General features: G+C 68.9%; 55 protein-coding genes (1 of these 55 only partly in view). 26 read left to right on the plus strand and 29 right to left on the minus strand.

The features are described 5' to 3' along the window. The first annotated feature begins 493 nt into the window (after positions 1-493). Positions 494-835: a transposase gene (locus EV648_RS45430; protein ID WP_370452766.1), complete on the plus strand. Its 342-nt coding sequence runs from the start codon at positions 494-496 to the stop codon at positions 833-835. Positions 836-1,089: 254 nt separating this feature from the next. Here EV648_RS45430 and EV648_RS44525 read toward each other — a convergent pair whose 3' ends face one another. After that, positions 1,090-1,872, minus strand: a complete 783-nt coding sequence (locus tag EV648_RS44525) for a winged helix-turn-helix domain-containing protein (RefSeq protein ID WP_241996028.1) — start codon at positions 1,870-1,872, stop codon at positions 1,090-1,092. A gap of 408 nt (positions 1,873-2,280) precedes the next feature. Here EV648_RS44525 and EV648_RS43535 point away from each other — a divergent pair, with 408 nt between their 5' ends. The 5 genes from EV648_RS43535 (at position 2,281) to EV648_RS38385 (ending at position 8,274) form a co-directional block, all read left to right on the plus strand. Further along, complete coding sequence (locus EV648_RS43535; RefSeq protein WP_255512892.1) at positions 2,281-2,613, plus strand: MMPL family transporter; 333 nt, start codon at positions 2,281-2,283, stop codon at positions 2,611-2,613. Between the two features lie 99 nt (positions 2,614-2,712). Next, entirely contained in the window at positions 2,713-3,885 is a 1,173-nt protein-coding gene (locus EV648_RS38370) for an OmpA family protein (RefSeq protein ID WP_132300710.1), read from the plus strand. 135 nt (positions 3,886-4,020) lie between these two features. Next, complete coding sequence (locus tag EV648_RS38375; protein WP_132300712.1) at positions 4,021-4,797, plus strand: hypothetical protein; 777 nt, start codon at positions 4,021-4,023, stop codon at positions 4,795-4,797. A gap of 340 nt (positions 4,798-5,137) precedes the next feature. Further along, complete coding sequence (gene treS / locus EV648_RS38380; protein ID WP_132300714.1) at positions 5,138-6,862, plus strand: maltose alpha-D-glucosyltransferase; 1,725 nt, start codon at positions 5,138-5,140, stop codon at positions 6,860-6,862. After that, positions 6,859-8,274 carry an aminoglycoside phosphotransferase gene (locus EV648_RS38385; RefSeq protein WP_132300716.1) on the plus strand — a complete coding sequence of 472 codons (1,416 nt, stop codon included), beginning with the start codon at positions 6,859-6,861 and terminating at the stop codon, positions 8,272-8,274. Before treS ends, EV648_RS38385 begins: the two co-directional genes overlap by 4 nt. Positions 8,275-8,290: 16 nt before the next feature. Here the strand turns inward: EV648_RS38385 and EV648_RS44530 are convergent, their stop codons facing one another. Next, positions 8,291-8,758, minus strand: a complete 468-nt coding sequence (locus tag EV648_RS44530; protein WP_132300718.1) for a type II toxin-antitoxin system VapC family toxin — start codon at positions 8,756-8,758, stop codon at positions 8,291-8,293. Between the two features lie 600 nt (positions 8,759-9,358). On the opposite strand from EV648_RS44530, the gene glgB reads away from it, so the two are divergent. Both glgB and EV648_RS38400 read left to right on the plus strand, forming a co-directional pair. After that, a complete protein-coding gene (gene glgB / locus EV648_RS38395) occupies positions 9,359-11,236 on the plus strand; it encodes a 1,4-alpha-glucan branching protein GlgB (protein ID WP_241996056.1) in 1,878 nt (625 codons plus the stop codon). A 141-nt stretch (positions 11,237-11,377) separates the two neighbouring features. Beyond that, entirely contained in the window at positions 11,378-12,430 is a 1,053-nt protein-coding gene (locus EV648_RS38400; protein ID WP_132300720.1) for a GNAT family N-acetyltransferase, read from the plus strand. Here EV648_RS38400 and EV648_RS38405 read toward each other — a convergent pair. From EV648_RS38405 to EV648_RS38415, 3 genes are all read right to left on the minus strand, one after another. Beyond that, positions 12,399-13,301: a phosphotransferase family protein gene (locus EV648_RS38405; protein ID WP_132300722.1), complete on the minus strand. Its 903-nt coding sequence runs from the start codon at positions 13,299-13,301 to the stop codon at positions 12,399-12,401. The two genes, EV648_RS38400 and EV648_RS38405, sit on opposite strands and share 32 nt — an antisense overlap. A gap of 12 nt (positions 13,302-13,313) precedes the next feature. Next, a complete protein-coding gene (locus tag EV648_RS38410; RefSeq protein WP_241996030.1) occupies positions 13,314-14,549 on the minus strand; it encodes an RNA polymerase sigma factor in 1,236 nt (411 codons plus the stop codon). A gap of 248 nt (positions 14,550-14,797) precedes the next feature. Further along, complete coding sequence (locus EV648_RS38415) at positions 14,798-15,166, minus strand: YciI family protein (RefSeq protein WP_132300726.1); 369 nt, start codon at positions 15,164-15,166, stop codon at positions 14,798-14,800. A 132-nt stretch (positions 15,167-15,298) separates the two neighbouring features. On the opposite strand from EV648_RS38415, the gene EV648_RS38420 reads away from it, so the two are divergent. Beyond that, positions 15,299-16,756: an NAD(P)/FAD-dependent oxidoreductase gene (locus EV648_RS38420; protein ID WP_132300728.1), complete on the plus strand. Its 1,458-nt coding sequence runs from the start codon at positions 15,299-15,301 to the stop codon at positions 16,754-16,756. A 23-nt stretch (positions 16,757-16,779) separates the two neighbouring features. Here EV648_RS38420 and EV648_RS38425 read toward each other — a convergent pair whose 3' ends face one another. Further along, positions 16,780-17,934, minus strand: a complete 1,155-nt coding sequence (locus tag EV648_RS38425; RefSeq protein ID WP_132300730.1) for a citrate/2-methylcitrate synthase — start codon at positions 17,932-17,934, stop codon at positions 16,780-16,782. Between the two features lie 74 nt (positions 17,935-18,008). Here EV648_RS38425 and EV648_RS38430 point away from each other — a divergent pair, with 74 nt between their 5' ends. Beyond that, on the plus strand, positions 18,009-19,166 hold the full coding sequence (locus EV648_RS38430; protein ID WP_132300732.1) for a citrate synthase: 1,158 nt from the start codon (positions 18,009-18,011) through the stop codon (positions 19,164-19,166). A 13-nt stretch (positions 19,167-19,179) separates the two neighbouring features. Here the strand turns inward: EV648_RS38430 and EV648_RS38435 are convergent, their stop codons facing one another. Together EV648_RS38435 and EV648_RS38440 are read right to left on the minus strand one after the other, a co-directional pair. Then, the gene (locus EV648_RS38435; protein WP_199235064.1) at positions 19,180-20,589 is read right to left on the minus strand and encodes a hypothetical protein; all 1,410 of its coding nucleotides are present in this window, start codon (positions 20,587-20,589) and stop codon (positions 19,180-19,182) included. 93 nt (positions 20,590-20,682) lie between these two features. Further along, positions 20,683-21,570 carry a MurR/RpiR family transcriptional regulator gene (locus EV648_RS38440; RefSeq protein ID WP_132300734.1) on the minus strand — a complete coding sequence of 296 codons (888 nt, stop codon included), beginning with the start codon at positions 21,568-21,570 and terminating at the stop codon, positions 20,683-20,685. 303 nt (positions 21,571-21,873) lie between these two features. On the opposite strand from EV648_RS38440, the gene EV648_RS38445 reads away from it, so the two are divergent. Further along, complete coding sequence (locus EV648_RS38445) at positions 21,874-23,715, plus strand: HNH endonuclease signature motif containing protein (RefSeq protein WP_132300736.1); 1,842 nt, start codon at positions 21,874-21,876, stop codon at positions 23,713-23,715. A gap of 264 nt (positions 23,716-23,979) precedes the next feature. After that, positions 23,980-24,195 (plus strand): hypothetical protein, encoded by a 216-nt coding sequence (locus EV648_RS38450; RefSeq protein ID WP_132300738.1) that lies wholly within the window; start codon positions 23,980-23,982, stop codon positions 24,193-24,195. A 35-nt stretch (positions 24,196-24,230) separates the two neighbouring features. Here EV648_RS38450 and EV648_RS38455 read toward each other — a convergent pair whose 3' ends face one another. The 5 genes from EV648_RS38455 to EV648_RS38475 all read right to left on the minus strand — a co-directional run bounded on the left by EV648_RS38455 (position 24,231) and on the right by EV648_RS38475 (position 30,676). Next, positions 24,231-25,208, minus strand: coding sequence for a tetratricopeptide repeat protein (locus EV648_RS38455; RefSeq protein WP_132300740.1), 978 nt, complete (start codon positions 25,206-25,208; stop codon positions 24,231-24,233). Positions 25,209-25,242: 34 nt separating this feature from the next. After that, the gene (locus tag EV648_RS38460; RefSeq protein ID WP_132300742.1) at positions 25,243-27,075 is read right to left on the minus strand and encodes an NAD-binding protein; all 1,833 of its coding nucleotides are present in this window, start codon (positions 27,073-27,075) and stop codon (positions 25,243-25,245) included. Beyond that, positions 26,996-28,669 (minus strand): methylmalonyl-CoA mutase, encoded by a 1,674-nt coding sequence (locus EV648_RS38465; RefSeq protein WP_132300744.1) that lies wholly within the window; start codon positions 28,667-28,669, stop codon positions 26,996-26,998. The genes EV648_RS38460 and EV648_RS38465 overlap by 80 nt, the downstream gene beginning before the upstream one ends. A 112-nt stretch (positions 28,670-28,781) precedes the next feature. Continuing rightward, positions 28,782-30,164, minus strand: coding sequence for a M14 family zinc carboxypeptidase (locus EV648_RS38470; RefSeq protein ID WP_158294186.1), 1,383 nt, complete (start codon positions 30,162-30,164; stop codon positions 28,782-28,784). 8 nt (positions 30,165-30,172) lie between these two features. After that, positions 30,173-30,676 (minus strand): MarR family winged helix-turn-helix transcriptional regulator, encoded by a 504-nt coding sequence (locus EV648_RS38475; RefSeq protein ID WP_132300748.1) that lies wholly within the window; start codon positions 30,674-30,676, stop codon positions 30,173-30,175. Between the two features lie 64 nt (positions 30,677-30,740). Between EV648_RS38475 and EV648_RS38480 the strand changes: the two genes are divergently transcribed. After that, entirely contained in the window at positions 30,741-31,184 is a 444-nt protein-coding gene (locus EV648_RS38480; protein ID WP_132300750.1) for a DUF4231 domain-containing protein, read from the plus strand. A 43-nt stretch (positions 31,185-31,227) separates the two neighbouring features. After that, complete coding sequence (locus tag EV648_RS38485; protein WP_132300752.1) at positions 31,228-31,974, plus strand: maleylpyruvate isomerase family mycothiol-dependent enzyme; 747 nt, start codon at positions 31,228-31,230, stop codon at positions 31,972-31,974. Here the strand turns inward: EV648_RS38485 and EV648_RS38490 are convergent. The 7 genes from EV648_RS38490 to EV648_RS38515 all read right to left on the minus strand — a co-directional run bounded on the left by EV648_RS38490 (position 31,869) and on the right by EV648_RS38515 (position 38,716). Next, a complete protein-coding gene (locus tag EV648_RS38490) occupies positions 31,869-32,486 on the minus strand; it encodes an NUDIX domain-containing protein (protein ID WP_132300754.1) in 618 nt (205 codons plus the stop codon). The two genes, EV648_RS38485 and EV648_RS38490, sit on opposite strands and share 106 nt — an antisense overlap. 242 nt (positions 32,487-32,728) lie before the next feature. Continuing rightward, positions 32,729-33,445 (minus strand): PH domain-containing protein, encoded by a 717-nt coding sequence (locus EV648_RS38495; protein WP_132300756.1) that lies wholly within the window; start codon positions 33,443-33,445, stop codon positions 32,729-32,731. Between the two features lie 116 nt (positions 33,446-33,561). After that, positions 33,562-33,720, minus strand: a complete 159-nt coding sequence (locus EV648_RS43540; protein ID WP_199235065.1) for a hypothetical protein — start codon at positions 33,718-33,720, stop codon at positions 33,562-33,564. Positions 33,721-34,019: 299 nt separating this feature from the next. Continuing rightward, a complete protein-coding gene (gene meaB / locus EV648_RS38500; RefSeq protein WP_132300758.1) occupies positions 34,020-34,976 on the minus strand; it encodes a methylmalonyl Co-A mutase-associated GTPase MeaB in 957 nt (318 codons plus the stop codon). Positions 34,977-35,156: 180 nt separating this feature from the next. Beyond that, entirely contained in the window at positions 35,157-36,374 is a 1,218-nt protein-coding gene (locus EV648_RS38505) for an acetyl-CoA C-acetyltransferase (protein ID WP_132300760.1), read from the minus strand. 42 nt (positions 36,375-36,416) lie between these two features. After that, the gene (locus tag EV648_RS38510; protein WP_132300762.1) at positions 36,417-37,865 is read right to left on the minus strand and encodes an AMP-binding protein; all 1,449 of its coding nucleotides are present in this window, start codon (positions 37,863-37,865) and stop codon (positions 36,417-36,419) included. Beyond that, a complete protein-coding gene (locus tag EV648_RS38515) occupies positions 37,865-38,716 on the minus strand; it encodes an SDR family NAD(P)-dependent oxidoreductase (RefSeq protein ID WP_158294187.1) in 852 nt (283 codons plus the stop codon). The genes EV648_RS38510 and EV648_RS38515 overlap by 1 nt, the downstream gene beginning before the upstream one ends. A gap of 69 nt (positions 38,717-38,785) precedes the next feature. On the opposite strand from EV648_RS38515, the gene mce reads away from it, so the two are divergent. The 5 genes from mce to EV648_RS38540 all read left to right on the plus strand — a co-directional run bounded on the left by mce (position 38,786) and on the right by EV648_RS38540 (position 45,164). After that, positions 38,786-39,235: a methylmalonyl-CoA epimerase gene (gene mce / locus EV648_RS38520; RefSeq protein ID WP_132300766.1), complete on the plus strand. Its 450-nt coding sequence runs from the start codon at positions 38,786-38,788 to the stop codon at positions 39,233-39,235. 125 nt (positions 39,236-39,360) lie between these two features. After that, the gene (locus tag EV648_RS38525; protein WP_132300768.1) at positions 39,361-40,311 is read left to right on the plus strand and encodes a sensor histidine kinase; all 951 of its coding nucleotides are present in this window, start codon (positions 39,361-39,363) and stop codon (positions 40,309-40,311) included. A 160-nt stretch (positions 40,312-40,471) separates the two neighbouring features. After that, a complete protein-coding gene (gene ccrA, locus EV648_RS38530) occupies positions 40,472-41,809 on the plus strand; it encodes a crotonyl-CoA carboxylase/reductase (RefSeq protein WP_132300770.1) in 1,338 nt (445 codons plus the stop codon). A 215-nt stretch (positions 41,810-42,024) separates the two neighbouring features. Further along, entirely contained in the window at positions 42,025-43,788 is a 1,764-nt protein-coding gene (locus EV648_RS38535) for a transposase (RefSeq protein ID WP_241996036.1), read from the plus strand. Beyond that, positions 43,785-45,164 (plus strand): AI-2E family transporter, encoded by a 1,380-nt coding sequence (locus tag EV648_RS38540; RefSeq protein ID WP_132300772.1) that lies wholly within the window; start codon positions 43,785-43,787, stop codon positions 45,162-45,164. Before EV648_RS38535 ends, EV648_RS38540 begins: the two co-directional genes overlap by 4 nt. Positions 45,165-45,473: 309 nt before the next feature. Here EV648_RS38540 and EV648_RS44865 read toward each other — a convergent pair whose 3' ends face one another. The 6 genes from EV648_RS44865 to EV648_RS38570 all read right to left on the minus strand — a co-directional run bounded on the left by EV648_RS44865 (position 45,474) and on the right by EV648_RS38570 (position 49,688). Further along, a complete protein-coding gene (locus tag EV648_RS44865; RefSeq protein ID WP_255512893.1) occupies positions 45,474-45,599 on the minus strand; it encodes a hypothetical protein in 126 nt (41 codons plus the stop codon). 15 nt (positions 45,600-45,614) lie between these two features. After that, positions 45,615-45,758, minus strand: a complete 144-nt coding sequence (locus EV648_RS38550; protein WP_241996038.1) for a hypothetical protein — start codon at positions 45,756-45,758, stop codon at positions 45,615-45,617. A 70-nt stretch (positions 45,759-45,828) separates the two neighbouring features. Further along, on the minus strand, positions 45,829-46,593 hold the full coding sequence (locus EV648_RS38555; RefSeq protein WP_132300774.1) for an alpha/beta fold hydrolase: 765 nt from the start codon (positions 46,591-46,593) through the stop codon (positions 45,829-45,831). An 85-nt stretch (positions 46,594-46,678) separates the two neighbouring features. Next, positions 46,679-46,978 carry a hypothetical protein gene (locus EV648_RS38560; RefSeq protein ID WP_132190880.1) on the minus strand — a complete coding sequence of 100 codons (300 nt, stop codon included), beginning with the start codon at positions 46,976-46,978 and terminating at the stop codon, positions 46,679-46,681. Between the two features lie 112 nt (positions 46,979-47,090). Continuing rightward, entirely contained in the window at positions 47,091-48,482 is a 1,392-nt protein-coding gene (locus EV648_RS38565) for a M28 family peptidase (RefSeq protein ID WP_132300776.1), read from the minus strand. 126 nt (positions 48,483-48,608) lie between these two features. Further along, positions 48,609-49,688: an acyl-CoA desaturase gene (locus EV648_RS38570; RefSeq protein WP_132300778.1), complete on the minus strand. Its 1,080-nt coding sequence runs from the start codon at positions 49,686-49,688 to the stop codon at positions 48,609-48,611. A gap of 250 nt (positions 49,689-49,938) precedes the next feature. Between EV648_RS38570 and EV648_RS38575 the strand changes: the two genes are divergently transcribed. From EV648_RS38575 to EV648_RS44870, 4 genes are all read left to right on the plus strand, one after another. Beyond that, the gene (locus EV648_RS38575) at positions 49,939-51,237 is read left to right on the plus strand and encodes a sensor histidine kinase (RefSeq protein ID WP_132300780.1); all 1,299 of its coding nucleotides are present in this window, start codon (positions 49,939-49,941) and stop codon (positions 51,235-51,237) included. Then, on the plus strand, positions 51,189-51,836 hold the full coding sequence (locus EV648_RS38580) for a response regulator transcription factor (protein ID WP_132300782.1): 648 nt from the start codon (positions 51,189-51,191) through the stop codon (positions 51,834-51,836). The genes EV648_RS38575 and EV648_RS38580 overlap by 49 nt, the downstream gene beginning before the upstream one ends. Positions 51,837-51,913: 77 nt before the next feature. Further along, positions 51,914-52,330 (plus strand): YciI family protein, encoded by a 417-nt coding sequence (locus EV648_RS38585; RefSeq protein ID WP_132300784.1) that lies wholly within the window; start codon positions 51,914-51,916, stop codon positions 52,328-52,330. A gap of 44 nt (positions 52,331-52,374) precedes the next feature. Beyond that, a complete protein-coding gene (locus EV648_RS44870; RefSeq protein WP_255512894.1) occupies positions 52,375-52,509 on the plus strand; it encodes a hypothetical protein in 135 nt (44 codons plus the stop codon). Between the two features lie 2 nt (positions 52,510-52,511). On the opposite strand, the gene EV648_RS38590 is transcribed toward EV648_RS44870, so the two are convergent. Continuing rightward, positions 52,512-53,360, minus strand: coding sequence for a helix-turn-helix domain-containing protein (locus EV648_RS38590; RefSeq protein WP_132300786.1), 849 nt, complete (start codon positions 53,358-53,360; stop codon positions 52,512-52,514). A 50-nt stretch (positions 53,361-53,410) separates the two neighbouring features. Between EV648_RS38590 and EV648_RS38595 the strand changes: the two genes are divergently transcribed. After that, positions 53,411-54,199: a phytanoyl-CoA dioxygenase family protein gene (locus EV648_RS38595; protein ID WP_132300788.1), complete on the plus strand. Its 789-nt coding sequence runs from the start codon at positions 53,411-53,413 to the stop codon at positions 54,197-54,199. Here the strand turns inward: EV648_RS38595 and EV648_RS38600 are convergent. Next, positions 54,178-55,263: a hypothetical protein gene (locus EV648_RS38600; RefSeq protein ID WP_132300790.1), complete on the minus strand. Its 1,086-nt coding sequence runs from the start codon at positions 55,261-55,263 to the stop codon at positions 54,178-54,180. The genes EV648_RS38595 and EV648_RS38600 overlap by 22 nt on opposite strands. Positions 55,264-55,379: 116 nt before the next feature. On the opposite strand from EV648_RS38600, the gene EV648_RS38605 reads away from it, so the two are divergent. Both EV648_RS38605 and EV648_RS38610 read left to right on the plus strand, forming a co-directional pair. Next, positions 55,380-55,805: an FAD-dependent oxidoreductase gene (locus EV648_RS38605; RefSeq protein ID WP_132300792.1), complete on the plus strand. Its 426-nt coding sequence runs from the start codon at positions 55,380-55,382 to the stop codon at positions 55,803-55,805. A gap of 41 nt (positions 55,806-55,846) precedes the next feature. Next, positions 55,847-56,062, plus strand: a complete 216-nt coding sequence (locus EV648_RS38610; RefSeq protein ID WP_132300794.1) for a hypothetical protein — start codon at positions 55,847-55,849, stop codon at positions 56,060-56,062. Positions 56,063-56,116: 54 nt separating this feature from the next. Here the strand turns inward: EV648_RS38610 and EV648_RS38615 are convergent, their stop codons facing one another. Beyond that, positions 56,117-57,240 carry the 3' portion of a 3-hydroxyacyl-CoA dehydrogenase family protein gene (locus EV648_RS38615; protein ID WP_132300796.1) on the minus strand. The gene runs 655 nt beyond the window's last position, so the window shows 1,124 of its 1,779 coding nt (coding positions 656-1,779); its start codon lies beyond the right edge, outside the window — the gene reads right to left on this strand; its stop codon occupies positions 56,117-56,119.

Here is a 57,240-nt window from a genome sequence, read left to right on the forward strand (position 1 = left end):
ACCCCGAACCGCAGCCAGGGGTGCGCCGGGGCCGGGTCCCGGGCCGTCGGCGTCGGCCGGTCGGGGTCGAGGACTCCCGCGCGGTCCAGGTCGCCCGGGCCGCGCTGGTCAAGGCCGAACAACGCCATGCCGAGCGAGACGCCAGGCTCCGCGAACAGGAACGGGCCGCCGCGAAGAAACCGTCCAAAGGACAGCCACGCCGCAACGTCACCGACCCCGACTCGCGGATCATGCCCACCCGCAAGGGCTGGATCCAGGGCTACAACGCCCAACTCGCCGTCACCGACGACCACCTCATCCTGGCCGCCACCCTCACCCAAGACACCACCGACACCGACCAAGCCATCCCGATGATGACCGCCGCGACCAACGCCGCCGCGATCCTGCAGGCCCACCGCCCACCCACCTGCCACACCGAACCAGCACCCCAAGCAGGCCAGGAAACCCACAGCCATCACGGCATCAACCTGATCCTGTTCGACGCCGGCTACCTATCCGAGAACAACCTCACCGCCGAAGGCCCCGACCGGCTCATCGCGCTGGGCAAACACCGCGACCAGACCCGGGCCGCGACCACCAACCCCACCAGCGGACCACCACCGGCCAACACCACCGCGACCGCACAAATGCGACACCGGCTCCAAACCCCCAAGCACACCAAGCCTACAAACGCCGCGGCGCCACCGTCGAAACCGTCATCGGCCACCTCAAAGACCTCATCGGACTCCGCACCTTCAGCCGCCGCGGCCTCCAAGCCGCCACCAGCGAACTCCACCTCGCAGCCGCCGCCACCAACATCCTCAAACTCCACCGCACCACCACCTGCACCACCTAACAGCCCCCCGGGCAACCGCCCACGGGCCCGACACCCACCGACCACCCAGCCCTGCCCTCCGCCAACCAACACCATTCCTCAACAGGCTCTATAAGGCGCCAGCGGCCGAAGAGCCCGTCATCGGGCGGCCGGGTCGTGGGCCGGAGCCGACTCCCAAGCAGGCCCTGCGGCCCAGTTGGCAGGGGCCGAACCAGGTACAACCTTCGCCGCTTCAGCCTGACGTGTTACCAGCATCCTGGCTGAGGAACTGTGTTCTAGGCGGCTGGTAGGAGGTGGAAGCCGACGCCTCGGACTGCGTGGATGGTTACGGAGGCGCCTAGTTCGGCGAGCTTCTGGCGGAGGCGTTTGACGACTGAGTGGATGTGGGAGCCGTGGCCCAGGTGTTCGTTGCCCCAGACGGCGTGGTGGAGGCGCTGGTAGGTCCAGACCTGGCCCGGTTCTTTCACCAGGCAGTGCAGGAAGTCGTGTTCCAGGCGGGTCAGCGGGATCTCGCGGTCCTTCCAGCGCGCCACCCGACGGTCCTCGTCGAGACGTAGCGCCTCGTCAGAGGCCGGTACTGCGGCCACCGCCGCGGGCGGACCGGCCACCGCCCCGGGCGGACCCGCCACCGCCCCGGGCGGGCCCGCCACCGCCGCGGGCGGTCCCACCAACACGGCGGGTGGTCCCGCAACCGCTGCGGGAGCCACGACGCCGGGGTGGGTGGGTGCCGCAACGCCGGGGTGGGTGGGTGCCGCGACCGCTGCGGGTGGGGCCGCCACTACCGCTGGCCGGGAGTCCGGGTGGCGACCAGATGTGGGCAGGGGTGACTCGATCTGGGCAGTGACCGCTCCCCTGGATGCCGTGGGCAACACTGTGGGAGTCAGTACTACGGGGGTCGACTCGCACGCGGTCGTGAGGTCCAGGAAGGCGCGGGCCTGTTCTGCACTGGAGACGAGCAGCAGCGCGTCGGCACCACCCAGCAACCGGGCGAGTTGCACCCGCTCGGCGGTGGACGTGGCCACCCCGATGATCAATGACGAGTCCGGCGGCCTCTCCATGGAGCCCCTCCGTTCACCGCATGCCGGGGTCAGTCGCAGGATAAGTACGGCCAACCGCGAAGGTTTAGTCAAGGGATTACCTGCAGGCACCGCTGGCACAAATGCGCCCTGGCCTAAGCCGGACACTCTTGGACAGGGGTTCTCTACGGAGCGCCACGGAATGGGCCTTCCACGGTCGCGCTGAGTCGCGGCGTACCACCAGGCAGCCGAACGGGCTCGCAGCGGCGTCGGAGACCGCCGGCCGCACTATCGGGTTCCGATCCCGATCGGGCGGCGGATGATCAGTGCGCTGACCGTCGCGCTCGCCGCTCTGCTGCTCTTCCCGCTCTTCTTCGCTGCCGGTGGTCGCCGGATTGTTGCTGTTGGCAACTCAACCTGATCAGTACCGGTCCGGTCGCCAACTACGAGGTGTTCGTGCTCAGCCGGATCGAGGTACAGCACAACGAAGGCGCCACCCTGACCGGCTCGGTCACCACGGGGTTGGCCCGCAGCGGGCGGATCGTGTCGATGGCGGCGGTGATCCTGTCGGTCAGCTTCTTCGCCTTCGGGACCAGCTCGGTCAGCTTCATCCAGTTGTTCGGCATCGGCAGCGGCCTGGCCGTCCTGATCGACGCCACGCTGATCCGGGGCATTCTCGTGCCCGCCGCCTTCCGTCTGATGGGTCGCTGGGCCTGGTGGTCCCCCGCTCCCCTGCGCACTTTCCACACCCGCATCGGCCTGACCGAGTCCACCCCGGGCTGATCCCCACGGGCACGTTCGCGGGTTGGCGTGCGCAGTGGCCGCCTGACGGAGTAATGTCCTCGCGCACGGTCACTTTTGACCGCATCCGACGGAGGAACAGTGCCCGGATCCCCGGACGAATCCCGGTCCGACAACACTCCGGCCGCCACGACGAGTACCGGACTCGGCCGGCGGCGGCCCGCACTTGTCTGGGTGCTGGCTGCCCTGATCGTTCCGGTCCTGCTCACGGCTGTGCTGATCGCGGTGCGCACCGGCCCGACCGAGGACGACCTCCGCGACCGTTCGCTGGCAGCACTCGACGCCCGCGGCATCACCGGAGTACAGGTCGATTTCTCCGGGCGGGACGCGACGGTCGTCGTACCGGCCGGGGGTGACGCGACCGAGGCCAGAGCTGTGGTGGCCGCGGTGGACGGGGTTCGGACCGCGAGCACCAGGGGCGGCAGCAATGTCGCCCAGTCGGAGGTCACGGCCGATCCGACCGCGACACCCACCGAGACGCCGACGACCACCGAGGAAGAGGTGGCGATCGCGCCCTTCGCGGTGACGAGGACGGAAGACTCGCTCACCGTCCAGGCGGTCGTGCGGGACCAGGCCACCAAGGACTCCGTGGCCAAGGAGATCGACGGTCTGCTCACCGAGGGCATGAAGTTCGACAACCAGCTCAGCGTCGACCCGGCCGCGGGCCTGCCGAACCCGGCAGCTCTGACCGCATTGCTGCAGGCGCTCTCGAGCGCGGCCGGCGAGGCCTCGGTGAAGTACGACGGCGCCACGGTCACTCTCAGCGGCAAGGTCGCGGACCAGGCCAGCAAGGCGACCGCGGCCCGCGCCGCGGCCACCGCCGTACCGGGTGCGGTGATCGCCAACCAGCTGCAGGTGCCGACCGCCGACAAGCCGAAGGTCAGCGAGGCGTGCCAGACCTTCGAGGCTCGGCTTGCCCGGCTGATGACGCAGAACAAGATCGTCTTCCTGTCCGGGACCGCCATCGTGAACGAGGCCTCCCGGCCCTCGGTGGTGCGCGCGGCCTCGCTGCTGAAGAGCTGCGACTCAGTCGAAGTCGAGGTCGGCGGCCACACCGACAACCTCGGCAGCCCAGCGACCAGCCTGCCGCTGTCACAGCAGCGTGCCGACGCCGTCAAGGCGACGCTGGTCCGGCTCGGCGTACCCGCCGAGCGCATCACCAGCCGCGGTTACGGGGAGACCCGTCCGGTGGCGCCCAACACCACCTCCGCCGGCCGGATAGCGAACCGCCGGGTCGAGATCCGAGTTCCATAGAGTTCCTTAGGGGAATTTGATGAGTTGGCTGATCGCGCAGGTCTGGATCCTGCTGCTGGCCGCGTTCGTGGTCGGCAGCGCCGCCGCCTGGCTGCTGCACCGTGCCCTGCCCGCGCGTTCGAAGGGCGTGCGCTGATGGGGTGGCTGGTACGGCACAACTGGCTGTGGACGTTGCTCGCGTTCGTGCTCGGCGCGGCGATCACCTGGTTCCTGCTGGCACGCCGGGAGCAGTCGCAGGCGAAGGTGGCCGCCAGGGAGCAGACCCGCGAGGCGGCCGAGGAATCCGAGGAGATGAGTGAGGTTCTCGTCGGGGCCGGCGTAGCAGCAGCCGGTACTGCGGCCGCCGCGCCGCCCCGCCGCTTCGAGGAACCAGCCGAGCGCCTCCCTGAGGAACCGGTCGAGGCCTTCGACCAGACCCAGCACGAGGATTCCCAGGCAGCCATCCCGGAACCACTCCCCGATCGCGAGGAAACTCGCGTCGCCGATCCGGAGCCACTCCCCGAACCGGAACCCGTCAAGCCTGAGGAGCAGGCCGAGCCCGCGCCCGTAGTACAGGCGAAGGCGGTGGCTGCTCCTGCGTTCTCGCGGCGGATGGATGTCGAGAACGGGCACGCGGAGCCGACTCTGTTCGACGACCCCAAGCCCGCGGCACACGAGGTACAGGCTGAAACTGATGCAATTCCGCCGGGGCGGTACGGCGAGGGCTCGGCCGAGGCGGTGCCGCATCAGGGGCCGCCGGACGGGTTCACGATCAAGGGCAACGTGCAGTCGATGCTGTTCCACACGCCCGACTCGCCGTACTACGGCCGGACCAAACCCGAGGTCTGGTTCCGCGCCGAGACCGACGCCGAACGCGCCGGCTTCACCAAGTACGCCCGCAAGCCCCGCAAGTCCGCGAGCCCCGGAAAATAACGACCCGCGGTCCGTAAAGCAACGCAGTCCGGGTCACGAATCGGACCGCGAATAGGGCGATCGAGCCCCATTTGCTTGTACTGGCAAACGCCCGTCACACTGAGCAGAACGCCGTCCGGGCCCGCCTATCCCGCAGCGTTTATTCAGTGCTCGGACTCACCTTCAGCCGTGCCTTCTGCAGGACTGTGCCGATCGGGGTTCCCTTTTGGGACCGCGCCGATCGGGTATGGGAGAACAGAGAATTCCCGTGCTGGGGCAGGAGTCCACCCGCGCGTCGCCGGATCGACCCGGTGGCGGCAGCCCGCAGTACCGCTAGGTTTGGACCGAGGGGATACACCCGATGGAGGTGAGCGTGACCGACATGCTGCCGGAGCAGCACCACGGACTGACGAAGAGTGACCCGCTGTGGTTCAAGCGGGCCGTTTTCTACGAGGTCCTCGTGCGGTCCTTCAAGGACTCGAACGCCGACGGCATCGGCGACCTGCAAGGCTTGACCGAGAAACTCGACTACCTCGAGTGGCTCGGCGTGGACTGTCTCTGGCTTCCGCCGTTCTACCCCTCACCCCTGCGTGACGGCGGCTACGACATCTCCGACTACACGAACGTGATGCCCGAGGTCGGCACGATCGCCGACTTCGCCGCGTTCATGGAGGCCGCGCACGCGCGCGGCATCCGGATCATCGTCGACTTCGTGATGAACCACACCTCGGACCAGCACCCCTGGTTCCAGGAGTCCCGCAACAACCCGGACGGCCCGTACGGCGACTTCTACGTCTGGTCCGACACGGACACGGCGTACTCCGACGCGCGGATCATCTTCGTCGACAGCGAGACGTCGAACTGGACCTGGGACCCGGTCCGCCAGCAGTACTTCTGGCACCGGTTCTACTCCAACCAGCCCGACCTGAACTTCGAGAACCCGGCCGTCGGCGACGCGATGATCGAGGCGCTGAAGTTCTGGCTCGACCTCGGCGTCGACGGGTTCCGGCTGGATGCGGTCCCCTACCTGTTCGAGGAGGAGGGCACCAACTGCGAGAACCTGCCCAGGACGCACGAGTTCCTGAAGCGGGTCCGCAAGGAGGTGGACGCGAACTACACCGACCGCGTCCTGCTCTGCGAGGCGAACCAGTGGCCCGGCGACGTGGTCGAGTACTTCGGCGACCGCGAGTCCGGTGGTGACGAGTGCCAGATGGCGTTCCACTTCCCGGTGATGCCGCGGATCTTCATGGGCGTGCGGCGCGAGTCGCGGTTCCCGATCTCGGAGATCCTGGCCCAGACCCCGCAGATCCCCGACACCTGCCAGTGGGGCATCTTCCTGCGCAACCACGACGAGCTCACGCTCGAGATGGTGACCGACGAAGAGCGCGACTACATGTGGGGCGAGTACGCCCAGGACCCGCGGATGAAGGCGAACATCGGCATCCGCCGCCGGCTCGCGCCGTTGCTCGACAACGACGTGAACCGGATGGAACTGTTCACCGCGATGCTGCTGTCGCTGCCCGGCTCGCCGATCCTGTACTACGGCGACGAGATCGGCATGGGCGACAACATCTGGCTCGGCGACCGCGACGGCGTCCGTACTCCGATGCAGTGGTCGCCGGACCGGAACGCGTCGTTCTCCACGGCTACCCCGGGCAAGCTGAGCCTGCCGGTGATCATGGACCCGGTCTACGGGTTCCAGGCGGTGAACGTCGAGGCGGAGATGGAGAACGCGTCGTCGCTGCTGCACTGGACCCGGCGGATGATCCAGACCCGCAAGCAGCACCCGTGTTTCGGCATGGGTACTTTCACTGATCTAGGCGGTTCCAACCCGAGCGTGCTGTCCTACGTTCGCGAGTTCGGTGACGACGTGGTGCTCTGCGTGAACAACCTGTCACGCTTCCCGCAGCCCATCGAACTGGACCTGCGGCAGTGGCAGGGCGTGGAGCCGGTCGAGCTGCTCGGTGGGGTGCACTTCCCGACCATCGGCGAGCTGCCCTACCTGCTCACGCTCGGTGCGCACGGCTTCTACTGGTTCCGCTTGCCGGTCAACAAGGCGGCTGATCGTGAGGAGAGCTCTTCGTGACTTCCCATCTGGACCAGGTCCAGTCCTTCTGCGCCAACCAGCGGTGGTTCGGCGAGAAGGGACATGACGTCCACGTCGACGCGATGGCTACCTCGGCGTGGCTGTCGGACGAGGGCGCCTGGCCCGCGGTCCGGATCGGGTTCGTCTACTGCGCCGGCCCGCCCGGCGCGGAAAACGCAATCCGGGTCTACCAGTTGCCGCTCAGCTACCACACCGCCCCGGTCGACAACCACAGCCACGCGTTCGTGGGCGAGTGGGACGAACCGGACCTGGGCGACACCCGGGTCTGGGTGTACGACGCGCTGCACGACAAGGAAGCGACGCCGTACTGGCTGGACGCGCTGACGCACGGGCGCCGGCTGGACGGACTCGAGTTCCATCCGGTCCACGCGCCCGAGCGCAGCCTCGTGGTACCGGACGACGCACAGTCGCTGGTGCTCACGGTCGAGCAGAGCAACACGTCGCTGGTCTTCGGCGACACCGCGCTGCTGAAGGTGTTCCGCCGGCTCGAGCCCGGGAGCAATCCCGGCGTCGAGATCGAGTCGGCGCTCACCGAGGCCGGCTCGGACCTGGTCCCGGAGGTGCTCGGGTCGGCGCGGGGCTCCTGGCCGCGCGCCGGCGGCGGGACCGACTCCGGCGACCTGGCGATGATGACGGCGTTCGAGAAGAACTCCACCGACGGCTGGTCGTATGCGACCACCTCGGTGCGTGACCTGTACGCCGAGGCGGACCTGCACGCCGAGGAGGTCGGCGGCGACTTCGCGGGAGAGTCGCACCGGCTCGGCGCGGCGACTGCCGAGGTACACGCCGAGCTGGCGAAGGCGCTGGGCACGGACGTCTGGGAGCCGTCGCAGATGGTCGAGCACTCGGCCGCGATGAAGCGCCGCCTGGACAAGGCGGTCGCGGCGATCCCCGAGCTCGGCCAGTACGCCGAGGGCCTGGGCCGTGCGTTCGACGCCCTCGCGGCGTACGACGTACCGGTCACGGTGCAGCGGATCCACGGTGATTTCCACCTGGGTCAGGTACTGCGGACCATCGAGGGCTGGAAGCTGATCGACTTCGAGGGCGAGCCGGCCAAGTCGCTGATCGAGCGGCGCGCGCTGGACACCCCGGTCAAGGACATCGCGGGCATGCTGCGCTCCTTCGACTACGCGGCCCGCTCCTTGCTCGCGGACCACCAAGGCGATCAGCAGATCGCCTACCGGGCCGCCGAATGGGCCAACCGGAACCGCCGCGCCTTCTGCGACGGATACGCCGAGGTGGCCGGCTCGGATCCCCGCGACGAGAGCGTCCTGCTGAGCGCGTTCCTCGCCGACAAGGTCATCTACGAGACCCTCTACGAGGCCCGCAACCGCCCCACCTGGCTCCCCATCCCCCTAGCCGCCGCAGCCCAACTCAGCACCACGGAGTAGGTGCCGCCGGCGCAAGTCAGGGCACCAGTTCGAAGGCGTCGACGTGTAGTGGACGAACGACGCTGAAGTGACGGCGGTCGAGGGTCGCCACCTGGGCGATGCCGAGACGTTCGGCCGCGGCCACCACTGACGCGTCCGCCGTACCAAGGGGCAGGTCGCGATAGACCGCCGCCAGCTCGGCGATCCGCAGCCAGTCCCGCGGCACTACGGGCTCGGCGACCAGGTTGCCTTCGGCCAGATCGCCAAGGAACCGTACTTCGGCGGTCGTCCCGATCCGGCTTGCCAGCAAGTAGGTGACCTCGGTGATCACGAGGGTCGGAACCAGCAGGGGACCCCGTCCGTCCCGGGAGCTGTGTAGGTCTTGGTTCGGCGGGTACGGGGTGCACTGGAAATGGCTTCGATCGGGCAGGATGGGCGTATGGATTCGAGCGAGCGCGACCAGGCGGGACAGCCGGCCTCCGAGGCGACGGGCGAAGAACGTCATCAGGCCATCGAGATGCCGGCCGGTCCCACCTCAGAGCCGGCTCCCGAAACCGCACCGACTACCGCTGAGCCCACGCCCACCGAGCCGTTGGGGCAGAGTCAGCAGCCCGCGTCGGCTGAACCGACGCCGACTGAACCGCTTGGGCAGCCGCTAGCTGGCGGGTCCTCCGCGTTTACCGAGTCGAGCGGGCCGGAGGCGTTTGAGGGGCCGCAGGTTCAGGCGTTTGAGCCTGCGCAGGCGTCGGCTTATGAGGCTGCGCATGTCGAGCCGATCGGGAAGTCCTCGGGGAGCAAGGCGGTCACGGTCGATCGTGGGGTGCTGGAGAGGCTGGTTGGCGGGACGTATCACGATCCGCACCAGGTGCTCGGGCCGCATCTCGGCGACGGAGTGGTGACGCTGCGGGTGCTGCGGCCGTTCGCGAGCACTGTGACGGCGGTGTACGACGACCAGCGGATCGAGCTGGAGCACGAGTTCGAGGGTGTCTGGGTCGGCGTGCTCGACGTCGACAAGGTGCCGGACTACCGGCTCGAGGTCACCTACACCGACGGACCGGCGCTCGAGGTCGACGACCCGTACCGGTACCTCCCGTCGCTCGGCGAGATGGACCTGCACCTGATCGGCGAAGGCCGGCACGAGCAGTTGTGGACCGTGCTCGGCGCACACGTCCGCCGGTACGACGGCCCGACCGGCACCGTCACCGGTACTTCGTTCGCCGTCTGGGCGCCCAACGCGCAGGGCATCCGGCTGACCGCCGACTTCAACTTCTGGGACGGCCGCGCGCACCCGATGCGCACGATGGGCTCGTCCGGCGTCTGGGAACTGTTCGTGCCGGGCGTCGGCCCGGGCACGCGGTACAAGTTCGACATCTGCGGGCGGGACGGCGTCTGGCGGCAGAAGGCCGACCCGATGGCGAACCTGGCCGAGACTCCCCCCGCGAACGCCTCGGTGGTGCACGACTCGTCCTACGAGTGGAAGGACGCGGCCTGGATCGACCACCGAGCCTCCTCGCAGGCCTTTGCCGAGCCGATGAGCGTCTACGAGGTGCACCTCGGCTCGTGGCGCAAGGGCAAGTCGTACCGCGAGCTCGCCGACGAACTCGTTGCCTACGTCACCGAGATGGGCTTCACCCACGTCGAGCTGATGCCGGTGATGGAGCACCCGTTCGGCGGTTCCTGGGGTTACCAGGTCACCTCGTACTTCGCGCCGACGTCGCGCTTCGGCGACCCGGACGACTTCCGCCTCCTGGTCGATTCGTTGCACCAGGCAAACATCGGCGTGATCGTCGACTGGGTGCCGGCGCACTTCCCGAAGGACGCCTGGGCGCTGGCGCGCTTCGACGGGACGCCGCTGTACGAGCACCCGGACCCGCGCCGCGGTGAGCAGCCCGACTGGGGCACGCTGGTGTTCGACTTCGGCCGTCCGCAGGTGCGCAACTTCCTGGTCGCGAACGCTGTCTACTGGGCCGAGGAGTTCCACATCGACGGGCTGCGCGTCGACGCCGTCGCCTCGATGCTCTACCTGGACTACTCCCGCGACGAGGGCCAGTGGGTGCCGAACCAGTACGGCGGCCGCGAGAACCTCGAGGCGGTGTCGTTCCTGCAGGAGATGAACGCGACCCTCTACAAGCGGGTGCCGGGCGTCATCACCGTGGCCGAGGAGTCGACCTCCTGGCCGGGCGTCACCCGGGCGACGCATCTGGGCGGACTCGGCTTCGGCTTCAAGTGGAACATGGGCTGGATGAACGACTCTCTCCGCTACCTGGAGCACGAGCCGGTCCACCGGCAGTACCACCACCACGAGATGACGTTCTCGATGATGTACGCGTACTCCGAGAACTTCGTGCTGCCGCTGTCCCACGACGAGGTCGTGCACGGCAAGGGCTCGCTGCTGCGCAAGATGCCGGGTGACCGCTGGCAGCAACTCGCGAACCTGCGCGCGTACCTGGCGATGATGTGGGCCCATCCGGGCAAGCAACTGCTCTTCATGGGCTGCGAGTTCGGCCAGGAGTCCGAGTGGTCCGAGAAGGGCGAGCTGGACTGGTGGCTGCTGGACCACAGCGACCACCGGGGCCTGCAGCAACTGGTCAAGGACCTGAACGGCAGCTACAAGGACACCAAGGCGCTCTGGGGCGCCGACCACTCCCCCGAGAAGTTCTCCTGGATCGACGCGAACGACGCCGGCAACAACGTCTTCTCGTTCGTCCGGTACGGCGAGCCGGGTGAGCCGACGCTGGCCTGCGTGGCCAACTTCTCCGCGATCCCGCACCACGGGTACCGGATCGGGCTGCCGTTCACCGGGCACTGGCACGAGCTCGTCAACTCCGACGCCGAGGTGTACGGCGGATCAGGGGTCGGCAACTTCGGCGGTTTCGAGGCGAACGGCCCGGGCTGGCACGGGATGGCGAGCAGCGCCGAGATCTCCGTACCGCCGCTCGGCACGGTGTGGTTCCGCTACGAGCCGGAGTCGACCGAGGGCTGACAGCGCGAGGAACCGGGCCTCGACAGCAGGCCGGCGTGTGAGGCTACATCCGTCCCCGATGGAGCCCACACGCCGGTACGGACTGTGATGCCCGAAGTCCGCGGAAAGTTGTTCCTGGCCCGATCGGGTAGCGTTCGCGGGGTGACCGCCGTGCCTCCTCAACCGACCTTGACCGATGGTGAGCTGACACTGCGTCCCTGGCGCGACGAGGACATCGACCTCGCCTATGGCCTGGCCGACGACGAGATGGCCCGCTGGTTCGACTTCCCCGGTACTCCGACCCGCGCGAACCTGGCCGAGGGGGTCGAGCGCTGGCGCGCGCTGTACGCCGATGACCGGGCGGTGGTGAACTTCGTCATCGAGCTCCCCGGGCAGCCCGGACCGGTCGGCAACGTCGAGGTCCGCCGCATCTCCCCCGGCGTCGGCTCGGTCTCCTGGACGACGTACAAGCCGTACCGCGGACAGCGGGTGGCGCGCCGCGCGGTACGGCTGCTGGTGGTCTACGCCTTCGGCGAGCTCGGCCTGGAACGGCTGCAAGCGGAGGTGGATCCCGAGAACCGCTCGTCCGCGCGAGTCGCGATCCGCTCGGGCTTCCGGCGCGAGGGGTTGTTGCGCGGTGGTGCCGTGCTGCAAGGTGAGCGCCGCGATGTCGTGGTGTACGGCCTTCGCCGCGAGGATCCAGCGGTCGACACCTTGTCCGGGTGGACCGCGCTGATGGACTCGGTGCTGCCGAAGAAGCGGGTGATCGCGCACGTGGTGATCCGCGACACCGCCAACCGCGTGCTGCTGTGCAAGGTCAGCTACAAGAAGGACCTCGAACTTCCCGGCGGCGTGGTCGAGCCGGACGAGGATCCCGCGTCGGGCGCGCTGCGCGAGATGCAGGAGGAACTCGGTACGACGTTGCCGCTCGCGGGCGTGCTCGCGATCGACTGGTTACCGCGTTGGGAGGGCTGGGGCGACGCCATCGAGATCCTGTACGACGGCGGCCAGTACGACGCGTCTTTCATCGAGTCGCTGAATCCGGACGGCTTCGAGATCCTCAACGTGGCCTGGTACTCCGTGGAGGAACTGCAAGGTCTGGTGTCGCCGCTCAACGCACGGCGGCTGCCGCTGCTCCTCGCCGAACCAGGTGTGCTGCACAACCTCAGCGACGGCAGTCCGATCAAACAGCGTCCCGGAGATCTGCCCGGTTGAGGTTGTCCACGCACCACAGGTAGTGGCCATCGCTCGCGTCCGCGCTGTAGATCGTGGCCGTGGTGATCGAGTAGGCGGCGCGGTAGAGGTACATGCGCTCCCGCGAGTGGCCGGCGGCCTCGAAGCGGTCGAGCAGCAGATCGTCGATCAGGCGGGCGTCGGGTCCGTACATGTCGAAGAAGCCGGCCGCGGTCGAAGCGTCGAAGGTGTTGTCGCCGGCCGATGTGAGGAATCCCCAGTCGAGCAGCGCTGTTCGCCCGTCCTCGTCGACGAGCAGATTCGGCGGGCAGATGTCGCCGTGAAGTATCTGCAGACCGTTCGGGTCGATCGCCTTCAGCTTGGCCTGGACACTCTCGAGCAACTGGTCGAACCCGTCGACGTCCTTCTCCAGGTGCCGGCGTGACGCTGCTGCCCGTCGGTCGACGACTCCGGCCAGCGTCTCTCCCCAGCTTCCGCGCCACGAGGCGGTTGTCTCGCCGATCAGTGGCAGCGCCTTGCTCGCCGAACCCGCTGTGGTCTTGCCGAGCGCCTCGACCACCTCCGCGAACAGGTCCAAGCCTTGGTGCCGGGTGATCGCGCCGGCGGCGAGGGATTCGCTCAGCGGAGTACCGCGGAGCTTGGCCTCGATGCTCACCGCGCGGCCGTCGACGGCGTCGACGCGGGAGATGTCCGGAGTACGGAACGGCAGGTCTTGGTGGTTGAGCTCGCTGAGGAAGGCCTGGAGTGGCAGAACGTCAGCCGGTTCGCGGTCGAACCAGACCTTGCCGACCTGGTCGTCGCCGAGGTCGTAGACGGCGCCTTCCATCCCCTGGCCGATCAGCTGGACCGGGCCGCCGGCGTACTGCTCGAAGTACTCGATCGCTGCGTCCACAGCTCCAGTCTTTCAGAGCAAGGCGGCGCGGCGGCGTTGGAGGAAGCGGTTCTCGGCTTCGTTGATGGTGAGGGCAATGGCCTCATCGTAGGCCTTGACGGCTTCGGCGGGGCGGTTGAGCCGGGCCAGTACGTCGGCGCGGGCGGCGGGCAGGTAGGAGTACGACTTGAGTGCGGGCTCGTTGCCTAGGGCATCCAGCTCGGCGAGTACCGCGTCCAGGTCGGCGCCGGGGACGAGGCTGTGGGCGGCGGCGCGGTTCAGGGCGACGATCGGAGAAGGCCAGCTGAGCAGCATCGCGTCGTACATGCGGACCACCTGGTGCCAGTCCGTCGTCTCCCAGGACGGGGCGGTCACGTGCAGGCCGGCGACCGCGGCTTGGAGGGCGAAGCGACCGCGGCCCTGCTGCAACGCGGCCGTCGCGCGGGAGACGCCTTCCGCCAGGAGGCGGGCGTCCCAGCGGGAACGGTCCTGGTCTGCGAGGAGCACCAGTTCACCGTCTTGGCTGACTCGGGCGTCGCCTCGGGCCTGCGTCATCAAGAGCAGGCCGAGCAGGGCCTGCGGTTCGGGCTCGGTCGGCATCAGCCGCACAAGGAGCCGGGCGAGCTCCAGAGCACGTCCGGTGAGGTCGGCTCGCGTCAGTTCAGGGCCCGCCGCGACGTGGCCGGCGGTGTAGACGAGCTGCACCACCGTCAGTACTGCGTCCAGGCGGTCGGCGAGCTCGTCGTCCGCGGGGATCCGGTACGGGATGTGCGCGGCGACGATCTTCTTCTTCGCCCGGGTGATTCGCGCTGCTGCGGTGGTCTCGCTGATGAGCAGGCCGGCGGCGACCTCGCGGGTGGTGAGGCCGCAGATCAGGCGGAGTGTCAGCGCGACCTGGGAGTCGCGAGCGAGCGCGGGGTGGCAGCAGGTGAACACGAGCCGGAGCGGATCGGTCGGCCGCTCGTCGTCGCCCGGTGCGGCAGGATCCTCGATCAGCAGCGGCAACTTCCGGCGCAGCGTCGTCTCCCGCCGGAGCCGATCCAGTGCGAGCCGCCGGGCGACCGTGGTGAGCCAGCCGGCGCGGTTCGTTGGAACCCCGTCGGGCCAGGTCCTCAACGCCTGTACGAAGGCATCCTGGGTGCAGTCCTCCGCAAGGTCGATGTCCCGCGTCAACCGCACCGTCGAGGCGAGCACCGTGGACCAGAACTCCCGGTGCGCCTCATCCACCAGCTGCACAACTTCCCGAGCCCCCACGCCGCCCCCACTCACCCGATCCACCTCCTCCCCCGCTTCTCCCAACACACCCACCACACAACATCCCATCGCTGCCACCACTCACCAGCTGACCCGCGCCCCTCACCCCAGCCGGCCCGCGCCGCAAGCTCCCCAGGCCCTCACGCGAGCCGACCGTCCTCACCCCACCTGCCCCCGCTGGGCACGCGAGCGAGCTCGCAGCAGTTGTTGACGTAGGCGGCCGGCTGCCACTCGTGGTGAGGCAGCCGGCCTGCCGCGGGTATTCAGGCTGGGGGTGTGGCGCCGGACCTGGTGTCCATGACGGGGCGGACCTCGATGTTGCCTGAGGGGCAGAGCTTGGCCAGGGCCAGGGCCTGATCGAGGTCCTTGCACTCGATCACGTAGAAGCCGCCTAGGGCTTCCTTGGTCTCGATGAACGGGCCGTCGGTGACAAGCGGCTGCCCGTTGTTCTGCTTGACCGTGCTCGCCGTGGAGGACCGCTCGAGCGCCTCACCACCGAGAATGCCGGCGCCGGCCGCCTCCACCGCTTCCGCGAACGCGGTGTGCAACTTCATCTGGGACTGGAACTCCTCCGCCGTCACCCGGTCGTACCAGTCCTCGCTGTCGAACAACAGGAACATGTACTGCGCCATCACTGGCTCCCTCGTCTCGGAGTATCTACTGACATCTTGCTGACGAACGAGCCGTGACGGAATCGACAAACACCCCGGGCAGGTTTTCGCCTACTGTTGACCAGGTACTCAACAGACCGAGCGGAGGAACGCGTGGAGCATGTGGACGTGCTGGTCGTCGGAGCGGGGCTCTCCGGGATCGGGGCTGCCTACCGGCTGCAGACCCAGAGCCCGCAGCACTCGTACGCCGTGCTCGAGGCGCGGGAGGACCTGGGCGGCACCTGGGACCTGTTCCGGTACCCCGGAGTGCGCTCGGACTCCGACATGTTCACGCTCGGGTTCCCGTTCCACCCGTGGACGGCGGCCAAGGCGATCGCGGACGGCCCGTCGATCCTGGAGTACTTGCACGAGACTGCGACGACGTACGGCATCGACAAGCACATCCGCTTCGGGCGCCGCGTGGTACGGGCTTCCTGGTCGTCCAGCGAAGCTCTGTGGACAGTGGAGACGAGCCAGGAGACGTACACCTGCTCGTTCCTCTACGTCTGCAGCGGCTACTACAACTACGACTCCGGGTACGTCGTGGACTTCCCCGGGCTCGCCGAGTTCCAGGGCCGGGTGGTGCATCCGCAGCAGTGGCCGGAGGACCTCGACTACAGCGGCCAGCGGGTCGTGGTGATCGGCAGCGGGGCGACAGCGGTGACGCTGGTACCGGCTATGGCTCCGCAAGCGGCGCACGTGACGATGCTGCAGCGGACGCCGAGTTACGTGGCGTCGCGGCCGGCGAAGGACGCATTCTCAGACCGGCTGCGGGCGATGCTGCCGGAGAACCTCGCGCACCGGCTGATCCGCGGGAAGAACGTGGCCTTCAGTTCCGCGGTGTACAGCGCGTTCCGGCGCTGGCCCACCCACGCCGCCTGGCTGCTGAACAGCACAGTCGCCAAGCAACTGCCCGACTCGATCCCAGCGGATCCGCACTTCACGCCGCGCTACAAGCCGTGGGACCAGCGGTTGTGCCTGGTACCGGACGCCGACCTGTTCGAGTCGCTCCGGGACGGCTCGGCCTCCGTGGTGACGGACGAGATCGAGACGTTCACTCCCACTGGCATCAAGCTGCGTTCCGGCGAGCACCTCCCGGCCGATCTGGTGGTGACCGCGACCGGCCTGCAGATGGTTGCCCTCGGCAAGATCGAGCTGACGGTCGACGGCGAGCGAGTCGACCCGCACGACACGTTCGTCTACAAGGGCATGATGCTCAGCGGAGTACCGAACCTCGCCTGGTGCATCGGCTACACCAACAACTCCTGGACCCTGCGCTCCGACCTGACCTCGCAGTACGTCTGCCGCCTGCTCAACCACCTGGACCGCACCGGCACCCGGATCTGCGTCCCGGAGATCGACCCCGCGGAGTACGACGCGCCGCCGCGGCCGGTGGTCGACCTCTCCTCCGGCTACATCCGGCGCGCCGCGTCCATCCTGCCCCGCCAGGGTTCGTACGGCCCCTGGCGGCTGCGCCAGAACTACCCCCGCGACCTGGTCACCTTGCGCTACGGCTCCCTCGACGACGGCACCATGCACTTCAGATCCGCCGCCCCACAGCCAGTCGGCTGACTCAGCCAGCCGGGGTTCACGATTCAGCTGGGCACGGGCACCGGCGGGACCGGGCCGACGTAGCGGGCGGCCGGGCGGATGATCTTGGGATCCTCGGACTGCTCGAGAATGTTGGCGGTCCAGCCGATCACCCGGCTGACCGCGAAGGTCGGGGTGAACATTGCCCGCGGCAACCCGCACAGCGACATCACCACGCCGGCGTAGAACTCGACGTTGGCGTACAGGTTGCGGCCGGGCTTAAGTTCGGCGAGCACCTCCACGATCCGCCGTTCCACCGTTGTGGCGAAATCGACCAGGTCGCCGCCCAGCTCGACGGCGATGTCCCGCAGCATGATCGATCGCGGGTCCTCGGTCCGGTAGACGGCGTGCCCGAAGCCCATGATGCGATCCCCCGCGGACACCTTCGCGCGGACCCACCCGTCGATCCGGTCCGGCGTACCGATCTCGTCCAGGCTGGCGAGCGCGCGGTCCGGCGCGCCGCCGTGCAGCGGTCCGGAGAACGCCCCGATCGCCCCGGCGACGGCCGACACCACGTCGGCGCCGGTCGACGCGATCACCCGGGCGGTGAAGGTCGACGCGTTGAAGCCGTGGTCGATCGTCGAGATCAGGTAGTGCTCGATCGCCCGCGCCTGCTCGGCTTCCGGCTCACGGCCCGTCACCAGATACAGCCAGTTCGCCGCCGCAGTGAGATCTGCCCGCGGCTCGAGCGGCTCCAGCCCTTCGCGCAGCCGGTACAACGCGGCCAGGATCGTCGGCGTCACCGCGCACACGAGCATGGCGTCGGCCCTGCGCCGCGCGCGATCCGCATCCCACAACGGCGGCAGCTGACGAGCGGCGGCCAGTACGGACAAGGCGGATCGCAACCCGGCCAGCGGGTTGAAGACCGGGCCCGCCGAAGCGATGGCCGGCAACACCGCCTGTACTTCGGCCGGCAGCACGCGTAGCGGAGCCAGCTCGGCGAGGAAATCGTCCCGCTCCGAGGCGGTCGGGAGCCGTCCCTCGAACAGCAGGAACCACACGTCCTCGACCGTCTTCGAGCGAGCCAGGTCGATCGCGGAGTACTGCCGGTAGTGATAGAAACCTTCGCCTCCCCGGACGTCACCGAGCTCGGTTTCCGTCACGATGACGTTGCGCAGCCCCGGGGGTACATCGATCGGACCATCCACTGTGATTGTCATAAGCTCAGCGTTGAATCGCGATCAAGTATTGTCAATGTTGATCCAGTCAACATAAGCGCTCGGAGGAGCGGCGGATGGTGCAGCAGAGTGACGAGAATTACCTGACGACGGCCGAGGTGGCCCGTCGGCTGAAGGTGAAGCCGGAGACGATCTACGCCTATGTGAGCCGCGGTCAGCTCACCAGCGTTCGGGCACGCGGTCGTCGCGGCAGCCTGTTCGCGGCGGCCGACGTCGAACGGCTGGCGAGCCGGACCGTCGATCACCCCGGCGTGGTGGAGCGGATCGAGTCGGAGCTGTCCCTGCTGGCAGACGACGAGTTGTACTACCGAGGTCACTCGGTCCGCGATCTGGCGACCACGCAGTCGGTGGAGTCCGTGGCACAGCTCCTGTGGACCGGCCTGCTTGATGAGAGCGAGCCCTTCCCAGCGCCGCCCGACGTGGTCGCCCTGGCCCGCACCGCGATGGACGTCGCGCCTCCGGGTGCGCGCATGACGGATCAGCTGCGCATCGCCGTCGCAGTACTGGGTGCCGGTGATCCGATGCGGTTCGACCTCGCGCCGGAGTCCGTGGTGCTCGCCGCGCGCCGTCTGCTCGGAGTACTGATCGAGGCGCTGCCTGGCGAGGCCGGCGAGGGCACCTTCGGAGGGCGGTTGTGGCCCAAACTGTCGACGCGATCGCCCGAGCCACGTGTGCTCGAGGCCGCGGCGATCCTGCTCGCCGATCATGGGCTGGCCGTCTCCACCGTCGCCGCGCGCGTCGCCGCCAGCGCCAGAGCCAACCTGTACTCCGTGGTATCGGCCGGACTCGGCGCACTCGACGGGCATTACCACGGCGCCGCGACCACCTTGGCGTACCGGTTCCTGGACCGAGCTCTCAGGGATCCCGTCGAGGTGTTGTCGGACCAGCTGCGCTCGGGCGAGCCGGTGCCGGGCTTCGGGCATCGGATCTACCAGCAGCGCGATCCACGAGCAGAGGCGCTCTTCGAGCTGGTCGCCGGCGAGCCGGTGATGGAGACGGTCCGGGTGATCACCGGGCAGCTCGCGGGCTTCCCGAACAGCGATCTGGCCGTCGCCGCGATGATGCACGCGTACGGATTCCGGCCGGATGCGGGCGAGGCCTTGTTCGCCCTCGCCCGCATCATCGGCTGGACCGCTCACGCGCTGGAGGAGTACGCCGAGCCGGGGCTCCGCTTCCGGGCCCTCGGCGTCTACACCGGCCCGGCGGTCACCTGACCTGGAGCCGGCGTTACTTCACCTTGAGCCGGAGCAGGGTTGCAGCGCCGGGTGCGAGGTTCACCGGTACGGCGCTGCCGCGCTGCGCGCCGAACTGCTTCGAGATCGCCTGGAACACCTCGACCCCGTAGACCTTGGCCGGGTCGACCGTCACCGTCGCGCGGGTGCTGGCGCTGTGGGACCGGTTCGCCACCAGCAGCCAGCGATCCTTGACCGCGGTGTCGCGGCTGCGGAAGGTGCCCACGACAACTGGTTGCTCGGAGATCCCGGTGACCAGCTCGGTCGGGGTGAAGCCGACGGCCCCGTTCGGCAACGGCGTCTCGTTGGCGTGCACGACCGACTCGGACACCAACGGCTTGAGCTCGCGCCCGACCTGGTGGAGCCAGGTGGTGTTGATCTTCTTGGCCGCGGCGTACCGGCTGGTGCGCTGGCCGTCCACGGTGATCAGCGCGGGCCCGAACCCCTCGCCGCGCGCCGCCTCAGGGGTCCAGTAGGTGAAGTACTGGATGCCCTTGGCGCCGTAGGCGAGGCTGACGTTGACCTGCCAGAGCAGCTCGGCCGCGGTCGGCTCCCGATGCCCGTTGTAGGCCAGAGTCTGGATGAACACCCACGCCGGTACGTCGCCTCGCAGCGCGGCGTCTCGCACGATCGCCCAGTTGTGGAAGTAGTTCGCGTCCTCGCGGCCCTCGGAGAGCAGCGGATAGCGGTCGAACGAGACGAGCGACGGCTTCACCACGTCGACGAAGTCCCGGTAGTAGTTCGGATCGTCCGACGGGAACAGGTTGATGTAGGGCAGCAACTGCGGCGCGAGCTCCCGCGAGACGGCCAGCGTCTTGGCGAGCGTGCCGAACCAGCCCGGCCCGGGTTCGTCGTAGAAGTTGAAGCCGGCGAGCGACGAGAACGGGCCGTAGGCATCCCTGGCCCGGGTGTAGAACTCGCGCGCCTCGGCCGGTGTGATGGTGAGGAAGTCGGCCGGGTTGTCGGAGATGGCGAACCAGCGGGACATGTTGCGGATCTGGATGTCGTCCGAGATCAGCATCTGCAACCCGGCGTCACGGGCCAGACCGAGCTGGTACTGGAAGATGTTGCCGTCACCCGCGTAGTTGCCCGAGATGACGAAGTCGAACCCGGCCTCGGCGATCTCGGTGAAGCGCTCCGGCGTACTGGCGTAGGGATGCGGCGGCCAGAACAACCCGACCGGGAACTCCGCGCCGCCGGTCAGCGGCAGGGTGTCGGGCGACGGGATCGCCGCAGCGTCGATTGCAGCATTGGTGCCTGCAGCAACGTTTGCGACTGAGGTGCCGGTTGAGGCCGCTGCGGTGCCAGCGGTGGCACCGGCTGCTGCTAGCGAGGCAGCGGTTGCGCCGGCGCCGAGTAGCAGGGTGCGGCGGCTGGGGCCGAGGATCCGGTGGGGGCTTTGCATGGTTCTCCTCCAAGGGCGGTCGAGGGAGTTCTGCTGAGGTGTTGCTCTGGCTCTGGCTCTGGCTCTGACTCTGGCTATGGCAATGGCATTGGCTCAGTTGGCGCGCCTGGTGCGGTGGGTGGCGACGGCGTCGGCGGTGACGTCGAAGGCCTGTTCGGCCAGCGGGTAGTCCCGTTGCGCGACCCCGATGTAGATCGCGTCGAGCACGATCATCTGGGCGTGCCGCCCGGCCATCCCGCCGGTCCGGAAGGTGACATCCCGGGCAGCCGTGACCAGCACGATGTCCGCGGCCCGCGCCAACGGCGACCGCGGATAGTTGGTGATGGCAACGGTCCGGGCTCCTTGCCGCCCGGCCCGCTGCAGCGGTTCCAGTACTTCGATCGTCTCGCCGCTGTGCGAGATGCCGACGGCGACATCGCCCGCACCGAGCAACGCGGCACTCGTGAGCGCGTTGTGGACATCGCTCCAGCAGTTCGCGCCACGCCCGATCCGGTGCAACCGCAGCCGCAGGTCCTCCGCGACGCAGGCGGATCCGGCCACGGAGTACAGGTCGATCCGGCGGGCGTCGGAGATCGCCCGGACCGCTTCGCCGAGAGCGTCGAGATCGAGTGCCGCGACGGTGTCCTCGAGCGCCCGGGTGTCGGCCCGCAGCAAGGTGCGAACCACCTCACCGAGGCTGTCGTCCGGCCCGACCTCGGACCCGGTCCCCCGCTCCCAGCTCGTACTGCTCCGGCCGCTCTCGGCAGCCAACGTCAGCCGCAGCTCGGCGTACCCACTGAGCCCGAGAGCAAGGCAGAACCGGGTCACGCTCGGCAAGGAGATGCCGCACCGAGCGGCGAGCTCGCCGATCGTCGACGACGCCACCGCACCCGGATCACGCAGTACCTCGTTCGCGACGCGAACCTGCGCCGGGCTCAACGCCGGCAACAACCCATGGATGCGCGCCTCGAGACTCGGCGGCGGCGACTCCACAACACTCACGTGAATGATTCTCAGAATCTTTCACCACAACTGTCAATAGTTCACAGCAACCGGATCCCGATCGGGCCTCATTCGGGCCTCCACCGGGCCTCCACCGGGCCTTCACCGGGCCTTCATCGGACCCGATTCCACCGAGCCAGGCTCGACACCACCCACACGCGCGCGACCAGTGGCTGCCCCGGCTTGTGGACAACTTGGCCGGATCCGTAGCCTCCGTTCAGTTCCGGTCAATCTTCGGAATCCCTTGTAAATAAGGGCCTTCCGGACCGGAAACTGTCGGAGGCGGCATCTAGGGTCTGGGGTATGGAGATCTTGGGCGAGCGGCCGGTGTGGTCGATGAGCGACAGCGAGCAGCTGTCGGCTCTCGACGCGGTCCACGCCGAGATCTCCCGGCTGCAGACCTACCGTCTGCAGGTCCTGGCCGCCTACGACGCGACCGGCCACGCCGCCACCCTCGGCGCGGGTGACACCGCGAGGCTGCTCGCGTTCCGGCACCGCCTGGACCCGGGCGTGATCAAGCGTGACCTGGCCTTGGCCAAGGCGCTGCGCAAATACCCCGCCGTCACCAACGCCCTGCCAGCCACCGGCGTCGGGGATCCGGCAGACGCCAATCCGGACCAGCCGGACAGCGAGCCGGACAGCGAGCCGGACAGCGAGCCGGGCGGGGAGCCGGGTGGTGAGCCGGGCGTGGAGGCCGAAGCCGATGCAGTGGTGTTGTCTCCGGCGCAGGCCGCGGCGATCGTGGCCGAACTGGAGAACGTGCCCAAGACCGTCGCGGTCGAGGACCTGGCCGTGGCCGAACAACAACTCGTCGCCCTAGGCCGCCACTTCAACCCGTCGGAACTGCGCAAGGCCGCCCGCCGGGTCCGCGACCTGCTGGACGCCGACGGCCCCGCACCGGAAGAGGACAAGGCCTATGCCCGGGAAGAGTTGCGGGTGAGGCCGGCGGACCGGGGTGTCAAGTTCAGCGGCTACCTGGCCAACGAGAACGCCGAACTGTTCCAGTCCCTCATCCTCGATGGTTCGAAGCCGCGCAAGACCGTCACCGGTGAACTGGACCCGCGCTCACCGGACAAGCGCCGCGCCGACGCCCTCACCGACATCCTCAACGTCGCCTCCAACGCCATCACCACCGCCACCGCGGCTGACACCGCCGGAGCATCCGACCCGGGCAGCGCGCCCGGGACCGCCGAGCTCTCCACCAGTCCCGACGAGGCTCCTGCCGCCGGGCGCGCCGCCGAGACCGGTACCGCCGGCCGAGGCACCGCCGGCCGTGGCGCCGCCACGAGTGGTGCTGCCACGAGTGGTGCTGCGGCGGAGGCCGGGCACGGCCCGAAGGCACACATCACGATCACCATCGACCTCAAAGACCTGACCGACGCCGGAGCCCACGCGGTCGGCACCCTGGTGCACGGCGAAGGACTGTCCGCGGGCGCGATCCGCCGGCTGGCGTGCGAGGCGCAGATCATCCCGATCGTGCTCGGCGCCAACTCCGAACCCCTCGACGTCGCCATGGCCCAACGCTTCGTCAACCGCGCCATCCGCCGCGCCCTGAACGCCCGCGACAAAGGCTGCGTCGTGTGCAAGGCCCCGCCGATCTTCTGCGACGCCCACCACCTGATCTCCTGGATCGACAACGGCCCCACCGCCCTGACCAACCTGGTCCTGCTCTGCCGCCGCCACCACATCGACACCCACCACGGCCACTGGACCATCACCCTCCACCACGGCACCGTCACCGTCGCCAGACCCACCTGGGCCGAACCCAGCCCCACCACCACCAGAACCCGCTACCGCAGACCCATCCACAGTCTTGCCAGCAGCACACCCGCCAGCAGCAGCTACGGCGGCCGCGGGCTGCTGCCCAGCCATGCCCGAAACAGCGCCCACCAGCCACCACGCACCACCGCCGCGACTGGCGCAGTCGCACAGTTCGACCCCTGGTGTGACACCGACCCGCCCGAACCACGCTCCGGCAAACAGACCCGTCCACCCGACGACCCGACCCCAGGTCAGCGGGCCCTGCACCACGCCGACAACCCGCCACCGGCCACCGCCACCGATGACCGGGATTGGGACTGGCGCCCTTCCGTCACGGGGTTCACGGAGCCCAGGCCAGGACCGCCGTGCGCCCGACCGGGCTGACGGTCCCACGACGCAGCGCACCTCGTGCGGACAGGGCAACCGAAGATCACGCCACGCCGGGCGAGGCTGTCGTACGCCCGCCCGCCCCCGACAGCCAGCATCGCGGATCTACCTACCTGACTGGCCCGCACCACGAACCCACCCACCCGACCGACCCGCACCACGGACCCACCCCGCCGGACCGACCCGCACCATGGACCCGCCCACCCCGACCGACCGACCGCACCCGCTCGCCTGTCTGACTCGCATCAAGGATCCGGCCGTTTGACTGATCTGCCTGCGCGGCGGCCGGCGGCCGCACATGCGCGGCTGGGCGTCCTCACAGACGGCTTCCTGATCGCGCTGCACGGCTGGTGGGACACCTGCTCGCAGACAAAGCGAGCGGGTGGTGTCGAGGCGGTGGAACTCGCCTCGACACCACCCGTGCATGGTGGACCGGCGCGAAGACGGCGTCGTTGTGTCCGGCTACGCGGCGTCTAGGGAGCCACGCAGTACGGCTACTCGCTGTGGGAGTTCTAGAACAGCGCGGCCATCAGTTTGCGGCGTGCCTTGACTACGCGGTCGTCGTCGGCGCCGACCACCTCGAACAGCTCGAGCAGGTGGAGCCGGACGGTGTCCCGCTCGTCGCCCGCGGTCAGCTGGATCGTCTTGATCAGCCGGTTGAACGCGTCTTCGACGTGACCGCCCATCAGGTCCACGTCGGCGACGAGTTGCTGCGCCTCGAGGTCGGTCGGGTTCTCCGCCGCGCGGGTGCGCACCTCGGCCGGGACGTCCCGGGTCCGCTTCACCAGCTGGACGCGGGCCAGCCCGGCCTTCGCCTCGGCGTCGGTCGGCGTCTCCTTGAGCAACGCCTCGTACGCCGCGATCGCGCCGTCCAGGTCACCCGCGCCGACGGCGTTCTCGGCCGCCTCATACCGCGGGTCCGGCTCGGGCTCGGCCTCCTCGGCGGGGCCCGCCGGGCCGACCGGGTCAGTCCGGCCGGTGATGCCGTTGGCGACAGCGACGGTCAGCAACTGGTCGACGTACTGGCGGGCCTCGGCCTCGGCGACGGCTCCCTGGAAGAGCGGGACCACCTGACCGCGCAGTACGGCGATCACCAGCGGCACCGTCTGGACGCCGACCGCCTGGGCCAGCTGGGGGTTCGTGTCGATGTCGATCCGGGCCAGCAGGAACTTGCCGCCGTACTCGGTGGAGAGTCTGACCAGCACCGGGCTGAGCGCGAGCGACGCCTCCGAGCGCGGCGACCAGAACTCGACGATCACCGGGACCTGGATCGAGCGCTCGATCACGTCCGCCTGGAAGGTCGGCTCGGTCACGTTCAGCACGTACGGTCCGCCGGCGGCGGGAGCACCGCCCGGCGGGACTCCGGGAGCGCCCGGCGCGCCAGGGCCACCGGGACCGCTCGGTCCACCAGGCCGCGGCGGCGCGGGTGGTGGGTTGCGCAGGGACGACAGGTCGATCGCCCCAGGACGGGAGAAGTTTGACTGGCTCACCGCTGTCCTCGCATTCCGAGCTCACTACGAACGTTCATGGGTCCATCCTCTCCGACGACTCCGAACGGTGCGGAGCGCGGGTCGCCAGCAGCAGCCTCGCCAGCCCGCTCCGGGTGCCGGCGACGGCGATCCGGGTGCCCGGCCGGAGCGTCTTGTCGAACGCCGGGGACCAGTCCCACTCGCTGCTCTCCTGCCGGGCGAGCACCCGCAGACCGCCGGTCTCGTCCAGCTCGCCAAGGCGCTTGCCGACCGCGACGGAGTTCTGCTCGACCGAGACCTCGGTGAGCAGCAGCACTCGCCGACCGGCCGGGACAGTCGTCTGACTGCGCCGGTTCGCTACCGCGGCGGCGATCGCCGGCGCCACCAGCATCGACACGGACCGGCTGTGCCCGAGACCCAGCTGCCGCTCGACCCGCTGGGCCAGGTCGTGGTCGAACATCCGCATCGTGATCCGGGCGTCCGGGTTCAGCTCCCGGACCACCATCGCGGACTCGAGATTGGTGATGTCGCCGTTCGTGATCGCCAGCACCGACTGGCAGCGCTGCACACCGGCCGACCGCAGCGTCTCCTCGTTCGCGCTGTCCCCGATGATCACCGGGATCCGCAACCGATGAGCCGTCTGTACTCCGGGGGCGTCGTCGTCCTGCTCGACGCCGATCACGGCGACACCGCGCTCGGCCAGGATCTCCAGCACCCGGGCGCCGACCGTACCGAGTCCGCAGACGACCACGTGGTTCCTCGGCCGGCCGCGGACCCCGCCGATCACCCGGGACAGCCGGGCGCCGATCAGCGAGTCGACGATCACCGCGGTCAGCAACGCCATCAGCACGATCCCGGTCAGCTGGACCACGACGCCGGCCACCTTCGCCCACGGCTCGGCCTCGGAGAACTTGTCGTCCTCGATCCCGGCCGAGGTGACCGCGCCGGCGGCCAGGTAGAGCGCCCGGAGCCAGTCGATGTTCGCGATCCAGTGGGTCAGCCCGGTGCCGATCGCCACCAGTCCGGCCATCACCGCCACGATGATGCGGACCCGCCGGTCGAACACGTCGCGGGTCGCCATCAGCCAGCCGGCCCGGCGGACGTCCCTGGTGCGCCAGACGCTGCGAATACCGGTACCGAGGACGATGTCGCCGGCCGGGTCCGAGCTGTCGATGGGCAGCAGGTCGGGTGTCGCCGACGAGGTGGTGTCGGCGAGCACGGTCAGGTGCGGATCGCGGATCAGATCGGCCGGGCCCGCCACCATCCGGCGGCCGCCCAGCTCGACCCAGGTCAGCTCGTCGTCCTCCAGCGCGTCGGCGACGAAGGCCGGCGCCGCGAGCGACGGGCCCGAGATCACCACGCAGTCGCCCAGCAGGCTGTGCAACTGACCACCGAGGCGCGGGTTGACCATCTGCACGACGATCCGCAGGTTCGGGTCCATGTCGCGAGCGGTCAGCGCGGTGTGCACGTTGCGGACGTCGTCGGCGTCCAGCAGGACCAGCGCCCGGGCGCTCGACGCTTCGTCGCTCTCGGCATCGATTCCAGCCCGGCGCAAGATCGCCTCGCTGACCACCCGGACGCCCATCACGTGCGCGCCGAGCTCACCGATCCGCTCGAAGTGCCGCGAGGCCGGGTTGACGATCGCCGTGACGTGCTCGCCGGAAGTGACCAGCTCGGTGACGACCCGGAGCATAGTGCGGTCGGACCCGCAGACCACCACGCCTCGGCCGTCCGGCGGCTGGGTCCCGCGCTGCGGCTGCCGGCCGCGGCGCCTCCCCGGTGGTGGTGGGGAGGCCTCCGCCTCGTCCTCAGAAGCGGGCGGGCTCTCGGTACTCGCCCCACTCGTCCCGAAGAACGTGACAGATTTCCCCCATCGTGGCCTCCGCACGCGCCGCCTCCAGCATGGGTTCGATCAGGCTGCCGGTCCCTCTGGATGCCTCGACCAGCGCGGTCAGCCTACGACGCACCTGGTCCTCGTCGCGCTGAACCTTGCGCGCCGCCAGTACCCGGCACTGCTCGATCTCCACCTCGTGGCTGACCCGGAGGATCTCCAGCTCGCCGGCGACGGTGTCGGTCTGGGTGTTCACCCCGACGATCTTCTTCTCACCCTTCTCCAGTTTCTGCTGGTACTCGAAGGCGGCGTCGGCGATCTCGGCCATGAACCAGCCGTCCTCGATGCCGCGCAGGATGCCACCGGTCATCGTGCCGTCCGGGCTCATCTCCTTGATCCGGGCAAAGATCTCCTCGGCCTCGGCCTCGATCTTGTCGGTCAGCGCCTCGACGTACCAGGAACCGCCGAGCGGGTCGGCGACGTTGGTGACCCCGATCTCCTCCATCAGCACCGACTGGGTCCGCAGCGCGATCTCGGCCGACTGGTCGGTCGGCAGCGCGAGCGTCTCGTCGAGCGCGTTGGTGTGCAGCGAGTTGGTGCCGCCGAGAACCGCGGCGAGCGCCTCGACCGCGGTACGGACCACGTTGAGGGTCGGCTGCTGGGCGGTCAGCGAGACACCCGCGGTCTGGGTGTGGAAGCGCAGCCACTGCGCCTTGTCGGTCTTGGCGCCGTACACGTCACGCAGCCAGCGCGCCCAGATCCGCCGGCTGGCCCGGAACTTCGCGATCTCCTCGAAGAAGTCCAGGTGGCTGTCGAAGAAGAACGACAGCCCGGGTGCGAAGGTGTCGATGTCGAGCCCCCGGCTGAGGCCGAGTTCGACGTACCCGAAGCCGTCCGCGAGCGTGTAGGCGAGCTCCTGCGCGGCCGTCGACCCGGCCTCGCGGATGTGGTACCCCGAGACGCTGAGCGGCTTGTACGCCGGGATGTTGGCGGCGCAGTACTCCATCAGGTCGCCGATCAGGCGCAGGTGTGGCTCCGGTGGAAACAGCCACTCCTTCTGCGCGATGTACTCCTTGAAGATGTCGGTCTGCAGGGTGCCGTTCAGCTTGGTGATGTCGGCGCCCTGGCGCTCGGCGGCGACCAGGTACATCACGAAGGCCGGCACCGCGGGCCCGGAGATCGTCATCGAGGTGGTGACGTCCTGCAGCGGGATGCCGTTGAACAGCCGGTCCATGTCGGCCGCGCTGTCGATCGCGACGCCGCAGTGGCCGACCTCGCCGAGCGACTTCGGGTCGTCGGAGTCGCGGCCCATCAACGTCGGCATGTCGAACGCGACGGACAACCCGCCACCGCCGGAGTTGAGGATCATCTTGTACCGCTCGTTGGTGTCCTCGGCGTTGCCGAAGCCCGCGAACTGGCGGATCGTCCAGGTGCGGCCGCGGTATCCGGTCGCGTAGAGCCCGCGCGTGAACGGGAACTCCCCCGGCCAGCCGATCCGGTCCATCCGGGGGTCGTCGGACCCCTCCGGTGGGCCGTAGACCGGCTCCACCTCGGTGCCGGACAACGTGGTGAAGTCCGCCTCACGCCGCCGCGACGCGTCGTACCGCTGCTGCCACCGGCTCCGGCCGGTCGCGATCTGTTCGGCATCCATCAGTCAGACCTCCTCGGGAACTGGTCCCAAAATACTAGGACGTCCAACTATTTCCTACCCCGGGGTGCCACCAGCTTTTTTGCGAGGGCAAAACGAGGCCCCGGCCTGAACGTCAGACACCCTCCCGCCGTACTGCGTTCAGCAGCGCGAGGGTGGCGGCGTACTGGACGCCGACGAGGTGGTTGATCGGGACCCTGTGCAGCTCTGGTTCGAGGGTCAGGGCCTCGTCCTGCCACGCACGGTAGAGGGCGTGCAGTCGCTTGGCGAGCGGGTGGAGTTCCGCTGCCGCGCTCCCCCGGGCGATCTCGCCGTCGATCGCGCGCACCAGCATCCCGCCGTACCGAAGCCGGAAGGAGCGGTGGATGTCGCGCAGGCCGAACGCCTCCGAGACCGTCGCGAGCCGGGCCGGGTCCTCCTGCTCGGCCCGGCGCCGATCCCGGTCCGGCCGCTTGCTCAGGTACGGCAGGAAGGCGGCGGTGGCACGGACGAACTGCGAGTCGTCCGACAAGTGCTCCCGGGCTGCCTCGAAGATCTCCACCAGGGCGGTGAGGTCCTTCTCCAAGCCATCCGCGGCCTCGGTCAGGACGTCGCGATACGCCACGTCGCTCGGGTTTCGGTCGTCGGCCGCGGGATGGGTCCAGTACGGCAGCTCCGCTACCAAGCTGACCGTCCCGTACCGCTCCGCGTACTCCGCGGACGACCCACCCGAGCTCGAGTACGGCGTCATCCCCAGGCTCTCGGAGTAGTCGTACGTCGCCTTGGCCGAGATCAGCTCGTACACGGCGGGGCCGAGCGCACGGGCGACCGGGGTCTCGGGCTCACCGAGGTCCAGCGGGAGATCGAAGGCCGCGGCGATCTCGTGCAGCTCCCCGACGAACCCGTCCAGGTCCCGGGTGACGTAGTAGTAGACACCGCCGAGCTCGGTGTTGTGCAGGGACACCGCGATCCTCGGCTTCAGCTCGTCGATCACCCGCATCAGGGCGAACGCCTCCGGCATCACGCTGTCGAAGTACGCCTGCTTGTACTGGAACGGGAACGACCACTCGACCTGCTCGGCCGGGGCCGGGCGGTAGAAGTTGGCAAGGTAGTGCACCCGGTCCCACGGGCCGTCGAACCAGCCCTCGTTGAGGCGGGTGCCGTCGGGGTCGATGCAGCCGATGATGTTCCACCGGCAGCCGGCCCGCAGTACGGCGTCGGCGCAGAGGTCCTCGGCCAGCTGGATCGCGGTCCAGAAGCCGATCGGCTCGTTCGGGTGCACCCCGGCGTACACGAGGGCTTCGTCGGGGCCGGTGCCGATCGAGTACATGGTGATCGGTTCGCCGAGTCGCGACGTACCGATCCTGCGTGCGGTGACCAGGTCGGGATGCCGGCCCGCGAGGTCGTCGAGGCGGGCGATGATCTCGTCGACGCCAGGAAAGTGGTCGAGGTCGGGAACGCGGCGGGCCAGCTCCAGGATCCCCTGGAGCGGACTGCAGCTCGTCGGCCGGGCTCGCAACTGAGTCTCTAGCTGAAGTCGCCGGCGGTGTGGCGGAGGGGCTGGAGGACGGACCACAGCATCTTGAGCTGCTCGTCGCTGAGGCCACGGAGGGCGAAGTCGGCCTCGACGAGGTCGGCGGTGGCGCGTTCGACCAGTTCGCGGCCCTCGGTGGTGATCTCGCACAGCACCGCGCGGCCGTCATCCGGGTGCGGCGTGCGCGTCACCAGCCCGGCGGCCTCCAGCCGGCGGACGATCGAGGTGACCGAGGTCGGGTGCACCTGCAGGCGCTCCCCCATCTTGCCCAGCGGCAGCGACCCGCGCCGAGAGAACGTGAGCAGCACCAGAGCCTCGAACCGCGCGAACGTCAGCCCGTGTTTCTTGAGGATCTCGTCGAGCTCACCGATGACGATCTGCTGCGCCCGCATCAACGACGTGACGGCGCGCATCTGCTCGACGGCACCCCAGCGCCGCCCCCACTGCCGCGACGCCTCGTCGATCGGATCGAACGGCAACGGTTTCTTCCTCGCCATGCCGGAAGGTTAGCCGCCCCTCCGGCTAATCTTCGCCAACCGGCACTTACAGAGAGGGGCGACCATGGCGAGCGACGAGCAGGATTTCCCCCGCCTGGCGGGAGATTCACCCGCCGAGCAGCTGATCAACATCCGCTTCCACTGGTACAGCTCCCAGGCCCGCAAGGCACGGCTCGCCTACTGGGGGATCGGGATCCTTCAGCTCGTCGCCGCTCTGGTGATCGCCCTGTCGGTGGCGTTCGACGCGCCTAAGTGGTTCGCGCCGGCGCTGGGCGCCCTGATCGCCCTCGCGGAAGGTGTCCGCACCTTGCTGGGACTCCAGGACAGCTATCCGACGTACCGGCGTACGGCTGAGGAACTGCGGAACGAAGCGTGGCTCTTCGCCCAGCAGGCAGGCCGGTACGCCGGTGCCGCCGACCGCCCGCAACTCCTGGCCGAGCGGGTCGTCGCCATCAGCAGCACCGAGACGGAGCAATGGGTCGGGGCCTTCAATCAGCGCGACTCTTGATGGACTGGCTGAAAGTGTCGGCGGGTGGTGCCATGCTCACCGCATGAGTCTGCCGCCTGAACGCGCCGCCTTCTATCTCGCCTGCCTGCAGGACGATTCCGCCCGTCTCGCCGAGGTCGGCCGGCTCGGCCTCGCCGCCGTTGTACCGAGCTGCCCCGGCTGGACCGTCGAGACCGTCGTCCGCCACATCTCGACCGTCTACCTGCACAAGGTCGAGGTCCTCAAGCTGGGCGCGCTCCCCGACCCCTGGCCGCCGAACCTCGACGACCGCGACGCCCTCGAGCTGTACGACGAGGCGCGCGCGGCGGTGGTCACCGCCCTGGAACAGGCCGGCACGGATCTCCCGACCTGGACCTTCTCCCCCGACGACAAGACCTCCGCCTTCTGGTACCGCCGGATGGCCCTGGAGACCGCCGTCCACCGAGTCGACACAGAGCTGGCCTACGACGTACTCACCCCGGTCGACCGCGAGCTCGCCCTGGACGGCATCGACGAACTCCTGGTCCTGATGCTCGGCGGCCCCTGGTGGGAGGAAGGCGACACCGAACACCCGGTGAACGCCACCGTCCGCGTCACCTCCGAAGGCCGCTCCTGGACCGCCCGCCTCAACGCCACCACCGCCACCGTCACTCCCGACACCAAGGGTGAGGCCGACGCGGAGATCTTCGGCGAAGCCAACGACCTCTACCTCTGGCTCTGGGGCCGCCAACCTGCGGATTCCATCCAGACCGTCGGTGACGAGGCCGCCGCAGCCGCCTTCCGCAACCGCATCGCCGAGTGCACTACCTGAGCCTGTTCCTTGGCGAGCAGCTTGGTGAGTTGAGGGACCAGGTCGGCTGGGTGGAGGCCGAGTGGTTCGAGCATGTCCGGTCCGGCCCAGAGCAGCTCGAAGCTGTTGGTCTCGCTGTGCGCTTCTGCTTCGGGCCCGGACAGGACAGGCTTTCCGACGACGTCGGTCATCAGGAAGTACTCCGCAGGCCGCCCGTTGTGCAGCCCAGTCCAGAGCAGCCGATCGATGCGCGCCTCGAGCGTCGTTTCCTCGGCTAGCTCCCGGAGGGCAGCCTCTTCGGCGGTTTCGCCCGCCTCCACGTGCCCGCCGGGCAGCACGGCGTACTGATGACCGCGACAGTTCAGCCCCGGCCAGCGCGCGTCGTCGCACATGACACAGAGGTCGGCACTCTCATGCCGCAGATACCGCTTGATGACCAACACTCTGCCACCAGCCACAACAACAGCAACCGCCCGAGGAATCCCCACACCCCGCACCCTGCCACCCCCCACCGACACTTTTCCGCCCAGCATCCGGCCGGGTCTCGCGCCGGTGCCGATGCCAACGCCACTGCCTCAGACGGAACCCTCGCTACCTGAAGCAGACCAACTGAACTCGTCGATGGCGTGGCTCGGCCGAGCCCGGGCGGCCGACGGCGCGGACCAGCCAGCCCGGCGGTGTGTGGCCAGCTCAGCCCACCCGGTGCCGGACCAGGCGCGCCACATGCCCTTCACCGAGCCGCGACGCAGGAGACCCGAGGCGGCCGGAGTACGGCCTAGTCGTGGTCGGGGTCGTCGGTCCAGTTGGCTCGTTCGGAGTTGAAGATCGACTTGCTGGCGCTGCCGGTGACTCGGGTGGGGGCGTGGTGGGCGGGGGCCGTGGTGGTGGTGACCTCTTGGGCCGAGTCCATGCCGATCGGGCCGGTGCCGTCGTCGTCGGAGTCGTCGTCGTCTCCTTGGATGACGTCGACGCTGGCGGAGGCTCGCAGGCCGGTGCGCTGGATGACGCGCTGGATCGTCAGGTCACGCTCGTCGGGCCGGCCGACGTACCTGATCTCGCGGAAGCCCTGGTCCTGCGCGGCGGACTCGAAGACGAAGTGGCCGTAACCGAGGAACCGGCCGTTGATCGGCTTCTTCAGCGTGATGTCGAGGATTCGCGCGATCGGGGTGGTCGCGACGGTCTGGGAGAAGACGCCCCGGATCCGCATCACCCGCATGTTGGTGACGACGAACCTGTCCCGGTGCTCGGTCAGGAACCGCCAGAACGCGTGCCCCAGCAGGACCAGGACGATCACCAGCAGCACGGCCGTCGCGTTCAGCGGAGTCCACAGCGTCGCTACCAGCAGCGCGGTCGCCAGCACGACCTCCAGCATCGGCATGATGAACACCACCCAGTGGTGTCGCACCTCGTCGATGACGACCTCGCCCTCGTCCGAGATCAGATGGCGCCTGACCTTCGGATCGAAGATCCTGAAGAGGCCTATCCCGGCCATCCACTCACTCCCCTGTCCACCACGCTGTCGGCCCCGCGGCGTTCACCACAGCCGTCACATCCATCACAGTCAAGTGTCCCGCACGAAGGCTCGTCACGGGACACTTGACTGAAAGTTCAGCCGAACAGCGCGGACAGGAAGGTGATCACGCTCGAGAACGCATTGCCAACGGCCGAGAACGCACCTCCCACGGCATCCGCGGCGCCCACCGGCTGTGTGAACAGATAGAACGCCGCAAAGGCGATGACCAGCCAGATCAGCAGCTTCTTCGCCATCACCACTCCTCGTTCGCAACCAATTCGGTCGACTGTGTTGTATCACGGATAGTCACCAACTGTCACTGACTGAACACAGCCCACCGCACAATGCTCGCCAGCTACAAGATCCATTCTGTAACGGATCAGGGGGCATGGCATCCATCGGCGCGCCGCCGTGAGACGAATGCCGCTCGATAGGCCGGAAATCCTGTAACGCTTGCCCGTTTTCGGACTCGCCGATCCCTGCGACAGATCGACAGAGGCCGTCGCAGCGCCCGAATGCGGGCCGACCGGAATGGCGAAAAGAAGGCCCCCGGTTACAGAGCGGCGATCAGTTCGTCGGCCGCGGCGTACGGGTCAGTGTCACCGTCTGCGACCTTCGCGGCCAGTACGTCGAGCCGGGCGTCACCGTGCAGGTGGGCGAACCGGGCTCGCAGCGCGGTCATCGCGATCGCCTCGACCTCGTCCCGGGCCCGGCTGCGACGGCGCTCGACCAGCACGCCGTTGCCGCGCATCCAGGTCAGCCGGTCCTCGATCGCGCCGACCACCTCGTCGATCCCTTCGTTGCGCGAGGCAACGGTTTTCAGGATCGGCGGCACCCAGGAGTCCGGGGTCCGCTCGGCCAGCGCCAGCATGGCGCGCAGGTCGCGGGTGACGTTCTGGACGCCGTCGCGATCCGCCTTGTTCACAACGTAGATGTCGCCGACCTCCAGGATGCCGGCCTTGGCCGCCTGGATCCCGTCGCCCATGCCGGGCGCGAGCAGGACCAGGGTCGTGTCGGCCATCCCGGCGATCTCGACCTCGGACTGGCCGACGCCGACGGTCTCGACCAGTACGACGTCGAAACCGGCCGCGTCGAGCACTCGCAGCGCCTGCGGCGTAGTCCAGGCCAAACCGCCCAGGTGACCGCGCGATGCCATCGACCGGATGAACACCCCGGCGTCGGTCGCGTGGTCCTGCATCCGGACCCGGTCCCCCAGCAGCGCGCCGCCGGAGAACGGCGACGACGGGTCCACAGCCAGTACTCCGACCCGCTTCCCGGTCGCCCGGTACGCCGAGACGAGCGCCGAGGTCGAGGTGGACTTCCCGACCCCGGGTGACCCGGTGATGCCGACGATGTGCGCCTGGCCCGCATGAGGCGCGAGCGCGGCCATCACCTCACGCAGCAGCGGCGACTCGTCCTCGACCAGTGAGATCAGCCGGGCAACGGACCGGGAGTCGCCGTTCCGCGCTCGCTCGACCAGCTCGGCGACCGGGGCAGTCCGTCGGGGCATCGTCTCACTGTCAGCTCACGAGCAGCTCTTCAGCCAACTCTAGGGGTCATTCCTAGTACCCAAGCTATTGCCTCCGCCCCGCTTCCCGGCCCGGGACCTGCGGACGACACGCTCCGGGCGAGTCGTCCGGTCAGTTCTCTGCCGGACGACTCGAACCATCTCCCCGGACGGAGGTTGGGATCAGTTCTGCTGCGGGACTCGGACGATCAGGGCGTCGCCCTGGCCGCCGCCGCCGCAGAGGGCTGCGGCGCCGGTGCCGCCGCCGCGGCGCTGGAGTTCCAGGGCGAGGTGGAGAACCAGGCGGGCGCCGGACATTCCGATCGGGTGGCCGAGGGCGATGGCGCCGCCGTTGACGTTCACCTTGTCGAGGTCGACGTTCAGCTCGCGGGCGCTGGCGATGCCGACCGCGGCGAACGCCTCGTTGATCTCGATCAGGTCCAGCGAGGCAGGGTCGATGCCTTCCTTGCCGCACGCTTTCACGATCGCGTTGGCCGGCTGGCTCTGCAGCGACGAGTCCGGTCCGGCGACCGAGCCGTGCGCACCGATCTCGGCCAGCCAGGTCAGCCCGAGCTCCTCGGCCTTCGCCTTGCTCATCACCACCACAGCGCAGCCGCCGTCGGAGATCTGCGAGGCCGATCCGGCGGTGATGGTGCCGTCCTTGCCGAAGGCCGGTCGCAGCTTGGCGAGCACCTCGACCGAGGTGTCACCGCGAACGCCTTCGTCGGTGTCGACCACCAGCGGGTCGCCCTTGCGCTGCGGCACCTCGACCGGGATCACCTCGTCGGCGAAGACGCCGTTCTTCCAGCTCTCCGCGGCCAACTGGTGCGACCGGGCGCTGAACTGGTCCTGCTCCTGGCGGGTCAGCTTGAGCCCCGAGGTGTTCGCCTGGTCGGTGAGCGCGCCCATCGGCTGGTCCGTGAACGCGTCCCAGAGGCCGTCGTAGGCCATCGAGTCCAGCATCGTCACGTCGCCGTACTTGAAGCCCTCGCGCGACTTCGGCAGCAGGTGCGGCGCGTTCGTCATCGACTCCATCCCGCCGGCCACGACCACGTCGTACTCGCCGGCGCGGATCAGCTGGTCGGCGAGCGCGATCGCGTTCAGGCCGGACAGGCAGACCTTGTTGATGGTGATCGCGGGCACCGACATCGGCACCCCGCCCTTGGTGGCGGCCTGGCGGGCGGTGATCTGACCGCCGCCGGCCTGCAGCACCTGGCCCATGATCACGTACTCCACCTGGTCCGGCGTGACACCGGCCTTCTCCAGGGCGCCCTTGATCGCGAAGCCGCCGAGCTCGGCGCCGGTGAAGCCCTTGAGGCCACCCAGCAGCCGCCCGATCGGGGTCCGCGCACCGGCCACTATGACGGTCTGGTTCTGCGAGCTACGAGTGGTGTCAGACATGCCGCCACGATACCTGCGACGGCACTGGTACGCGCCTGTCGATCAGGTCACACGCCTGCCGGGTTTCCCCGTCGAGGTGGTCGGCAGCGACTCCACGAACGTCACCCTGCGCGGCACCTTCGCCCGCGCCAACCGCTCCCGCGCGAAGGCGATCACCTCATCGGCGGTCGCGGCAGCCCGCAGTACGACGGAAGCTTCCAGGCGGGCGCCGAACTCCTCGTCCGGTACTCCGTCCACCCGCGCCTCCGCGACCGCCGGGTGACGCAGCAGGACGTCCTCGACCTCGGTGAGGAAGACGTTCTCGCCTCCGGTGACCACCATGTCGTCCTTACGCCCGTCGACGAAGAACCGCCCGGCCTCGTCGCGATGACCGAGATCCCCCGAGTCCGCCAGCCCACCAAGGCGCGGCCGTCGCCCACCCCCGGAGTACTGCTCGAACTCGAGCCTGCTGGAGACGCAAAGATGCCCCACCTCGTACGGCGGGAGCGACCGGCCGTCGTCGGCCAGCACGGCAACCCGTACTCCGGCCGCGGGCCGCCCGATGGTTCCGGGTGCCGCCTCGAGATCCGCCGGCCGGGCGATCGTGGACCAGCCCTCCTCGCTCGATCCGTAGAGGTTGTAGAGCACCGGACCGTACGACGCGGTCAGCCGAGCCGCCACGGAAGGGTGCAATAGCCCAGCCCCACTCACCACGGCAGCCACTTCGGCCGCACCACCGGCTCGCTCCACCCGCGCCAGCACAGGCGGTACGCCGACGAGCACGGAGCCCGGATTCTCCTTCAAATAGGCGGCTACCCGCACGGCGTCGAACCGCCGGCCCAGCACCACCGGCATCCCGAAGGCCAGCCCCAACGCAAAGAATCCCAGGCCGAACCCGTGCCACAGCGGCGGTGTCACCACCATCGACGTACCGGGCTTCAGCGGCACCCATCGCACGAGTGACGCCACCGGCACCGCCTGCCCGAGCCGCACGTCGCCTCGCTCGACCTCCTTCGCCAAGCCAGTACTCCCCGAGGTCTGCAGCACCACGCGCCCCGGGCCCTTCCGCGGCCGACTCCCCTTCAGAGCGGTGAAAGGCAGACGCCCTGGCACGGTCGGATCGAGCAGCACCACATCGGCGCGAACCCGCAAGGCAGCGCAGATCGCGATGACGAACGACCGGTGGTTGGGCTGGGCGACGGCATAGCGCGCATTCGGTGCCAGTTCGTAGGCCCGCGCGTCGGCGAGCCGGTCCAGTTCGGCATAGCTCACAGGGCCGTCGTCGTCGATCAAGGCGATTCCTGTCGGGTTCTTGACCGCGGCGATCGAGACCAGCGCGCTGACCGTCAGCCCGTCCCGCCGGATGATCCGGTATGTGCTCAACCGCCCGAGCGGGATCGCCCGGCCCAACCGCACCAGCCCGATCGTCACCTCGCCGATCACCCGACCCGACCGCGCCGCGCGCCCGATCGCTCCCTCGGCGATCACCCGGACCCGGCCGCCTGCGGGCATCACCTGCTCCGGGCGATCCGCAGTACAGCCGCGGTGGCGGCCTCATAGGGGCCTTGGGCAACCGTTGTGACGAGCGAGGCGAACCTTGCCCACCACGGGATCAGCACTCGGGGACGCGTCACCAGAACGCGACCGATCACCTCCGCCGCCTGAGCAGCCGTGAGACCGGGAACCCACGGACCGTACGTCGGCGCGCTCATCGGCGTGTGCACCAAGGGGAAATGGATCGAGGTGGTCGCCACGCCGTCTACCCGGATCTCGGGCGCGACGCAGCGCAACCACGCCTCGAACGCCGTCTTCGAGGCGCTGTAGCCGGCCCAGTGCGCGGCCGGCAGATCCACGTTCAGCGTGCTCACGTTGATCACCTGGCCATCGCCCCGATCCCGCATCTGCGGCAGCAACCCGGTCAGCAGCCGGACCGGGCCGAGGTAGTTGACCGAGTTCGTCCGGGTCACGTCGTGCCACCGGTCGGTCGTGTCCGTCAGCGACCGGCGGATCGACTTGCCCGCATTGTTCACGACCACGTCGACCCTGCCGTAGTCGACCAGCACGTCCTGCACCAGCCGGTCCACCGCGTCGAGGTCCGTCAGATCAACGGGGTACGCCGCCGCGTGGCCCCCGACCGCGGTGATCCGGTCCCTCACGAGCTTCAGGCGATCCGCCCGGCGCGCGGTGAGCAGCACGGTGGCTCCGGCCGCGCCGAGGAGCTCTGCCGTCGCCTCACCGATCCCCGAGGAGGCGCCGGTGACGAGGACGATCCGGGCGTCGGCGGCCCGCTCGAGCCGCGCGGTATCCACCCGCGACCAGGACGGTCCGAGCAGTAACCGGTAGATGTCGTGCGTCACATTCATCGGACCAACCAGTGTCGCATCGACCACAGTCATTGGATTCCTTCACCAGACTGGGTCACGCTGGCGGTTATGGACCACCTCACGGCCACCAAGACCCTGTTCGAGGCGATCGACCACGTGGGAATCGCCGTGGGGGACTTCGACGCGGCCGTGCGGTTCTATGCCGAGACCTTCGGCATGACGGTGGCCCACGAGGAGATCAACGAGGAGCAGGGCGTCCACGAGGCGATGCTGTCGGTCGGCGAGAGCGGCTCGTCGATCCAGTTGCTGGCCCCGCTGTCGGACTCCTCCCCGATCGCGCGGTTCATCGAGCAGCGCGGCCCGGGCATCCAGCAGTTGGCGTATCGGGTGCGCGACATCGACGCGGTCTCCGCAGTACTGCGGGAGCGCGGCGCGGAACTCCTCTACGACGAGCCCAAGCGAGGTACGGGCGGCTCCCGGGTCAACTTCATCCACCCGAAGTCGGCCGGCGGCGTCCTGGTGGAACTGGTCGAGCCGGCCACCACCACGGCCCACTGATCGTCAGAACGCCGATCCATACGGGCTCGGCGACGCTGTGGGGTCGGGCGACTACGTCACGGAACGTCGATCGATTCGAGTGTTCTCGCGACGCCGCGTGGTCGGTTCGGGATTACTCTGTTGAAGTGCTGATCGACAGCGCCACCCAGCCTCTGCACGGTGGTCCCGCCGGATTCCAGCACGACGCCTTCGTCTACATCGATGACGAAGAGTTCGTGCGCCAGACGGCGCCCTTCGTCCGCGACGGCCTGCGAGCCGGCGAGGTGGTTCTGGCCGCGCTCCCCCAGTCCCAGATCGAGCTGCTGCGGGACGACCTCGGCGCCGAGGCCGACGAGGTCACCTTCGTCGACATCACCACCGTCGGCCGGAACCCCGCCCGGATCATCCCGTTGTGGCGCGACCTGCTGGTGAAGCACCCCGACAGCGCGGTTCGCGGTATCGGCGAGCCGGCGTACGTCGGTCGCAACAAAGCCGAGTTCGAGGAGGCGAAGCTGCACGAAGCGCTCCTGAACGTCGCGTTCGAGTACTCCGGTCCCTTTCGCCTCCGCTGCCCGTACGACGCCTCCGTCCTCTCCCCCGCCCTCGATCCGGCCGACAACCACCCGCTCGTGCTCGAGTCCGACGGCGAGTGCCGCCAGGACGCCACCTGGGCCGAGGTCGCCCGGAAGATCTTCCGTACGCCGCTGGCCGCCGCGCCGCCGCATGCCGAACGCAAGAAGTTCGGGCTGACGGATCTGACCGACATCCGGGCCTGGGTGAACCGGACCGCGCAGGCGCAGGGGCTGTCGTTCGACCGGATCGACGACCTGGCGCTGGCGCTGCACGAGATCTGCACCAACAGCATCCGCTTCGGCGGCGGCCGCGGCACGCTCTCGGTGTGGATCTGCGACCGCCTGCTGATCTGCGACGTCGAGGACCACGGCCGGATCGACGACCTGCTCGTCGGCCGGGTGCTGCCCCCGCTCGACGGGGTCGGCGGACGCGGCGTCTGGCTGGCCAACCAGCTCTGCGACCTGGTCCAGATCCGCTCCGGCGGCGGCTTCACCCAGGTACGCCTGCACACCCGGCTCGATTGACATCGAAAGCACTCACCGGGATAAGACCACTGACACCAGTGGACTGAGAAAGTGACAGTCGTCTCAACGGCTGCGACCTCCATCACAGAACCCTTCAACACAGGGCATACTCGTCGGTAGATTTCGCTTTCACACGGCTCCACCCCACCGGAGGTACGACGTGAAGCAGATCCTCGACGCGATCCTGGCCGGCGACACCCCCGGGGAGGAGTTCGCGCGGCTCGAAGTACCGGAGCACTATCGCGGCATCACCGTGCACGCGGACGAGACGGGGATGTTCGAGGGCCTGCCGACCAAGGAGAAGGACCCGCGCAAGAGCCTGCACCTGGACGACGTACCGACTCCCGAGCTCGGCCCGGGCGAGGCGCTGGTCGCGGTGATGGCGAGCGCGATCAACTACAACACCGTCTGGACCTCGATCTTCGAGCCGGTGTCGACCTTCAGCTTCCTCAAGCGGTACGGGAAGTTGTCCCCGCTGACCGCCCGCCACGACCTGCCGTACCACGTGGTCGGCTCGGACCTGGCCGGCGTCGTACTGCGGACCGGGCCCGGGGTGAACGCCTGGAAGCCGGGCGACGAGGTGGTCGCGCACTGCCTGTCGGTCGAGCTGGAGTCCCCCGACGGGCACAACGACACGATGCTCGACTCGGAGCAGCGGATCTGGGGCTTCGAGACGAACTTCGGCGGACTCGCCGAACTCGCGCTGGTGAAGTCGAACCAGCTGATGCCCAAGCCGGAGCACCTCACGTGGGAAGAGGCCGCGACCCCGGGACTGGTGAACTCCACGGCGTACCGGCAGTTGGTATCGGCCAACGGCGCTGACATGAAACAGGGCGACGTCGTCCTGATCTGGGGCGCGTCGGGCGGACTCGGCTCCTACGCGACGCAGTTCGCGCTGAACGGCGGGGCGATCCCGGTGTGCGTGGTGTCGTCGCCGGAGAAGGCGGAGATCTGCCGCGCGATGGGCGCGGAGCTGATCGTCGACCGGTCGGCCGAGGGGTACAAGTTCTGGGCGGACGAGCACACCCAGGACCAGAAGGAGTGGAAGCGGTTCGGCGCCCGGATCCGCGAACTGACCGGTGGCGACGACCCGGACATCGTCTTCGAGCACCCGGGCCGCGAGACCTTCGGCGCCTCGGTCTACGTCGCGCGACGCGGCGGCACGATCGTCACCTGCGCGTCGACGTCGGGCTTCATGCACGAGTACGACAACCGCTACCTGTGGATGAACCTGAAGCGGATCATCGGCTCGCACTTCGCCAACTACCGCGAGGCCTGGGAGGCCAACCGGCTGATCGCGAAGGGCATGGTGCACCCGACTCTCAGCCGGGCCTACCCGCTCGAGGAGACCGCCCAGGCCGCCTACGACGTGCACCGCAACCTCCACCAGGGCAAGGTCGGCGTCCTCACCCTCGCCCCGACCGAAGGCCTGGGCGTCAAGAACACCGACCTCCGCGAGCAGCACCTCGCCGAGATCAACCGCTTCCGCGACCGCTGATCCACTGCTCGCGCGCGACCTCTGACCTCTGGCTCCCGACCACGGACAACCGGCAGGCGCCGGTTGTCCGTGGTCTTTGTGGGTAACAGTTCGGGGTTCAGTTCGCCGAGCCTCCCCCGGCCGAGCGGCGTGCACCCGGTTAGCGTGGTGTAACCGACCTCTGACAGGCTTTAGGGTGGGGGATTCATCCGCGCCGCCAGAAGGGACTCTTTGGGATGGCTGACGAGTCGAGCCTGCCGTTCTTCGACCGTACGGCGACCGCTGCCGGGGGCTTCCCCGTCGGTCGGCGTGGGTACGACAAACAGGCGGTGGACGACTATGTCCGCGCGCTCGAGATGCAGCTCGCCGACGCACGTGGCCGCTTGGACGAAGCGCTGAACAACTCCGCCCCGTTGCAGCGCCAGCTGGACGAGGCGAAGCGCCAGCTCGAGGCCAGCGCCAACCCCTCGTACGCCGGACTCGGCGATCGCGCCGCGCAGATCCTGCGGCTCGCCCAGGACCAGGCGTCCGAGGCGCTCGAGGAGTCCCGCCGGGAAGCCGACGAGCTCCGCGCCACCGCGGCCAAGGAGGCCGCGTCCGCCCGGGCGACCGGTGAACGCGAGGCGCAGGACATCCGGACCGTGGCGTTGAACGAGTCCGACAGCATGCGCCGTACCGCCGAAGGCGACGCGGCCGAGATCCGCCGTACCGCGGAGACCGAGGCGGCCGAGGTCCTTGCGGCCGCTCGCCGCAAGGCCGAGACGCTGCAGCTGACCGCCGAGTCCGAGTCCAGCACCATGAAGAACGGCGCGCTGCACGAGGCGGAGAAGATCCGGACCGCGATCCAGCGCGAGTCCGCGGCGCTGCGGGCGCGACTGGCCGACGAGCGCGAGCAGCAGGCCAAGGAGCTCGCCGACAAGCACTCCAAGATCGCTGCCGACACGGACAACCTGACCAGCCAGATGCGCGAGGCCGCCGAGGCCTCGGAGCGCCGGGTCGCCGAAGCCACCGAGCAGGCCCGCAAGATCCGGCAGGAGGCGGAGGAGTCCGCCGAGCGCACCCTGGCGCGCGCCCGCCGCGAGTCCGAGCAGCTGCTCACCACCGCGCGGACCAGGTCCGAGGCCGAGCTGGCCAGCGCGGCCGACGACGCCGAGCGCTCCCGCACGATCATCGCCCGCGAGACCGAGCGGCTGGCCAAGCGCCGCGACGGAATCCTGGCGCAGATCGCCGGGCTGAACGACATCGCCAGCAACATCGCCCGGCAGGCCGCCGAGCTCGACTCCGAGACCGGCGTCCCGTTCAGCAACCCGTTTGCCGCCGGCAACGGAGGATCGGCCAAGAGCAGCCCGTTCTCACCGCCAACCGAGACCACCTACTCCGAGAGCCCGTACTCCGCGACCCCGGCCGGGGACAGCTCGTACAGTGCTCCGGCCCCTTCGTTCGACGCGCCGAGCACCTCGTACGAGGCTCCGGCGAGCACGTACGGCGAGACGCCGGCCACCGGGTCGTCGTACAGCGCTGACTCGCTGAGCGGTGGTGTCGAGGCGCCCGCGGCCAAGGACGACGGCGATCTCGGACGCGGCAACCCGTTCACCGGCGACAGCCCGTTCGTCGGCAACGGCGCGGGTGAGGCCCGGGTCGACGAGACCCGGATCGACTCCAACCTGCGCGTCGACGCGTCCAGCCTCGACGACCTGCGGGCCGACGCGGCGCTCGCCGACGAGCCGCGGGACGCGACCAGGATCGACGAGTTCCGGCTCGCGGATCTGGCGGACGAGGAGACTCGGACCACGCCGGTCGAGGACAGCCCGTTCAAGGCTCCGGAGGCCCGGACCGGCGACGCTGCCGCTGCCGCCGACAAGACTGAGGCCGCTGCTGACGCCGACGACCAGGCCGACGACAAGGCCGACGACTCTGCTGACGACGAGGCAGCGGACGTCGAGGTGGACAGCAAGAACGTGAAGACCGGCGCGGCTCGATCGCCGAAGGACCAGACGTGACGCCAGCCGGCGACGACAACTCCACAAAGACGACTCCCGACATCCGGGAGATCGAGGAAGCCGCTCGCGACGCGAAGGCCGCCGCAGCGGAGGCAGAAGCCGCGGCGGACGACGCCGAGGAGTCCGCTGAACACGCGGACGAGTCCGCCGAGCTTGCGGAGACCTCGGCCACCGAGGCAGGCAAGTCCGCCGAACTGGCCGACCGGTCCGCCGAGGTAGCCGACCGTTCTGCCGAGGTTGCCGAGCGGGCGGACCACGTGATGCGCCCGGATGACGGCAACCTGGTCGGCGAGATGCTGATCGACGAGCGTCACCCGGACGTCGGCATGGGCCGGCCCGGTCCCCCGCTGCAGCGCTCGAACCCGTTCGTCTTCGGGTTCTTCGCGGCGCTCGGCGTACTGGTCGCCTGGGGGTTGTGGAACGCGCTCGGCCAGGCCAAGTCGGTGATCATCCTGCTGGTCGTGTCGATGTTCATCGCCGTCGGCCTGAACCCGCTGGTCGAGTGGTTCATGCGCCGCGGCCTGAAGCGCGGGCTCGCGGTCGCGGTGGTCTTCGTACTGATGATCCTGGCGGTGTCCGGGGTCGGCTTCGCGATCGTGCCGGTCGTCAGCGAGCAGATCAACAACCTGATCAGGAACGCTCCGGACTGGCTCGACCTGCTGACCAAGTCGAGGACGCTGGAAGAGCTGAACAACCGCTACGACTTCATCACCAAGGCCAAGGACTACATCCAGGACCCGGCGCTGGCGCAGCGCGCGTTCGGCGGCGTCCTCGGTGTCGGCAAGGTGGTCGCGAACGCGCTGTTCTCCGCGTTCACCATCCTGATCCTGACCCTGTACTTCCTGGCCTCGCTGCCGTCGGTCAAGCGCGCGGCCTACAGCCTGGTACCGAGCAGCCGCCGCCAGCGGGTCGCCATCCTCGGCGACGAGGTGCTCGGCCGGGTCGGCGGCTACGTCAGCGGGCAGTTCCTGGTCGCGGCGTGCGCCGGCTTCTTCATGTTCGTGTTCCTGGAGATCGTCGGCCTGAACGACTACGCGCTCGCCCTCGCGATCGTGGTCATGTTCACCGCGTTCATCCCGATGGTCGGTGGCCTCATCGGCGTCGTCCTGGTCGCCGCGATCGGCTTCACCGACAGCCTGTGGACCGGCATCGCGTGCCTGGTGTACGGCGTGATCTACCAGCAGATCGAGAACTACCTGATCGCCCCCCGCATCATGCGCCGGGCCGTCGACATCCCTGGCGCCGTCACGGTGATCGCAGCCCTCCTCGGCGGCGCCCTCCTCGGCGTAGTAGGCGCCCTGCTGGCCATCCCCACCGCCGCCGCCCTGCTCCTCATCATCCGAGAAGTCTGGATCCGCAAGGCCGACGCTTCGTAGTACTGCGGATGCAGGAGCGGGTGTACGTCGGCCTCACACGGCGGCTCACGCTCGCACCCCGGGAAGCTCGCCCACCCACAAGCCCGGCAAGCAGGCTCACCGAGAGTCGGGCGCCCTCTACCTCGGGGCACCGGACTCCCAAAAACCCGGCACCTTGTGCACCACCTGAGCAGATCCCGGCGCCCCGGGCGCTCACTCGGTGCACGAAGTGGGACCTCGGACACCAACCCGGGACCTCGGACACGAAATAGCCTGTCCGCAGTCCCCGCAAGGTGTCCTAGGTCCCCGCAACGGCACCCGGCGACCGACTCATCGCGCCCCTGAAGGTGTCCCCGGTCCCCGCGAAATGTCCAGCACGAGCTTGGCCAGCGTCGGGCCCGCGGTCAGGTCCACGTCGCCGATGTGACCACCGAAGGCGACGACCGACCTGTTCATCAGGTAACTCCGCAGCTAGTTCAGGCCGCTCAGCGCGACGCCGCGGACGTAGTACCTCTGGAAGACCAGGAAGGCGACCAGCACCGGCAGGGTGCTGACCACCAGACCGGCCATCACGATCGGCATCGTCCGGTCCGGGTCGAGGAAACTCTGCAGCAACTGGATGCCGACCGGCAGCGCACCAGCGCCTCTGAGGGGTTAACCCCGATGCCGCCCAGGACAGAGGGGCTCAGGGGAGGAAGGGGGTGAGGGTGGCGAGGAAGTCGTCGAGGCGTTCGGCGTGGACCCAGTGGCCGGCTTCGGGGATGTCGGCGAACCGGACCTGGGGGAAGTAGCGCTCGATCGTGGCTCGGTGGTTGTGCTGGACGTAGTCCGACTTGCCGCCGTAGATGAAGAGCGTCGGCCCGTCGTACCGGCCGGACTCGTCCTCGGGCCAGGCGGAGATGGCCGGGAGGGCCGCCTCGATCACGGGGAGGTTCGGCCGCCAGCGAGCGCCCTGGTCGTCGAGGATCAGGTTCTGCAGCAGGAAGGCGCGGGTCCCCGGCGTGGGCACGGCGTCGACCAGTTGGGCGTCGACGTCAGCGCGGCGCTGGACCGACGACAGGTCGGCATTGCGCATCGCCTGGGCGTACTCGACGAAGGCCGGCGGGTAGCTGACCGGCGCGGCGTCGACCACCACCAGCCGTTCCACTACCTCGGCATGCCGGAGCGCGGTCAGCATCGCCGTCTTGCCGCCCATCGAGTGACCGACCAGCGCGACCGGCCCGACACCGAGCGAGGAGATCGTCTCGTAGACGTCCTCGGCCATCTCGGGGTAGCTCATCGTGTCGGTGTGCGGCGAGGTGCCGTGGTTGCGCAGGTCAAACGCGAAGACCCGGTGCTCGGCTGCCAGTCGTCGCGCCGCGGTCATCCAGTTCCGGCTGGAGCCGAACAACCCGTGCATCACCACGACGGGCGACCCGCTCTCGCCGTACGACGTGACCGGAAGCTTCATCAACACACCCCTTGACCAGGCGACGACAGACCAGGCGACAACAGCAACATCGACGGCAACAGCAACATGGGCAGCACAGGCACGATCAGCGGCGGCGCTGCCAGCAGGCAGTGTGCCAGTGCCGTCTCTCGTCCAGCGACTGACCGCCGCCGATCGCCGCGAGCAGGCTCGGATTCTCCGGCCAGACCACCACGTGCGGCGTTGCTGGCAGGATCTGCTGGTCGCAGCCCGGGCAACGGTAGGCCTTGTTGGACGCTGACCCGCTCACCCGGCGGACCATCCACTCGCCGTCCGAACGGCTCTCCCGGACCTGGTGCCCACCCATCAACGGCCGGTCACTGACCGGCCGCACGTGCTTCGAGGGCTTCTTCTTCCGGGACGCCATAACGTCACCAAGGCTAGCTGCCGACCCCAGCCCAGTCCCCGCGGGGAGTCCGCCTGTGAGCTAGCTGACCAAGCCGGCCCGCCGCGGCTTTCCGCGGCGGGCCGGGCCCAGGTCAGCGGCGACGCGCGGCCGAATAGGCGGCGGTGCCGATCAGTTCCATCGAGACCTGGAGGCGTTCCAGGCTGACGTTCTTGGCGATGGTGTCCTCGGGCGAGTGGTACGGCGGCTCGAGCAGCGCGGGAGACGCCTCCCCCCGCCAGGAGAAGTTGGCCGCGGCGATCCCGACCTCCTGGAACGACTGGTGGTCGCTGGCGCCCCGCAATACCGGTCCGACCAGCTGCGGCTCGTAGCCGAGGCGCTGCCCGGAAGCCCGTACTGCGTCCGTCGCCGTGTTCGCGAGTCCGTCGAACGACAGGAGCCAGTAGACGATGGCCGGATCCCAGCTCGTCGCCACCATGTCGTTCTGGAACACCGCGCGGTAGCGGTCGCGCTGGTCCTGCGCGAGCTGCGCCACGTGGTACCGGGAGCCGATCAGGCCCTGCTCCTCCGAACCCCACAGGGCGAACCGCAGAGTCGCCTCGACCGGTAGCTTGGCCATCACCCGGGCGATCTCCAGCGTCAGCACGGTGCCGGAGCCGTCGTCGTTCGCGCCGGGTGCGCCGATCACCGAGTCGTAGTGACCGCTCACCATCACGATCGGCGAGTTGCTGCCCTTGCCTTTGCGCTCACCGATCACGTTGTTCGACACGAGGCCGCGGTGCGCCGCAGTACTGATCGACAGCGGCAGCGAGGTGACGACGGCCAGCGCCTCGCGGAGCAACCGCTTCTGCACTTGGGCGACGCCGATGACCGGGATCGGGGCATCGGTCAGGCCGCTCGGCGAGAAAGCCGAAGCCCGCCGCGGGAACACCTGGTCGGCCGGAAGCAGTACGACGGCGACGGCACCGCGCGCGGCTGCTTCCGCGACGAAGGCCGGACGTGCCGCTGCTGTGTCATCCGCGAGCACCACCGAGCCGGCCACGTCCGCGGGCCAGAGCGGCGCGGTGGCAGCACCGACATCGCGGGCCGGGCCCTGCGCGGTGACGCCAAGCTTGCCGCCGGGTGCCGCACCGGCCTGCCAGCACAGGTCGTTCGGCAACAGGTTGCGCGGGTCACCGATCTGGGCGAGGAACTTGTCCGCCACCGGGAACGGCTCCAGCCGGGTCCGGTAGCCGAACCGGTCGAGCTGGCCGGCCAGGTAGTCCGCGGCGCGCTTCTCGCTCGCGGTCCCGCCGATCCGCGGGCCGATCTCCTCGGACAGCACCTGGAGGTGCCGCAGAGCGCGTTCCGAGGAGAGCGCCGACACGATCTGCTTGTCGTACTTGTCGAGCGAGGGGCGCCGGACGGATCCCGGGCGCTGGTCGTCCGCGGCCCACGCGGGTACGGCGGGCAATGCGGAGGCGGCAGTGACGCCGGCGACGGCTCCGAGTAGGCCGCGACGACTCAAACCGGACGTTTCGGTCATGTAGGTCTCCCTTGTGAGGATGGCCCCGAGACGACCGACCGTAACCGATCCGCCACTGGTTCGCCGCCCCTGACGGAGTGCCGGATTCCCCTTTCCGCAAAGGAGGATCACCGTCGGCGAGAACGGCTAGCGCGAGTGCTGCTCCTCACGAACCTCGGCACGAGCTTCAGCGCGCAGTTCGGCGCCGACGTCGTGCATGTGACCGAGGCCCATCCGGTAGGACTCGACCACGCCGGTGTTCACGTACCGCATCCCGATCCGGTCGCAGTAGGCCTGCACCATCGGCTGGGCCAGCCGCAGGTTGGCGCGCGGCATGCTCGGGAAGAGGTGATGCTCGATTTGGTAATTCAGGCCGCCCATCATCCAGTCGACGACCAGGCCCCCGCGGACGTTGCGCGAGGTCAGCACCTGCTTCTCCAGGTGGCCCCAGTCGGTGTCACTGTCCGGCATCTCCATGCCCTTGTGGTTCGGGGCGAAAACGCTGCCGAGGTGCAGCCCGAAGAGCGCGTGGTGCAGCGCGGCGAAGGCGATCGCCTTGCCGGGCGACATGATGAGGAACAGTGCACCGAAGTACAGGACGAGGTGGGCGGCGATCAGGCCGAGTTCGACCCGCGCCTCGCGGCAGCGGCGCTTGCCGATCAGGAAGGTCACGCTGGAGACCTTGAGGTTCAGGCCTTCCAGGGTGAGCAGCGGGAAGAAGATCTTCGCCTGGTTGCGGGTGAGCCAGCCGTACAGGCCGGTGCGGCCCTCGGCCTGCTCCAACGTCCAGACCAGGATGCCCTCGCCGACGTCCGGGTCCTTGTCGGTGTGGTTCGGGTTCGCGTGGTGCCGGTTGTGCTTGTCGTTCCACCAGCCGTAGCTCATCCCGCAGAGCAGGTTGCCGTGCAGCATGCCCAGGACGTCGTGCAGCTTGCGGGAGCTGCTGATCTGCTGGTGACCGGCGTCGTGGCCGAAGAACGCGGCCCGGGTGGTGAGGATCGCCAGCGGGATCGCGAGCAGCAGTTGCAGCCACGAGTTGCCGAGCACGATGACGCCGGCCCAGGTCGCGGCGAGCAGGATCACGTTGAGGGTGATGGCGATCACGTACGACGCGGTACGCCGCTCCAGCAGCCCTGCTTCCTTGACCTCGCGCAGTAACGGGGCGAAGTCGCTGCCCTTACCGGATGGGCGTTTACGGGTAGGCGCAAGGGCAATGGGCTGTGCCATCGGTTCCTCATCTCATCAGCGGTGGGGAGGCCTAGGCGTACAGCCGCGGCCACCATAGTGCATCCAGCCTCGATGCCCCAGTCGGCGAAAACATGAGTGCTACTACCCGGGTATGCCGGGGTGCAGAGTCCCGCGGGAGGTAGGCCTAACACCACTGAGCCCGGACTGACTCTCCGTCATGATGGTGATCACCGGGCCGCAGTGGGCTCCGGTGAGCGGCTCATACTGAGCTCAGAACGGGAGAGAGAGCATGACGATGGCGCAAGCGGCCCCGAGGCCGCCGATGCGGTTCCCACGGCTGGCGCAGCCTTTCATCGCGCTCGGCCTGGCGATCCTGGCCGAGCTCGGCATCGCCTTCTTCGTGCTGAACGTGGTCGCGGTACCGCTGATCGCGGTGTGGGTCGGCATCCCGATGCTGCTGGTGTTCGTGCCCTGCACCCGCTGGTTCGCGAACTGCCACCGCACCCTGCTCGCGAGCTTCACCGGTACGCCGATCCAGCGCCCGTACAAGAAGCCGCCGATGCCGGGCGTGCTGATGTGGCTGCGGACCACGCTGAGTGACCCGGCCACCTGGCGGGACATCGCGTGGCTGCTGGTGAACGCAGTGATCGGTTTCACTCTGACCCTGCTGTCCGCGGTGCTCTTCCTGGCCTCGATCTTCTACCTGATCTACCCGTTCCTCGTCTGGGTGACGCCGGACGGTGTGTTCGACGAGCCGTTCGGTGGGCTGTTCACGCTCAACGTCGCCACCGCGTTCCTGATGGTCCCGTTCGGATTGCTCGCCTTCCTGATCTGGACGGGTGCCGGCGAGCGGCTGCTCAAGGCGGACGCGTACCTGGCGCAGTCCCTGCTCGGCCCGACCGAGAGCGCCAAGCTGGCGATCCGGGTCCGCGAGCTGGCCGAGTCCCGGGCCGAGACCGTCGACACTCAGGCGGCCGAGCTGCGCCGGATCGAGCGCGACCTGCACGACGGTGCCCAGGCCCGGCTGGCCGCCCTGAGCATGAACCTCGGCATGGCCGAGGAGATGGTCAACCGCGACCCCGCCCAGGCGGCCGCCCTGCTGACCGAGGCCCGCGAATCCGCCAGTACTGCGCTGTCGGAACTGCGTGATCTGGTCCGCGGGATCCACCCGCCGGTCCTGGCCGACCGTGGGCTCGAGGGTGCCGTGAAGGCGCTCGCGATGAGCCTGCCGTTCAAGGTCGACGTGACGATCGACCTGCCTGGCCGGCCGCCCGCGCCGGTCGAGTCCGCGGCGTACTTCGCGGTGGCCGAGGCACTGGCGAACGTGCTCAAGCACGCGGCGGCGACCACCGCCTGGGTCCAGCTCAGCCATGAGAAGGAGCGGCTGCACATCCTCGTCGGCGACGACGGTGTGGGCGGCGCCACGGTGCGACCCGGCGGCGGTTTGTACGGAATCGAGCGGCGACTGGCCGCCTTCGACGGTACGTTGACGGTGGCCAGCCCGACCGGCGGGCCGACCACCGTGATCATGGAGTTGCCTTGCGAGTCGTCATCGCTGAAGATCACGCCCTCCTCCGGGACGGCCTGATCCGGCTGCTGGAAGCCCACGACTTCGAAGTCGTCGAAGCCGTCGACAACGGCCCCCGGCTGGTCCCGGCGCTCGTCGAGCACCGGCCGGACGTGGCCGTCGTCGACGTCCGGCTCCCCCCGACCTTCACCGACGAGGGCCTGAAGGCGGCCATCGAGGCCCGCCGCCAGGTCCCCGGCCTGCCGATCCTCGTGCTGTCGCAGTACGTCGAACAGCTCTATGCCCGGGAGCTCCTGACCGGAGGCGGCGGCGCGGTCGGGTACCTGCTCAAGGACCGGGTGTCCAACGTCGCCGAGTTCCTGGACTCGGTCCGCCGGGTGGCAGCCGGCGGCACCGCGATGGACCCGGACGTGATCGGCCAGCTCCTCGCCCGCAACACCCGCGACGAGCCGATCGGCCGGCTGACCCCGCGCGAGTCCGAAGTACTGGGCCTGATGGCCGAGGGCCGCTCGAACGCCGCGATCGCCGGCGCCCTCTTCGTCACCGAGAAAGCAGTCAGCAAACACACCAACAACATCTTCGCCAAACTCGACCTACCCCCCTCAGAGGACGACAACCGCCGCGTAATGGCGGTGCTCACATATTTGTCTTCCCGGTGATGTAGAGAACGTGGCGCGGGCTTCGTCCCCCGGGTGAGAGCTCGCCGGTTGGCGGGCAGGATTGATTGGAGTCAGAGATGACCAAGTTCTTGCTGATCGTGGACTACAACCCTGGGGCGATCGACACGCCGATGACTGAGTGGGCGCCGGAGGAGATCAAGGCGCACATGGACTACTACGGTGCGTTGAATGACGAGTTGCGGGCCAGCGGTGAGCTGGTGGATCTGCAGGCGCTGACCGGGCCGGAGCTGGCCAAGGTGGTGACGTCGAACGGGGTGAACGCGCCCGTGGTGACGGACGGGCCGTTCGTGGAGTTCAAGGAGATGCTCGCGGGGTTCCAGGTGGTGGACGTCGAGTCCGAGGAGCGGGCGATCGAGATCGCGGCCAGGGTCTCGCAGGTCCCCGGCCCGGGCGGCGTACCACTGGAGCAGCCGATCACCGTACGCCGGGTGATGGGCGAGGCCGACTTCGAGGAACTCAACCCCCTGGGCTGAACGCCGTACCGAACGGGCTCCTGCTGCACCGGCCGACCCGCTTCATGCTGGCGATAGTCCGGCACGAAGCGGGTAGTTCGGAGCCGTTCACCGAGCTCGTCAGGGACGTCCCGGCCGAGGAGATCAGCGCCCGGGTGATCGAGCACCTCGCGTCCTTCCAGAGCACTCCCCCGGCCTGAGGTCAGCGACGCCTGTACTCCGTGGGGCTCAGCCCTGTATGGCGGCGGAACCGCGTGGAGAAGTACAGGGGATTCGTGAAGCCGGTCTCGGCGGCGACCGAGGCGACGGGACGGGTGGTCAGTTCGAGCAGGCGGCAGGCGGCGTCGAGTCGGCGGCGTTCGACGAACTGCTGCGGGGTGACGCCGAGTTGGGTGCGGAACAGGTGGGCGAAGCGGGAGACGGACAGGTTGCTGGCGCGGGCCAGGGCCGCGATGGTCAGGTCATTGCGCAGGTTGCGGTCGACGAACTCGATGGCACGGAGCAGCCGGTCGTCGAGCCGGGCTGCCTTGGGGTTCTGAGTGTCGCACCAGAGGAGGGCTGCTTCGAGGGCGTTGAAGGCGAGCGGTTCGCCCTGCGGGAGGACGCTGTCCTGATGCCGGACCGCATCGGACAGGGCGTAGGCGATCCGGTCCGCCACGGTCGGACTGGGGAACAGCCGAAGGATGCCGGGGGCAACCGGCGGCCAGTCGAGCAGCGGCAACCAGTCGGGCCTGGGGTGGAAATGCGCGAACAGGAAGTGCCAGCGCCCGGCCTGCTGGCCGGTGTCGCGCGAGTCATGTCCCGCTGAGGCTGTGCCGTAGTCCTGCAGGGTGCCGGGCTGGATCAGGATCGTGGTGCCTGGTCGGGCGATCACGTCTTCACCCGGCGCTCCGATACGACCCTCGCCGTCGACGGTGTGGAACAGGAGCCAGTCGGTGGTCCCGCGGCGCCGGTAGGTCGCGTACCCCGGGCCCTCGTCGAACTCGCCGGCCAGCAACCGGCGCACGGTCGGGGTGAAGGAGTCCGGGGTAGCAGGATCTCGAAGGTTCACAGCTCGATAGACTATCCACACGCCCGCGGGCTTGGCGGATGCTTTCAGGTATGACGAGCACTGTTGCAGAGGTGTACGAGCGGGACGGGATCGTGCAGGTCCCCGGCTTGCTCAGCCAGACCGAGGTCGAGCAGATCAAGTCCGCCTACATGACACAGGTCGCCGTGGACCACTCGCTGGCGATCGACGACGGGGTGCCGGCCGAGGACCCGCTCGCGCAGTACCCGCGCTTCGTCCACCCGCACCGCAGGACCGACGTGGAGGCTGGTCGGCTGGCGCTGGAGTTGATGCTCGACAACCGGATCCTCGATGTGGTGACCACCTTGATCGGCCCTGCCCTGGGTGCCCAGTCGATGTTCTACTTCAAGCCACCGGGCGCTCGTGGTCAGGCGATGCACCAGGACAACACCTTCCTCCGCGCCCACCCCGAGACCTGCCTGGCCGCCTGGATCGCGATCGACGACGTGGACGCGGAGAACGGCGGCCTGGCCGTCGTCCCCGGCTCCCACCAGGTCGAACTCGTCTGCCCGGAGCCGGCCGACCTGACCGAATCCTTCACCGACGTGGAGGTACCGATCCCCGACGGCATGCAGAAGGTGCAGACCCGGATGCGCGCAGGCGACGTCCTCTTCTTCCACGGCAGCGTGGTCCACGGCTCCCGCCCGAACTCGAGCCCCGACCGCTTCCGCCGCTCGCTGATCTTCCACTACATCCCCGAGGAGAGCGTGGAGATCGCGGCCTTCTACAACCCCTTGGTCCGCCCGGACCGGCGTACCGTCTCCATCCCGGCCGCCATCGGAGGCGGTCCTTGCGGCGACTACGCCGAAACCGAGCCGTGAGCAGCGAAGAGGCGGATCACCTCGTCCAGCCAGTACCGGGGTGACTCGGCCCAGGCCGCCGCTTCGAGTTCGTCGGCATGCACCAGCAGCCGGTGCCACGACACCATTCGATGCACCGCGTGCAACGGACCAGCGACCGCCAGCTCCGTTCGCAGGACGTCGAGCGGTGCCAGGTCCGACCACTCCCCCAGGTAGGCGTCGGTGAGTTGGTCCAACCTCGGGTCGTCCTCCGGCCAGGTGTCGCTGTCGTCGGGGTCGGCCAGTGCGGCTCGGACAGATGCCACCGTCGCGAAGGGGTGACCCCAGACCGCGTCGGCGAAATCGAAGAACCGGAACGGCGCCGTGGGATGCGCGCTGAAGACGTTGTGGACGTGCAGGTCGTTCTGGTCCAGCGCCATCGGGACCGCGCCGGTCAGCCTCGCACCCCATCCGGCGAGGGTGTCACCAGCCTGCCGTACGCCGCCCATCGTGGCCCGGTCCAGTCGCAGCGGGTGATCGTTGCCGAGCGCATCGAACCAGTCGGCCACGCCATGCACCGCATCGGCCAGCCGCGACGGTGCCAGCGACGTCAACCCGCTGGCGAGCAACCGTTCCTCGACCCCGATCGTGGCGCGCTGCAGCCCGGCGTATTCGGTGACGAGCCGGCGCCACAGCGGCAGCCGGTCCGCGTCCGGCACCTGGTCGTCGAGTGTCGGACCCTGGTCCGCTGTCAGCATCCAGCCGTACCCCGGCTCGATCGCGAGTGGCGCGACCACGTGCTGCGGAAGAGCCTGGGCCATCGCTGCCACCAGTGCGGCCTCGAACGACTGCCCCGGGTTGTTCTCCTTGAACCAGAACAGGCCGTGGTCGGTCGAGTAACACCAAACCGCCGCCCAGAAGCGGATCTTGTACGGCACCGGAACACCGGTCACGACGATCCCCGCGTCCGTCAGCCGCCCCCGCACCCAGGCATCCGCTGCCGCGAACCAGTCGTCGCCGGTCCAGCGCCGGACCCACTGTCCACCGGCGTCGTCCTTCAGCGACTGCGGTTGCGGCGGACTCCGACGCTCTGCTCGCAACTCCACCCGTCGAGCCTACTGGCATGTCGGCGAGCCGGCCTGCCGGCTTCGGGGATCAGCCTTGTCACAACCGCGGGAGAACCGGTGTCTTAAAGACTGCACCTTGGAACGAAGGAGTTCCCATGACCGAGAACACCGATGTCATCGTGGTCGGCGGCGGATACGCCGGCGTGATGGCGGCCAACCGCCTGACGCGGCGCGGCGGCGTGAAAGTGACCCTGATCAACCCTCGTCCTGCCTTTGTCGAACGGATCCGCCTGCACCAGCTCGTCACCGGGTCGGACGACGCGCTGGTGGACTACCAGAAGGTTCTGGCCGGCGGCGTCGGGCTGGTGGTCGACACCGTGACCCGGATCGACGCGGCCGGGCGTCGCGTGACCTTGGCGAGCGGCGGCAGTCTCGACTACGACTACCTGATCTACGCCGTCGGCAGCGGCAGCGCCGTCCCCACTGTGCCCGGCGCGGCGGAGCACGCGTACCTGATCGCCACCCTGGAAGAAGCACAGCGGCTGCAGCCGGTCCTCGACGGCGTGGCGGGCTCGAACTGAGCGCGCTGCAGCCGATCGTCGGTGTGGAGAAGGTGATCCGCATGTTCGTCGGAAGCACGCAGAAGATCGGCGGCACGCTCACCACCAAACCGACCGTGATCAACGGAAGCCCGGCACTGCTGTTCAGCTTCGACGGAGAGCTCGACGGCGTTGTCGCGCTGCGGATCGAGAACAACCGCGTCACCGGCATCTACTACGTCCGTAACCCGGAGAAGCTGTCCCGCCTCGAGTGCGAAACCCCGCTCACCCTGCACTGAGCTGAGCACCAGGGCCCGCGCGCCGTCGGCAGGCTGGACGGCGCGGGCCCGCCCTCAGCTGGTGTAGTCGCGGAAGCCGCGGGAGGTCTTGCGGCCGAGGTAGCCGGCAGTGACCAGGTGCTCCAGGAGCGGGGCGGGGGCGAACCCGGGCTCGCGGAATTCCAGGTAGAGGGTCCGCTGGATCGCGAGCGACACGTCCAGGCCGACGACGTCGAGGAGCTCGAACGGGCCCATCGGGAGGCGGCAACCGAGCTTCATCGCTGCGTCGATGTCGTCTACGCCGGCGTAGTGCGCCTCAAGCATCCGGACCGCGTCGTTCAGGTACGGGAAGAGCAGCGCGTTGACGATGAAGCCGGCCCGGTCGCCGCAGCGGACCGGGTGCTTGCCTGCGGCAACTGCCAGCGCGGCCACGCTGTCGGCGACCTCCGGCGAAGTGCTGACGGTGCTGACCACCTCGACGAGCTTCATCACCGGCGCGGGGTTGAAGAAGTGCAGACCGACCACGTCGGCCGGCCGCTTGGTCGCCATCGCCAGGTCGATCACCGGCAGGCTCGACGTGGTGGTCGCCAGGATCGCGCCCGGCTTGCAGATCTCGTCGAACGTCTCGAACAGCGCCTGCTTGACGCTGAGCTCCTCGACCACGGCCTCGATCACCAGATCGGCCGACGCGAGGTCGTCGAGCCGGGCGGTCCCGGTGATCCTGGTCAGCGCCGAGTCGCGCTCCTCCGAGGAGAGCTTGCCGCGCTGGACACCCTTCTCCAGCGAGCGTTCGAGCCCGGCCCGGACCCGGTCGACCTTCTCGGTCCCCCGGGCCACGTACAGCACGTCGTACCCGGCCTTGGCGCAGACCTCGATGATGCCGACGGCCATCGTCCCCGAGCCGACCACGCCCACCTGACGGATCGGCCGGATCGGCGTATCGCCGGCATCGGTGCGCGGGGTCAGGTCGTCGTCGACGACAACCGGCGAGTCAGGCGCCTCGTAGGTGTAGAAGCCGCGCCCGGCCTTCCGGCCGAGTAGCCCGGCGGTGACCATCTGCTTGAGGATCGGGGAGGGGGCGTGCAGCCGGTTCCGCCCCTGCTTGTACATCGTGTCGAGGATCTCGTACGCCGTGTCGAGGCCGATCAGGTCCAGCAGCGCCAGCGGGCCCATCGGGTAACCGCAGCCCAGCCGCATCG

This window comes from Kribbella sp. VKM Ac-2568, assembly GCF_004345365.1.
Lineage (GTDB): Bacteria > Actinomycetota > Actinomycetes > Propionibacteriales > Kribbellaceae > Kribbella > Kribbella orskensis.

Excerpts from the sequence above, each read along its gene's own strand:
- EV648_RS38555 (WP_132300774.1), bottom strand. The coding sequence starts at position 46,593 with ATGAAGCTTCCGGTCACGTCGTACGGCGAGAGCGGGTCGCCCGTCGTG.
- mce (WP_132300766.1), top strand. The coding sequence starts at position 38,786 with ATGGACCACCTCACGGCCACCAAGACCCTGTTCGAGGCGATCGACCAC.
- EV648_RS38510 (WP_132300762.1), bottom strand. The coding sequence starts at position 37,865 with ATGCCCGCAGGCGGCCGGGTCCGGGTGATCGCCGAGGGAGCGATCGGG.
- EV648_RS38475 (WP_132300748.1), bottom strand. The coding sequence starts at position 30,676 with ATGGCGAGGAAGAAACCGTTGCCGTTCGATCCGATCGACGAGGCGTCG.
- EV648_RS44525 (WP_241996028.1), bottom strand. The coding sequence starts at position 1,872 with ATGGAGAGGCCGCCGGACTCGTCATTGATCATCGGGGTGGCCACGTCC.
- EV648_RS38435 (WP_199235064.1), bottom strand. The coding sequence starts at position 20,589 with ATGCAAAGCCCCCACCGGATCCTCGGCCCCAGCCGCCGCACCCTGCTA.
- EV648_RS38430 (WP_132300732.1), top strand. The coding sequence starts at position 18,009 with ATGGTGCAGCAGAGTGACGAGAATTACCTGACGACGGCCGAGGTGGCC.
- EV648_RS44870 (WP_255512894.1), top strand. The coding sequence starts at position 52,375 with ATGCTGGCGATAGTCCGGCACGAAGCGGGTAGTTCGGAGCCGTTCACC.
- EV648_RS38415 (WP_132300726.1), bottom strand. The coding sequence starts at position 15,166 with ATGGCGCAGTACATGTTCCTGTTGTTCGACAGCGAGGACTGGTACGAC.
- EV648_RS38465 (WP_132300744.1), bottom strand. The coding sequence starts at position 28,669 with ATGGATGCCGAACAGATCGCGACCGGCCGGAGCCGGTGGCAGCAGCGG.
- EV648_RS38610 (WP_132300794.1), top strand. The coding sequence starts at position 55,847 with ATGTTCGTCGGAAGCACGCAGAAGATCGGCGGCACGCTCACCACCAAA.
- EV648_RS38490 (WP_132300754.1), bottom strand. The coding sequence starts at position 32,486 with ATGCTGGGCGGAAAAGTGTCGGTGGGGGGTGGCAGGGTGCGGGGTGTG.
- EV648_RS43540 (WP_199235065.1), bottom strand. The coding sequence starts at position 33,720 with ATGGCGAAGAAGCTGCTGATCTGGCTGGTCATCGCCTTTGCGGCGTTC.
- EV648_RS38605 (WP_132300792.1), top strand. The coding sequence starts at position 55,380 with ATGACCGAGAACACCGATGTCATCGTGGTCGGCGGCGGATACGCCGGC.
- EV648_RS38495 (WP_132300756.1), bottom strand. The coding sequence starts at position 33,445 with ATGGCCGGGATAGGCCTCTTCAGGATCTTCGATCCGAAGGTCAGGCGC.
- EV648_RS38375 (WP_132300712.1), top strand. The coding sequence starts at position 4,021 with ATGGGGTGGCTGGTACGGCACAACTGGCTGTGGACGTTGCTCGCGTTC.
- EV648_RS38485 (WP_132300752.1), top strand. The coding sequence starts at position 31,228 with ATGAGTCTGCCGCCTGAACGCGCCGCCTTCTATCTCGCCTGCCTGCAG.
- meaB (WP_132300758.1), bottom strand. The coding sequence starts at position 34,976 with ATGCCCCGACGGACTGCCCCGGTCGCCGAGCTGGTCGAGCGAGCGCGG.
- EV648_RS38445 (WP_132300736.1), top strand. The coding sequence starts at position 21,874 with ATGGAGATCTTGGGCGAGCGGCCGGTGTGGTCGATGAGCGACAGCGAG.
- EV648_RS38570 (WP_132300778.1), bottom strand. The coding sequence starts at position 49,688 with ATGGCACAGCCCATTGCCCTTGCGCCTACCCGTAAACGCCCATCCGGT.
- EV648_RS38480 (WP_132300750.1), top strand. The coding sequence starts at position 30,741 with ATGGCGAGCGACGAGCAGGATTTCCCCCGCCTGGCGGGAGATTCACCC.
- EV648_RS38505 (WP_132300760.1), bottom strand. The coding sequence starts at position 36,374 with ATGTCTGACACCACTCGTAGCTCGCAGAACCAGACCGTCATAGTGGCC.
- EV648_RS38425 (WP_132300730.1), bottom strand. The coding sequence starts at position 17,934 with ATGACAATCACAGTGGATGGTCCGATCGATGTACCCCCGGGGCTGCGC.
- EV648_RS38595 (WP_132300788.1), top strand. The coding sequence starts at position 53,411 with ATGACGAGCACTGTTGCAGAGGTGTACGAGCGGGACGGGATCGTGCAG.
- EV648_RS38535 (WP_241996036.1), top strand. The coding sequence starts at position 42,025 with ATGGCTGACGAGTCGAGCCTGCCGTTCTTCGACCGTACGGCGACCGCT.
- EV648_RS44865 (WP_255512893.1), bottom strand. The coding sequence starts at position 45,599 with ATGAACAGGTCGGTCGTCGCCTTCGGTGGTCACATCGGCGACGTGGAC.
- treS (WP_132300714.1), top strand. The coding sequence starts at position 5,138 with ATGGAGGTGAGCGTGACCGACATGCTGCCGGAGCAGCACCACGGACTG.
- EV648_RS38515 (WP_158294187.1), bottom strand. The coding sequence starts at position 38,716 with ATGAATGTGACGCACGACATCTACCGGTTACTGCTCGGACCGTCCTGG.
- EV648_RS44530 (WP_132300718.1), bottom strand. The coding sequence starts at position 8,758 with ATGACGTTCTTCGCCCGTCGCCTCGGAGGCCGGCTGTCCCGCCTGGTC.
- EV648_RS38585 (WP_132300784.1), top strand. The coding sequence starts at position 51,914 with ATGACCAAGTTCTTGCTGATCGTGGACTACAACCCTGGGGCGATCGAC.
- glgB (WP_241996056.1), top strand. The coding sequence starts at position 9,359 with ATGGACCTGCACCTGATCGGCGAAGGCCGGCACGAGCAGTTGTGGACC.
- EV648_RS38575 (WP_132300780.1), top strand. The coding sequence starts at position 49,939 with ATGACGATGGCGCAAGCGGCCCCGAGGCCGCCGATGCGGTTCCCACGG.
- EV648_RS38560 (WP_132190880.1), bottom strand. The coding sequence starts at position 46,978 with ATGGCGTCCCGGAAGAAGAAGCCCTCGAAGCACGTGCGGCCGGTCAGT.
- EV648_RS38565 (WP_132300776.1), bottom strand. The coding sequence starts at position 48,482 with ATGACCGAAACGTCCGGTTTGAGTCGTCGCGGCCTACTCGGAGCCGTC.